Consider the following 45449-nt stretch of genomic DNA (forward strand, 5'->3'; position numbering starts at 1 on the left):
TGAGCTGTTTGCGAACGAATCGCGCAAACAGACCATTTCGAAGACTGGCGACATGACTCAGATCGACTTCGAGTCGCAGCTCGAATGTGCCGACGGCATCGACAAGATTCATCTCGATGGCGACCCCCAGCATGCGGGCGTGCAGTTCCGTGCCTCGCAGAAGGTTGCCGACGAGACGGCCAAGCAGACCTACTATGTCCGCACTGACGGCAAGGGCAAGCCGGGCGAGACACGCAACTGGAACCACACCAAGAAGGACGACCCGGTCAACGGCGAAACCACCAATCGTCCCTGGCTCGCCATGTCGGTGGTCATCGACGGGGCGCGGTACACGGTGCTGTACCTCGACCACCCCGACAATCCCAAGCCGGCCCACTACAGCGAACGCGATTACGGCCGCTTTGGTTCCTACTTTGTGACCGATGTAACGCCCGACAAACCGCTCGACGTCAAGTACCGCTATTTCATCAAGCCGGGCGAAATGACCGTGGACGAATGCCAGAAGTTGCACGACGAATTCGTCGGCCAGCGCTAAAGGCTCGATCCGCGTCTGGTGTATCCGACGGCGCCAAGCAGCAAGGTGCAGGCAACTGCGATGGCGGCCGATGAAGCCTCGGGAACCTGCAAACCACTACTCGTCCCCATGGCAGTGCTGACCGCCTGATGCATCAAGTTCAGGTCCGTTAAATCGGTCAGGCCGCTAAAGTCGAGGTCGCCGTGGTAGTACTTGTCGATGCTCGACATGTTGAGGGTGTCCGTCATCCAGCCGGCCAAGAATAGATCGATGTCGTCCTGATTCACGATGCGGTCCTGGTTCAGGTCGCCAGCCAGTCCATTCAGCGGGCTGATCAGCTCGAACTCGAGGTCGATCCAGCTACCAATCGCATCGACACCATTGGCGATGGCCGTGATGTTCCACCAACTGCCCGCCAGGATAGTTGGGGCCGGCGGGTTGTAGTCGAGGAAGTCGATCGTGGGGGTCGACTGTCCCACGGCGCCGGCGTCGACAATGAACCTCGACATGCCAAATTCGGTGTCCTCGATCGAACTGCCAATCTCCAGCAAGCGTTCGCGGCTGTTGGTTTCCGAATCGATATCCACCAGTGCCCCGGTGAGTCGATTGTCGCCATCGGCCTCGCCGCTGAGGTAGAACTGCACACCGTCGGCACCCGAGCGGTATTCGATATCAATCGTTTGCGTTTCGGCTAAGAATGTTCCGGTGTCGGTGTCGAAGTACTGCCCCAACCGTTGGTACTGCAAGCCATAATTCACCCCAGCGGCGTAGCCTTCCACGACACCGTAGTTGCCCAAGCCATCGGTCATCGACTGCAGTTCGTCGTGGGCGTAGATGCGATGGACGCCCTCGCCCAGGCCATCTTCGCCATCGACACGAGGAAACTGCGACTCGGAAATCCACCCGACGTCGGACACCTTCTCACGAATGCGAAAGTCGCCCGTGCTGATGTTGCCCATCGTGTCGAAGGGATTGCTGTACTCGTACGAGGCCACACCAAACGGCATGGGGTCGTAGGGCGAGACGCCGGGGATGTACTCTTCGTACTGTTGCGACTGTTCGTTCCAGGTATAAGGGTGGAAGTTGCTGTCGTTGCGGGTGACGAACGCCTTGGCATGATCGACACCCACTTGATGGCCAATCTCGTGCTGTGTCACTTGGGTGCGGATCGACTGCAGATAGATGCGGTTGCTGGTCGATAGTCCCGACCAGCCCGTGTCATTGGTGGTGTAGCCGATGTCGTAAGCGAACAGGTAATAGTCCGACAGGTTCTTCCCCAGTCCTTGGGCCACGTTGTTGGCGAGTTGGTAGAAGTTGCTGGGGCGGGTATTGTCGTCGTTCAGTTCGATGGGGGTGTCGATAATGTCATCGAAGTAGAAGTCGAACTGCCCCCCGGAGTTCGTGGCGTAGAAACTCCGCATCTGCTCTTCCCGCTGTCGATGCGTATCGACTCGATTGTCCCACTGTTCGGTGGAGAGCGGACTGTCGACGTCGTGCACGACCATCATCAACACCTTCTTCAAGCCGTTGTAGCGATCGGTGCCCGAGCGACTGTCCTGTGGGATCGAGGGATCGGGAAAGATGTCGGCCCGCGCTGCAGACCACCCTGTGGAGAAAAGCAGCGTCAGAATAGCGACGCAGCATGGCCGCCCTATCGATTGAGTCATTGCGCACCTGTGTTCTCTGTTTCCTGTCCCAGGACCCCCACGGCCGCCGGCGGAAAACCGCCTGGAGGCTACGGTTGGCCTTGTCGACCTCGAGCGTCGTTCGGGTCGCACCGAATATTCCGCAGGATCATGATAGAGGAGCGGACGGTGGACCGAGGCCGGTTTTCTCGCAGTTATCGACCGCTTTTGCGCAACTTTGGCGTTCATCGATGGATCGCGGACGCGCGTCTGGGCAACGCCTGGGCGGTTCCACCCTTCCATCTATTCAGTAACATAGAGTTGTGAGTCCTCAGAATCGTAAGGCGGCGGAAGGTTAAGGGAGTATATGGCAAGCGATCAGTGCATTGGCGTCCTCACCAGCGGTGGCGATTGCCCCGGATTGAATGCTGCGATTCGAGGGCTCGGCAAGGCCGCCCTCGATCGATTCGACATGTCGATGATCGGATTCCGCGACGGTTTTCGTGGTCTGGTGCAGGATCGTACGCTGCGAATCACCGGCGAGAAGCTCTCCGGCATCCTGACCGATGGTGGCACCATTCTGGGCACCAGTCGCGATAAACCCCACAAAATGCCCATCGGCGACCGCACCGAAGACATGACCCCCGCCATTGTCGAGACGTACCATCGACATGGCCTGGAGGCAGTGGTCTGCATCGGCGGCGGCGGCACCCAGAAGAATGCCATGCGGCTCATGGAGGCGGGCCTGAATGTTGTCACCCTGCCAAAGACTATCGACAACGATATCGCCGGCACGGACGTTTCGTTCGGCTTCGACACGGCGCTGCAGATTGCCACCGAAGCCATCGATCGCCTACACAGCACGGCCACCAGTCACCACCGCGTGATCGTCGTTGAACTGATGGGCCACCGGGCCGGGTGGCTGGCACTTGGTGCGGGCATTGCCGGCGGTGCGGACGCCATTCTGATTCCCGAAATCCCCTACAGCCCAGAGGTGGTGGCGGAAGCCATCAAACGACGAGCCAAGCGGGGGCACCGCTTCAGCATCGTGGCTGTGGCCGAAGGCGCCGTGACCATCGAGCAGCAACAGCAGATCGACTCGTTGGTGCAACAGAAGAAAGACGCCCAGGACAAGGATGAGAAGAAAACTGCCTCGGACGCTTTGAAGAAGTTCCACGAAGAGCACGTGGACCACACGCTGCACCTGACAGGTCAACTGGAAAAGTCGACCGGAATGGAGTCGCGTCTGACGATCCTCGGGCACCTGCAGCGGGGCGGAACTCCGTCGGCCGCCGACCGCCTGCTCGCCACACGGTTGGGCTCGGCCTGTGCCGAGGTGCTCTCGAAGCGGCAATACGCCGTGATGGTCGCCGCGCGGGGCGATGCCACCGAGAACATCCCGCTGGTAGAAGTTGCCGGCCAGAAGAAGCTGGTTCCGCCCGACCATCCTTGGGTGCGAGCCGCCCGCTTAGTAGGCACCTGCATGGGCGACGAGTAGCAAGCGCTGCGATGCTCGCCGGAATGGGGTATCCTGGCAGCATGATCTACCGAACCTTTGGCCGCACCGGCCTGCAGATGCCCGTCTTCAGCTGCGGTGGCATGCGCTATCAGCAGTCGTGGTCCGATATGCCCCTTGCGGAGGTCGAGGCGGAGAATCAGCGCAACCTCGAGGCCACGATCCGCCGCTCCGTCGAGCTGGGCATCAACCATATCGAGACGGCTCGCGGATACGGATCCAGCGAGCGCCAGTTGGGCGTCGTGTTGCCAACCTTCGAACGGGATAAGCTGATCGTCCAGACCAAGATCGCGCCCGCTGCCGATCCGGCCGTGTTCGAACAGCAATTTGCCGAATCGCTGGAGCGATTGAACCTGGAGCATGTCGACCTGCTGGCCATCCACGGCATCAACAACCACGAGTTGCTGTGGCAGTCGACGCGGCCCGGTGGCTGTCTGGCCAGTGCTCGACGACTGCAGGCCGAAGGCAAGGCGCGGCACATCGGTTTTTCGACGCATGCCTCGACCGACACCATCCTCGCCGCGCTACAACATGAAGGTGATGGCGGTTTCGATTACGTGAACCTGCACTGGTACTACATCAACCAGAGCAACTGGCCTGCCATTGAACTCGCCCATCAACTCGACATGGGCGTGTTCATCATCTCGCCCAACGACAAGGGTGGTATGCTGTATCGGCCCTCGGACAAACTCGTCGAGCTTTGCCGGCCGCTGCACCCCATTGTGTTCAATAGCCTGTTCTGCTTATCCCATCCCGAGGTGCACACGCTGAGCCTTGGTGCGTCGAAACCCAGTGATTTCGACTTGCAGATGTCGAGCCTGGAACTGTTGGACCACGCCGCCGGCACCATTGCGCCGATCGTCTCGCGACTCGACCAGGCCATGGTCGATGCGGTGGGCGCCGAGGTCGCTACTCGGTTTGTCGAGGGACTGCCCGACTGGGAGGCGTCGCCCGGCTACATGAACATGCAGACCATGCTGTGGTTGCGCAACGTGGCGTTAGCGTACGACCTGACGGAGTATGGCAAAATGCGTTACAACTTGCTGGGCAACGGCGGCCACTGGTTCGAAGGACTGAGCGCTGCGCACCTCGACGCTATCTCCGACGAAAAGTTCAACCAGGCGGTGAAGGATTCTCCCTTTGCCAAGGAGGTTCGTGGCTGGCTGGCCGAGACGCACGCCATGCTCGGCGGGGCGGAGATAAAACGCCTTAGCCAGGGCGAGTAGCAGCTCGCGGTGGCAGTAGAGCCGGCAAGCCGAAGCCCCTGCGGCTTCACGGTTTGACATCCGCGCCGCGGTTCGCGAAACTTTGAGTCTGAAATCCATACTCTTTTCTCAGGCTGGAGATTCCAATATGGCGGATGAACACGGTGGTGAGCTCGATACGGTGATGCAGGAGTCGCGGCTATTTCCGCCGCCAGCCGAATTCTCGGCCGGGGCGCGGATCAAGTCGCTCGAAGAGTATCAACAACTGTGGGACCGTGCGGCCGCTGATCCGCCCAAGTTCTGGGCCGACATCGCCCAAGAGGAACTGCATTGGTTCGAACCGTTCACCGAAGCACTGCGGTGGAACGAACCGGTCGCCGAATGGTTTGTCGGCGGCAAGACGAACGCCTGCTACAACTGCGTCGACAAGCATGTGGCCGAAGGCCGGGGCGATCGCGTGGCGATTGTCTGGGAAGGCGAGCCCGGCGACGAGCGGACGCTCACCTACGCCGAGTTGCAGACCGAAGTTTCGAAGTGCGCCAATGCACTCAAGTCGCTGGGCATCGGCCTGGGCGACGTCGTGAGCATCTACATGCCGATGACGCCTGAACTGGCGATCGCGATGCTGGCCTGCGCACGCATTGGCGCGGTCCACTCCGTGATTTTTGCCGGCTTCTCCGGCGAAGCGATTGCCGACCGAAACAACGATGCCGGCGCCAAACTGGTGATTACGGCCGACGGCGGTTGGCGGCGTGGCAAGGTGTTGCCGCTCAAGGAAACCGTGGACGAAGCCCTGGCCAAAAGCCCCACGGTCGAGCACTGCCTGGTGCTGAAGCGGGCGGGAGACGCCCCCAACATGCAGGAAGGTCGCGACGTCTGGTGGCACGATGTGGTCGACACCGCATCGGACGAATGCCCGGCCGCACCGCTCGATAGCGAGACACCGCTGTTCATCCTCTACACCAGTGGCTCCACCGGCAAACCCAAAGGCATCAAACACACCTCGGCCGGTTACACCCTGTACGCCAAGAAGACCTTTGAGTGGGTGTTCGACCATCGCGACGACGACGTCTTCTGGTGCACGGCCGACTGCGGTTGGATCACTGGCCATAGCTACGTGGTCTATGGACCGCTGGCCGCCGGGGCCAAGGTGCTGATGTACGAGGGCGCGCCGGACCATCCCGCCGGCGATCGATTCTGGGACATCGTTGAACGCCGCAAGGTTACCGTTTTCTACACCGCTCCCACGGCCATCCGCGCATTCATCAAGTGGGGCGACGAGTTGGTCGACAAACACGATCTGTCCAGCCTGCGAATCCTCGGTACCGTGGGCGAGGGCATCAATCCCGAAGCATGGATGTGGTACCACAAGAAGGTTGGCGGCGAGCGGTGCCCGATTGTCGACACCTGGTGGCAAACCGAGACCGGCGGCATCATGATGAGCCCGCTGCCCGGCGCCATTCCCACCAAACCAGGCAGTTGCACCAAGCCGCTGCCCGGCGTGGTTCCCGCTATCGTCGACGACCATGGCCAGCCGGTCCATCCGGGCCATGGGGGCTGGCTGACCATCACTCAGCCATGGCCAGGCATGTTGCGTGGTATCTGGGGCGACATGCAACGGTACCAGGATGTCTACTGGTCGCGTATCCCCGGCAAGTACCTGGCCGGCGACAACGCCCGTTGCGATCAAGACGGCTACTACTGGATCATGGGCCGCATCGACGACGTGTTGAACGTCTCGGGGCACCGGCTCAGCACCATTGAGATCGAGAGCGCATTGGTCTCGCATCCCGCCGTGGCCGAAGCCGCCGCCGTGGGCCGGCCGCACGACCTGAAGGGCGAGGCGGTGGCCGTATTCATCACGCTCAAGGACGTCGACCCCAGTGAGGAACTGCGAGAAGAGCTAAAGCATCACGTCCGCAAGGAAATCGGCGCATTGGCTCAGCCCGAAGACATCCGCTTCACCGGCTCGCTGCCCAAGACGCGGAGCGGAAAGATCATGCGACGCCTGCTGAAGGACATCGCCGCCGGTCGCGAAGCGGTGGGTGATACTACCACGTTGGAAGACTACACCGTGCTGACAAGGTTGCGTTCGGGGAAAGAATAGGGCTAAGCCGGCCTTTTCCCAACGATTTTTCCCGGCGGGAACTCTCGCCGTGTGGGTAGCGTCTATCAAGGTACGAGCCTTTCTTTCTTGTCCTTGTCAGGAGTCGACCCATGCGCGCCCCGATCGCCTGTGCCTTTCTGCTAGCTTCGCTCTTCGTTTCCTCGTCCGGCATCAGCCAAGAGACGGCCGTGCGTCCTGCTACGCACGAGATCGCGGTGCCAGCCAAGACGACCAGCAAGCCTCGCATCGAAGTCGCACTGCTGCTCGACACCAGCAACAGCATGGACGGCCTGATCAATCAAGCCCGTACCAAGCTGTGGAAAATCGTTAACGAGTTCGAATCGGCCCGGCGCGACGGGCAGCGGGCGGATGTGTACGTCGCCCTATACGAGTACGGCAACGATCGCCTGTCGGCCGAAAAAGGTCACATCCGCCAAGTGGTGCCGCTTACGCTCGACCTCGATAAGATCTCCGAAGAGCTGTTTGCCCTCACCACCAATGGCGGCAGCGAGTACTGTGGCCAGGTAATCGAGCAAGCGGTCCGTGAGCTCGAGTGGAGCGACGCCAAAGCCGACTTGCGATGCATCTTCATTGCCGGTAATGAACCCTTCACGCAAGGCTCCGTCGACTACCACGATGCCTGCCGCGCAGCGGCAGACAAGAACATCACCGTCAGCACGATACATTGCGGCAGCTACGACGAGGGCGTCAACACCATGTGGGCCGACGGTGCGAAGCTGGCCGATGGCAGCTATATGCACATCGATGCCAATCGCGTGGAGCCCAACATCGTAGCCCCTCAAGACGAACAACTTGCGGAGCTGAACAAGCAACTCAATAGCACCTACTGTGCCTATGGCGGCGACGAAGAACGCAAAGTCGCCCTGGCACGCCAAGAGGCGCAAGACACGAACGCCGCCGAGTCCGCCCCGGCTGTCGCCAGCTTACGATCCGTGACGAAGGCCAGCCGACTGTATCGCAACGCGAACTGGGACCTGGTAGACGCGGTCAATGAAAAGAAGGTGGAGCTGGCGAAGCTCGATAAGCAGCAACTGCCAGAGGAACTTCGCGATCTGTCAACCGACCAACTTGCAGCACATGTGAAGAAGCTGGCCGACCAGCGATCGGGGATCCAAGAGAAGATCAAGAAGCTGGCCTCCGAACGAGCCAAGTACGTGGCTGCCGAGCGGGCCAAGCTTGCCGAAGGCGATTCCGAGTCACTGGACGACGCCATCGTAGAATCGGTCCGCCAGCAAGCCACCGCCAATTCGTTCGAGTTCGACGAGAGGTAGAAGTCGACTCGGGCCGCACGAAGAGATGGCGGCGGCAGCAGCGAAGAATAGAGAATTCTCCTCAATCGGCAAAGCTGCATTTACCCGCATGCCGTGTCGCCGTTTCGTAGTTCACCGCAGGGAGCGAGCCGCCCAAACCCTCGTGATTTCCAGCGTCATTGACGCCATGGACGCTGGAGGGCGGCCGACTCCCGCTGCTCGTTTGTGAGCTAAGCTTTACTTGGCAGGAACTCTAATGCTTTGACAACGCTCAATGTTTGGGTGCGAGCGAGGCAAGCAATCGTCAACGCGCATGGTCACGGGGTGATACGATGGCGGCAACACGAACGAAATCCTCATCCAAAGTCTGGCAGTGGTTGCAGAAGGTGTGGCACCGCCACCGTCATGAATCGAGCCACTGCAGTGAATGCGATCAGCCCATCCGCTATTTCGATCAGGTTTGTCCCCACTGCGGCCAAGGCAGCCCTGCGCGAATCTCGCCCTGGGTGGCGGTCTACCTGTTCGTCGGCGTCGCGATGATTTGGATCATCTACTCGGCATTTCATATGCTGCTTCACTAGCAGCGTCATGGATTCGCACGCGACCCTCCAGGTTGCCGCGGCATCCACTTCTTCATGACGCCGGAACGCTTGGTGAATAAACATGCTTGACGTGCCCCTCAATGTGCAGTAAAATCTGCACATCAAAGGGAGCACGTCATGCCTAAATTCACTCCTGGCGAATTGGCCGTCATGCAAATCTTGTGGGAGCATGGCGAGCTGAAGCCTGCTGAGATTCAGGAGAGATACCCTGAACCGATAAAGAATCCCGCGCTGCGATCCTATCTGGCCATCTTGCTCGACAAGGGCCACGTTTCGCGTCGCAAGTCGGGAAAGGCCTATTTCTATAAGGCCATCACACGTCGCCGTGCTGCGCTTCGATCAACCGTTCGCGAGATTGCAGATGCTTACTGCGAAGGCTCGGCGAAAAATCTGATCCTTCATCTCATTCGGGCGGAGAAGCTCAGCGAAGAAGAACTGCTTGAGCTCAAGCGTCTGGCCGACAACGGCTAAACCTACGTAGGAGTACAACGTCATGTTGCTTGCAGACGTCTGGCTGGTTGAACCCCATAGCGGCCGGTTCGTTTTTGTCACCGCCCTGCTGCTTCGGATCACGCTTCTGCTGGCGCTGGCCTGGGCAGCACATTGGGCATTGGCTCGCTGGAGCCCCTACCTGCGGGTCTATCTGTGGCGGGCAATCGTAGTGGGGCTCGTCGCCGTGATGGGTGTGGCGTTGTTGCCGTATCGACTCTCGATCCTGCCACCAGCTTCGCCAAACGCGACCGAAACTACCGTCAACGTCACACCGCCACGGGTCATCCCGAACACGGCCTCCTCGAGCACCGCTGCACCGGCCAGGTCAGCTACTGATTCCACGCCCACGGCTAACGCTACGACAACTCCGCTGCAAGACGATACGAACTGGCATTCGGAGCCGTTGGAAGCAACATCTCCCACCACTGCCGAAACTTCCCCCTCCCCTGCACCGCCAGCGCCGGAGTTCCACTTCAGTGTCTGGCTGGCCACAGCGTGGGCCACCGGTGCGCTGATCTCGATTGGCTCCTGGCTGCTCGGCACCTGGCGGCTTCATCGGATCTACAGCAAAAGCACAGCGGTGCCAGCGGAGGTTGAAGAAGAGATTCGCCGTATTGCGAACAGTTACGGCTACCGAGGGAGGATTCCCGTCCGACAGTCCGAGCGCATCTCGACCGCCATCAGTATCGGCGGCCCGCGCCCACGGATTCTGGTGGCCACGGATCAGATAGCGAATGCCGACCCAATGCAACTGCGAGCCACACTGGCACATGAAGTGGGCCATGCCGCGGGCAATGACCTGGTGTGGAACCACCTGCTGGTTCTATTGCGGGCGTTGTTGTGGTTCCATCCGCTGATGTGGCCGGTTCGCTTGGCGCATGCGGATGCTTGCGACGAAGTGTGCGACGCCCGGGCTGCCGCTTACTTGGGCGATAGCAAACTGTATGGCCGTTTGCTCGCGCAACTCGCCTTGAAGCTGGCGGGATTTCGCACGGCGGCAGGATTGGCCTTCGCCCGACGTTCTCAAGTCCGCAGGCGCGTCGAAGTGGTCGCGGAGAATGCACTGCGAATCCGCCCAGCTCGTCCCAAGGCGGCTCTACTGCTGGGCGGTGTGATGCTTGCCTCACTCACGCTGGGTCTACTGACGACGGAGCGAGCTCCCGCCCAGGCACCTGCCACCAAGCAGACGGCCGAGCAAAACTCGTTGACAGGCACCACCGAACCGGGCGCCACGGTCGCGCTTTATCGCTACGCCGATTGGACCGCGGTGCCCACGCTGGAACAGGAAACAGTGGCGGATGCCGATGGCAAGTTTGCCATCGATAGTCTTCCGCTACGGGAGAAAGAGACCCGGCTATGGCTGGTGGTAAAGAAGCCTGGGTTTGCCTCAAAGATCTCTTACCTTCGCAGCGACCACAAAGGTGCGCTGGGGATTACGCTGAAATCTGAGCTCGCCTCGCTAAGTGGCGTGATTACCGATCGCGCCGGCATGCCCGTTGCCGGGGCCGTCGTGACCACTCAAAGTCCGAACCACCCGATGGCCGGAGTCCACACGGCGATGACCGATGAGAAAGGTCGTTTTTCCATCGACGACCTCTCCCCTTGGGACGTGAAGGAAACCGAGTCTTTCGATCCGAAGACGGGTGTGGGCACGGGCATGACGTCCCACAGCCTCTGGGTAAGCCATCCCAACTATCCGCGTACGCGCGGCGAGTACACCAGTGTCCCTCAGCAAGTAGAGTTACAGCTCGATCCGCCTGCGGTCGTCGAGGGAACGGTCTTCGATTTGGTAACTGGCGAGCCGATGCCGGGTGTCGAAGTGCAATCTCAAGGCATCGCTGAAGGTGGTTGGTACACCACCCACACCAACGACGAAGGGAAGTATCAACTGCGGATGATCGCCGACCACTACAACATCTGGGCCGTAGCGCCGGAGCGGATGCCGCTGGCCGTGAAAGCCTTGAAGGTCGCTGCGGGTCAGCGTGTGACGGCCAAGGACATTCGCATGATGCGCGGCGGCTATGTCGAGGGCCGGGTGCTCGACGCCAACAAGCAGCCTATCGACGGTACGCTTGAGGATCTCTACGTCGCCCACTACGGCCCCGCGCGACCGAAGGTTGGCGCTGGTGTCACGGCCACACCAGTCGGAGCCGACGGCACCTTTCGTCTGCACGTGGCCCCGGGCCGCAACTACATCTATCTTATGGGCGCTAGCGATTCGGCCGCCTACGTTCAGGTGGGCGAGGGAAAAACGGTACACCACGACATCATCCAAGGAACTTCTGCTGACGACGCGGTGAGCATGGACGACGATGATCGCCTGGCACAACGAATTCGCGAGCAAGCCCGCCGCGAGAAAATAGCTCGCAGGATGGCCACACCACAGCCCGATGCTGCGACGCTCCGTCCTGATACGCCGGTGAGTCAACTGATTACCGCGTTGGACGACATGAACCGCAGCAACGAGCTGTTCACCGATATTTGGGCGAACCAGCTCCGCACCATCGCGGCGTTTGGCGAAGATGCCGTACCGGATCTCATCGCGGAACTCGATCGCACCGACAACGACATGATGCTTCGCTCCACCGGCTTCCTGCTGCGGGCGATGGACGACAAACGTGCCGTGCCAGCCCTAATTCGAGCGATACCCAAGACACTTCGTCCCTCCGGATCGGACATGGGGCTCAGGGTGAGCGGTACGGACGAATCGCTAATAAACTTCCTGCAGCAGAACGATCTCGACCGCAACAACACTGATTCCGAGTACGCTTTCGGCCGCCCTGTCCGTGAGGTATTTGGGGCACTCAAAGCGCTCACCGGCCAGCAGTTTGGCGAAGAAGAACTGTACCACGTCTTTCTCAACGACGATGACTTACCCAGCCAGAAACGGGCCAAGCGGCTCCTCTTCCACCGCGTGGCAAGACAGTGGGCCGACTGGTGGAACCAGCACGCCATCGAGTACACCGACGACCCCGCTTACCAGTCGGTGGAACTTCCCAGCGTGCCCGAACCGGCCGGCGCCGACTTCAAACTGACGCCCGACACGATGCTCGAGAGTGCCAGTGGGTCGAGCAACTGGATTTTGCAGTCCGTGCGACAAGCGCCCGGCGGAAGGGTGCTGTACGATCTGGACACCGGGCGAGCTGCCTCGCTGCCCGAGCGTTGGCGTAATCAGGAGCTTACCCCGGAGCTGCTGGAACAGATCCTGAAATGGGCGGGTGAAGCGGGTTACGACTTGATGGGCGACGAGATTCCCTCGGCAGACGGTGAACCGGTGTACGCACTCCGCGGCATTGGCCTACAGTGCTGGGAGTTGCCCGAGAATCGCTGGAAAGACGCCCCCAGTCCGACTTCGATGGCGGCCCTCGAACAAGAGGGACGCCCACTCGATGGCGAGCTGCTGCTGCACTACGATGCCGACCAAAAGCAATTGGCCCCCAAAGCCGTGGCCACTTTCTTCTTCCTCACCAGCGAGGGGACGCCCGGCATTCTGTACGTTGGCATTCCGGTTTATAACACCGATATGAAACGAATCGAGAGAATGGATGGCGACAACGAATTGTTCCCGATTGGCTTCCACAAAGGTCGTCGCTTTGGCTTTGGGCGACTCATTGTAGCCGAGGAGCAGTAGCCGGTCGTACACCAATCACGGTTGCGCAGCACTCGTTTCAGCCGTACTGCGCAACCAGTGAACGAAGTCTACGCTCGCTTGGTGTGGCACAGACGCTCAATGCTCGAACTCGGTCATATCGATTGGTTCCGGCTCCGTTTCTTTAGGCTCGAACCATCGATAGATGGTGGGCAGCACCAGCAACGTCAAGGCCGTGGAAGTAATTAGACCACCAATCACCACGGTAGCCAGTGGCTGCTGCACTTCGGCCCCCGAACTGGTGGACATGGCCATCGGCAAGAAACCCAGCGCGCCACACGAAGCGGTCATCAGCACCGGCCGCAACCGGTCCATGGCTCCGTTCACCACGGCCTCGCGCTGGCTGTCTCCCGCATGACGAAGATGCCGTACGTGCTCGATCAGCACAACGCCGTTCATCACCGCAATGCCAAACAGGGCGATGAACCCCACTCCCGCAGAGATGGAGAATGGCATATCGCGAAACCACAGGAATAGCACCCCGCCCGTGGCGGCAATGGGAACGTTCAAGTAAATCAACATCGCCAGGCTGACGGAATTAAATGTCATGTACAACATTGCGAAGATGAGAAACAGCGCTACCGGGACGGCGATGGCCAGTCGACGACTGGCTTCTTGCAGGTTCTCGAACTGACCACCCCACCGCAGCGTGTAGCCGGCGGGTAGCTCGACGTTGCTCTCCACTACCTGCTGAGCCTCGGCGACGAAGCCGGCCAGGTCGCGTCCCCGGACGTTACACTGCACGAGCAGCCGTCGCCGAATGGCATCGCGACTGATCTCCACCGGTCCTTCATCGACGCGAATGTCGGCGAGTTGCGATATGGGGATCTGTCGCCCTTCCGGGTCGTCGATCCGCAGTTCGGCTATTCGGCTGGCGTCGGTCCGCCAGTCGGGCGCCAGGCGAACCTGCAACGGAAAGCGGCGTTGCCCTTCGAACACCTGGCCGATGGGCATTCCGCCCACCGTCGATACGGCGTCCAAAACATCGCGGGCGTTGATGCCATACCGGGCCAGGCTTTCGCGGCGGACGATGATCCTCAGATACGGCAGTCCCGCTACTTGCTGCGCCTGCACGTCGGCTGCGCCAGGCACTTGGTTCAGGGCCATGACGATCTCATCGCCCTTGCGTTTCAGTTCGTCCAGGTCGTCGCCGTAGAGACTCAAACCAATGTCGGAGCGTACACCGGCCACCAGTTCCTGCACCCGCAATTCGATGGGCTGAGTGAAGCTGAAGGCGTTCCCGGGCACCTGTTGCTCCAGCCGCTGCTGCATGGCTTCGACCAGGTCGGCCTTGGTGAGCCCTTCGGTCCACTCGGATTTCGGCCGCAGTCGACAATAAATGTCGGTCTGGTATACACCCATCGGATCGTTGGCGATTTCGGGGCGTCCCGTCTTGGAAACGACCGTCTCGACTTCGGGAAACTCCAGCAGGCACCGCTCGGCATCTTTGCACATTTCGATGGACTGCTCCAACGATACACTCGGCAATCGGGTGGCCTGAATGGCGATGTCGCCTTCGTCCAGTTTGGGAACGAACTCCACGCCAAACCCCGTGGCCAGCAGAACACTTACGGCGAACAGCCCCACCGATCCCGACAACATCGCCTTGGGCCGCGTCATGGCGAATGCGAGCATTGGTTGATAGACGGCCTTGATCCATCGCACCAGAAAGGTCTCGTGCTGCTTGATCTGCCGGGCGAGGAATAGCGATGCCATCACGGGCATTACCGTGACGGCCAGCACCAGCGCGGACGACAGCGCCGTCATGAAGACGAACGCCATGGGGCGGAACATCTTGCCTTCCATGCCCTGCAGACTGAGGATGGGGATAAACACAATCACCACGATCACACCAGCAAACAGAATGGGTTTGCCGACCTCTTTGGCCGACTCGCGAAAGACTCCGAGGGGCACATGATCGCCACCGTGATCCTTCTGATAGTGCGCTGCGCGGCGGACGCAGTTCTCGATCATGACGACCGCACCGTCGACGATCACACCAAAGTCCACGGCGCCCAAACTCATCAGGTTGGCCGATACCCCGGCGAACTTCATGGCAATGAGCGTACACATCGCCGAGAGCGGGATGGCCGCCGCCACGATCAGTCCGGCCCGTACGTCGCCCAACAGCAACATCAGCATCACCACCACCAGCAACACACCGAGGCCGATATTCTCCGCCACGGTATGGATGGTCTTCTCCACCAACTCGGTGCGGTCGTAGAAGGTATCGATTTCGACCCCTTTGGGTAGGGTTTTTCGGATCTCGGTGATCTTATGCTTGACGTCCTCGACCACCTGGCGAGAGTTGCCACCCATGATCATCATCACCATGCCGATTACCGCCTCGCGATCGCCGTCGCGGGTAACTGCCCCCTGACGCAGCATGGGAGCGTAGCGGACCTCGGCCACCTCGCGCACCTGGATGGGCGTACCATCGCGGCTTTCGACCATGATGGTGCGGATGTCGTCGAGCGTGCCGATGAGCCCTTCGCCGCGGATCAATCGCTGCTCGGCACCGTGGGTAATGTAGCCACCCCCCGCGTTGCCATTGTTGTTCTCCAAGGCGGTGAACACCTGGCCCAGCGAGATGCCATAGTTCTTGAGCTTCTCTGGATCGACCTGGACCTCGTAGGTTTTCAGTTCGCCACCGAAGGTGTTAACTTCAATCACTCCAGGCACACTGCGCAGTTGAAATGCAATCTGCCAGTCGAGAATAGTCCGCAGTTCTTTCAGCGAGTGCTGGCCATGTTCGTCGTTGCGGACTTCAAACTGATAGATCTCGCTCATGCCCGTGGCAATAGGACCGAGTTCGGGCGTACCCATGCCTGGCGGAATGTCTTCGCGGGCCTTGAGTAGTCGCTCGTTGATCAAACTGCGGGCCCAGTATATATCGGTGCCGTCCTTGAAAGCGACCGTTACGGCGCTCAAGCCGAACCGGCTAATGGAGCGAATCTCGCTGACCTTCGGCATGCCACTCATCGCGTTCTCGATGGGGAACGTAATGAATTGCTCGACCTCGACCGGCCCTAGCGCGGGAGAGTTCGTCAGGATTTGCACCTGCACGTTGGTCAAATCGGGCACGGCGTCCAGCGGAATCGTGGTGGCGGCAAATACCCCCATCCCCAATACCACGACCGCCAGCAGCATGACGATGAAGCGATTTTCCAGCGACCACTCGATGACGTGGTTGATCATGGCGGCTATTCCTCTCCCATCAAGTCTTCGAGCATCTTCGACTTCAACACAAAGCCGCCACTCACCACCACCTCATCGCCTTCGGTCAGCCCATCCAGCACCTCAACCGCTTGCTTGTTCCGCTTGCCCAGCACGACGTCGCGACGTTCGAACTTGCCTTCGCCCAGGTGCAGATAGACGAACTGCTGGCCAGCGTGCTCCTGCACCGCCGATAACGGCACGGCCAGGCTTTGCTGCTGCGCCTGCTCGTCGAGCTCGATGGTGACGAACATTCCCGGTTTCAGCAGGCGATCTTCGTTGTTGGCCACGGCCCGCATTGAAATGGTGCGGGTCGCCTCGTCCATGATCTCTCCGGTGAAGAACACCTCGGCTTCGAACTCGCGATCGGGCCACGCCTGGTTGCGTACGCGCACAGCCTTGCCTGCCAGTGTTTTCAAGATCGGCACATTTTCTTCGTAGATGTCGGCTGAGATCCATACCGTCGACAAGTCGGCGATGCGGAGGATCTGGGTGTCGGTATGCACTTGCTCCTTGAGCGATACGTCCTTGGAGATGACGGTCCCGTCGAACGGGGCACGAATCCAGTAGTGCGATATTGACTCTCCTTCCGATTTGGGATCGATGGAGGCAATCTCCTCATCTCGGCAACCAAGAATCTGAAGATTTGAAGTGGCCACCGCCACGCGCGTGGCCGCTTCGCGGACCGCCTGCGACGACTGCAACAACGACATCTGTAATTCGTAGTCGACCTGCTCGATCCGCGCCTGAAACGTGGCTTGGTCGGCGTTCATGTTCGAATTGGCTGCCAGAAACTGCTTTCCCGATACAGCCCCTGATTCTGCGAGGCCTTCCAGGCGGGCCACGTCGGCCGCCGACTTCAAGTAGCTGGAGTAGGACAGGAGCAGCCGCTCGCGGTAGTCGCCCATACCCCGATGACGGAACTTCTTCTCGATATCGGTGATGGAGAGCCCTTCCCTTAGCGAGGCAAGCAATTCTCGGGCGTTCTCGGCAGTACCCCGCTGAATCTTGTCTTTGGCCAGTGCCATCTCGTGCTGCAGCCGCGCCTGGTACAGTTCGAGCTTGGCTCGCCCAATCTCGCGACTATGCACAATCACCAGGGGATCGTCCGCATGAACAGCTTGCCCAAGTCCGACCTGCACGCTTTCGACTTCGCCATCGACCATCGGATAGATATGGGCGATGCGATCCTCGTTGAGCGACACCTTGCCCGTCAGCCGAATGGTCTGCACAAAGGGAGCCATGGACACAGGCTCAAAGGCGAGCCCCGAGACCTCCCATTGCGACTTGGGCAGTTCGATGACGGTCGCACTCCCGATCGCCGTGGAAGCCGGAGTTACGGACACCGCTTGTCGAATCGGCGGCGACGTGCTGGCGGTGCTGGGGCGTTCGGGTGAATGGTTGGAAAACTGGTAGGCCAGCCCGCTGATCGCGGCAATCACGAGTAACACAACCGGGACCAAAAACTTGCCGCGGACGCCGAAAGCGGTTTTCCGCGAGCTACCAATGGCATGGTTCATAGCATTATCCACGCTGAAACGGGGGAAGGCCGCAGGCGGCCTGGTAGAAACCTGCAAGAAGTTCTTGGCGGTACGACAATGGTGTCGTTTCGCTAAGCAACTAGCGCACCGGGGCTAACTGCGGGGGTGCTCAACAGGTCCAGATGCAGAAGTGCTGGTGGAAGGCCAGTCCGCTACGGCTAAGAGATGTTCCATCGCAGAGATCGCGATGGTGTTGGCTCCGCGATTTGGAACACGTTGCAGAGCGAAAGCCCACCAGCGAGGTGGCCATGTCGCCGAGAATCAATTGCTGCCGCTGGACGTTCGTTTGCTGCGTGTTATCCATCACGCATGGCGGGTGCTCCGCCAATCTCGCCTCGTCGATGGCCACACAGTACAGCACCCAGTGCAGGTGCGGCTCGTCTGGGTCGTCGGTCCCGTCTTCCTGCACCCCATGGTAAAGGGAGATATGCCGCTCGAACTGCCCGGACTCCCAATCGCTTTGGTTATGCGAATGCATCACCGGCACGGGGCCCGGCCAGGCTAACAACAGCAGCAGCGCGTACCGCAGCGGTACACGAGAAAAGCGCATGTTGGAGAACTTGGGGCCGATGGGAAACCTGCTCGCGAAGGTGGGATGGGTGCGCCAGCAAAAAGACCAGCCTAGTCTAGATTCAATGCCAGGGGGATGTCAATTTATCGGAGCGCCCAAATTTCACCAGCCGCCATTGGTTCGAATTGCCGGTTTTCGGGCGTCCGCATGTAGATGGCGCCTGGGCACCGTTAACGTTTTGGCCGAGTTCTTCAGTTCTCGTCTGGAAAACCTTCTCTCGGAGGAAAGTGGGTAAAGCGTGTCCACGCTAGCGATGCAGCCTCACTGGACCACTGTTAACTCGAGCCCGTTTCACCGCCTTCCGTCGTTGTGGCCTCCGGCGGATTTAACGCGTCAGGCGATTTCTTCCTCCGGTGTGGCCAGCACGCCAGCACCGCTGGCAGGATGACCAGGTCGCCGACAATGGCCCAGAGCAGGCCAATGCAGAAGACCATACCGAAGCTCCGTGTCGTGTACGACTGACCGAGCATCACGACGCCAATTCCGCCAAGTAGAATCACGGTGGTGGAGATCACCGCATCGCCTAAATCCCGATAGGCGTTCACAATGGCGTCGCGAACCGATTCGCCCGACCGATACCTGCGACTGAAGCCGGCGATGGCGTGTATCGTATCGTCGACAGCAATGCCGAAACACATGACGAACACGGCGGCCCCGGTGAGCGTTACCGACTGACCAGTCAGCACCAGCGTCGCCGCCAGGGCTGCCATTGGAAAGACGTTCGGCAAGAAGGCGATGGCGCCTGCCTTGAACGATTGGAGGGCAAGCATGAGTACCCCCAACGTAACGGGCACCGCCATGAACAAGCTCATCGCCAGATCGTCCATGATGAATGTGCTATTGGCAATGCCCTTGACCGCCGAATCGGGCACGCCAAAGTGGAACCCCGGATGGCTCACTTCCAAGTCAGCAAACTGACGCTGCACGTTTTCCAGCATGTCAAAGACCGGTTCTCCCCCAGCATCCTCGCACCTGGCCAGCACGAGTGCGCGGCGGCGATCGCGATCAAAGATATTGTTCAACTGCTCGCGAGGAATCTTTGCCAGGTACTGAAATAGCGATTTGGTGTTCTGGTCTTTTTCGGCCATCGACTGGTACATGTTGACGATCGACAACGGCGGCCCCAGGATCTCCTCGCCTGCCAGCACCTCATGGGCGGCCGCCACGGCGTCGTACACCTGCTCTGCGGTAACGCCGGCATCCGAGTCCCACCGAACGGTGGCCACCACTGGCAAGGCGCCACCAAAGTTTTCGTCGATCAACTGAAACGCGGCCCGCGTCGGGCCCGAGGTCGGCAAGCCATTGCCAACTCGCGGATCGGTTTCCAGCTGACTGGCAAGGTACAATGCCCATGCCGTGACCAGCACACTCGCAATCATTGTGACTACGCAATGGTCGACGCAGAACGTTACCAAATGAGTATGCCACTTGGTCTTGTCCGGCGTCTGCTTTTCTTCCCGCGGAAGCTGAATGAAGTTCCCGAGCACCGAACTGCCCAGCAGTGGAACCACCGTCATCACCGACAGAAAGGCCAAGACCACCGCCAGCGCGGAGCACAAGCCAAACTCTGCCAGTACGTTGAGTTCGGCAATGCCCAGCGAAGCAAAGCCGATGGCCGACGTCAGTGACGTGAGTGCACTGGGAAAACCGACCAATCGAATGGTGGACACGGCGGCGTGCAGCGGCTCGGCGCCTTTGCCGCGTTCGTCGCGTATATGCATCAACATATGCACCGAGTCCGTCAGCCCAATCGCCAGGGCCAGCGGTGCGATGACGGCATTCACCGGATTTATGGAAATGCCCAGCAGCCCGAGAATTCCGATTGTCCACACCACTCCCAGCACGGCTCCCGCCAACACAATCGCAACCGAAGCAACACGGCGGAAAATCACGTAGGAAATAAGGATCGCCAGCAGCGGGCCCACGATGTTAAAGATGATCTCATCGCGGGCGGTCGCCCTGGCCATCTCGATGCGAATGGCCGGGACACCTGTCACCATCGCGGAAACGCTCGTTCCCTTGGACGTACTCGCGATAACCTGCTTGATGTCCTGCACCATGGGAGCAAGCAGCGCCGTGGTCGTCAGCCGCGGGTCGACTTCCAGCGCGATCAGCGTCTCCTTCCCGTCCGCCGAAATCAGCTGCTCGCGGGCCATGGGATGTTCCATCACCAACTGCCGAGCCTTCTCGATCCGCTCGATCTCTGCATCCGGGGGCGGTACCACCCGTGCAAAAGTCCTTCGACGGCCAACTCGCTTGGGGGTACGCAGGTCGTACAGAGAGACCACGCCCACCACGCCGTCGAGTTGCTTGAGCTCCTGACTAGTCTGCTCGATGACCCGTAGTGATTCGGGCGTGAACATATCCTCGGCCGCAAGCATCACCAGAATACCACGGTCGGTGCGGGCGCCAACGTCCTCGCCGGTGGAAGTGTCCCGCTCCTCCCTGGAGACTAGCAATCCAACAATGTCGTCATCGAACTGGAGTTGCGTCACTCCATAGATCGAAGCCAGCGTCAGAATGGCGACCAGAAACAACACGAGCGATCGGTGCCGCTCGAAGAAGTCGGCATGTGCGTCGATAACCGTTTGCGTGATTGACTTCTTCATGTCGCCAATACTGAGAAATTGCAGCAGCCCGCCCTACTGCTTCTTCAGAATGAACCCCTCCAAGTACCAACCGTCGTCCGTCGCCACACCTGCGAGGGCCGCCAACCCAAAGTGCTGTTGAACCTGCTCGAACGGTGGTAGCTTCGAACCGTCAAACTCAGGCTCGTTGATTGCTGGTGGTTCTCCCATGGCGATGTTGTTCAAAAGCCCCTTAAACGATTTACCAGCGAGGGGCTTCCTACCTTGGCGGAACAACTCATAGTCAACGTGCACTGCGGGCCCCAGACGGGCAAAGTACTCGAGGCATCGCTCTTTGCCGAGTGGCTTCCAGTAGGAACCAGCTGCCTGCAGGTCGACGCTGTCAACCATCGATTCGCCCCCAGCAATGGCATCCTCCAATATCTGTGCGTCCGTGGCGAACATCAGGTGACCGTTGGCCACGCACGTGATGAAACTGGGCTCTTCACTTCGTTCGGGCTCCAACAGCGAGTCGCTAAAACCGTCGCCCTCCTCCACCGTGTAGGAGAAGTACGCTTTGTGGCCGGCGATTTCCTGCATTTCAACGTTGGAATCTGCTTCCATGGCTTTGGAGACGGTGGCGGCCAAGGCCGCTTCGTCCGTGGTGGCATAGGCAATCAACCTTTGCGGAGAATTGGGAGTCACCGGCAACACGTCGCGGGACAGCAGCACGGTCTGCGGCGACAACTTGGCATAGACCTCCTGGTCAACGTCGATCTGCGCACCCGCGGGATCCTCCTTGAGGGAGTTCTTCAGGTCCTCGTACAGACCTTCTTCGCCTTCGCCGTACACGTCGTCGAAAAGGGGGCCGAAGTACTTGGAAAATTCTTGGAAATCGACATTCAAGAGCATAAGGCTATCGTTATCACCCCGCACCCAAGCCGGAAGCTTCATCGTTGCGTTTGGCAAGTTGCAGACGCGCATACCGTTCTGCCAGGGCTTGGGGGCGTAGATCGCCAGTCGTAGATGAAAATCAAACTCACCCTGGCCGACGGTCAACAGCCCTCCCACAGCCGAGATCGCGTCAAAATTGTGTTTCCGGGCAATTCGCAGGTTTTCCACTGTCCGCTCGTCGGGCTCCGGCGCTAACTGCTGTAATGCAGCCATCAAGTCCACTGGCACCAGATACAGCGTTGCGTCCGGCGATTGGTCGCCAGCGCTGGCCTGGCACCGTTTGATGACTTGCTGATAGCCGGGCTGTCGACTCAAGACTTCCGAGGAATCGGAATCCAAGTTTTGCAGCAGCACTTTCAGAATCGATTCGGAGTCGGCGCACACCAACTCTCCATCCCGCTGGCAGTAAAACAAACTGCGCCGCGCGTACTGCCCCGCCGGTGGCAAGTCGAAACGGGTGACCGGGGTGCCAGCAATCTCTATTTCATCCTTCCTGGCTTGCTCTTTTGCCATCGCCGCGTCGATCTTCGCCAGCAGTGCTTCGGTTTGCTCCGCCCGCCCGGTGACGTTGGCCAGCAGCACTCGCGCGGGAGTCTCGCCGTCAGCGTGCACCACCGCCCAGGCGACTTCTCCTTCGGTGAGGTCTTCGACGTCGTCGGATTCAATCCCCAGGTCGATCCACAACACACTCAACGGGTGGTTGCTGGCCTCTTCACGCATCTGACGGGGCAGGTCATCGAGAAATGGTTGCACGGCCGGATCCGACAGCAAGCCGCCCAGCTGCGTAGCATGAAAACGCTTGCTGTACTCTTGCTCGTGGGCCACCGACCAACAGAACTTGGTCGCCGCAGGAAGCAGATCAACCGCGGGTTTAGCAGCAATTGCACGTCCGGCCGTGACCTGGAGTACTAAGAAGGCGAGCCAGAGGAGCGGCAACTTGCAGCGATCCGCCAAGCAATCGTCAGCCATGAGTTCCCCTTTCGGAGGGAATGGGAAGACAGGTTGTAGAAAAGAAGACGTGCGCCATCTGGCACAGCGACTCGGTTTTGCAGCAAGGCCGAATCCTACCAAGGTTGTACTCTGACGCCCCACGGCAGTTTCCATTTTCGACTGCCTGGCCCGCCACATCAAGTACTCCAGCCATATTTCAACTGCCGCCGTAGGACCTGGAGGTGTGGCGGGTGACGGCTTGCGAAACGAAACCTGATTCGCTGTGGATGCTACTGCAATCGGCAAGACCAGCTTCTACGGGAATTGTCGATTCGAAGTTGTTTTACCGCGGAGGCCATGTCCTCGGCCGTCGAACCTTGCTCGTCCTTGCCACGTCGGACAGAGGCCCCGCCGCCAACCAGTCTTTTGTCCGGCTTCCGCCCCGCCCGGGTGCGCCCAACCTCTGGCACTCCGCCACACCAGCTTTCGACAAAGTGCACCACGACCGATACGACATATTGAGACCAGCGATTGGGCCGGGTGGAAAACTAATTCAACCAAAACACGCGAAATGTATCCAGTATCTGTTGCGCTTCGTCGAGATAGTGCTGCGCGACTTCCTCATTGTTGACCACCACGAGCAGATCGTGCGACAGGACGGAAGTGTTGTACCAGTTGAAGCTGCCATCAAGAACGATTCGCCGATCAATCACACATTGCTTGGAATGCACTGGCGAATAGGGAACCGGTCGGTCGTACACGCCGTAAACCAGTGCAATCGGAAGGCCGGCGTCTTTCAATCTCTGCACGGCCGGCAGCAGCGGGCGGCTGAACTCCTTCTCCATGGTCCGTGGCTTACGGATATCCCCTTGCCAGGCCAGGTGCCCGTTAAGGATAGTACGCACTTTGACTCCACGCCGATGAGCATTGATCAGCGCATCGACGATGCTGTCGTGATGCTCGCCGCGTAGCTCACCGAGGAGGAACAGGCACAGGTCGATGGACTTCTTCGCACGGTTGACTTCGGAAAAGAGGGCGTGATGCGGGCGATAGTATTTGCCATTGAGCATGGCATTTCGTCCGAAAGTATAGAAGAGATTGAACGGGCTTCGCGGGTCAATTCCGTACCGCTGAATGACTCCGCCGCGGAGGGACTGGAAGATGTTATCCAGCAATCGGCACATCCCCTGAGAATGGAACGTCATGCCCGATTCCCAGTTGGCACCCCACTGCTCGAAAGTGATGTTAAACGAACCAATGATGCTGTCTTCTCCATCGAAGATGATGAATTTATTGTGCATGTCCGTTGCCACTTCCGCCAGCGCATCGCGCGTGGTGCAAATCTCGCCCAGCAGTTCAATGCCAGAGCGCTTCAACTTGAGGTAGTTCTTGCTGTTGGTTAGCGTCATCTTGCGCCAATCAACGATCACTTGCACCAAGACCCCAAGTTCGTGTGCGTATAGCAGATGATTGCAGAAGTCCTTGTCGTCAATGCAATCTACACAGACCTTGATCGCATGAAGGCCCTCTGGGTCTGTTTGCTTTTTCCAGATGACTTTGTCGATATGGTCATGAATAAACCGCTTGGGATGGTACGGGTGCCAGGTCTGACCTTTCGTGAACTTGGGAATGAGATTCAGCGATTGATAATTGTGGTTAATCCAGTCCACATCGCACTGCAAGACCCAGTCGTTCAATTCGACTGTTCGATAGTCGTTGCGTGTCGACCATTGCTCGGAGACCTCGCAGTTCTGTTCTTCCGGCCGCGCGACAAGCGGGCCGTCCATGAATATGTACTCGAACTCGGAAGGTACGGACTTGAAGTGGTGGTGCAGAATGTAGGAGAACTTCACGCACGTGACGCGGCCCTGATGCATCGACTGCATGTGGACAAAGAAATCACGCGTCACCCGCTGGTGCTTGTCCCATTGCACGTTGATGGGGTCGGTGTGAGCAATGTATTGCTCGTGACTGCCATCTTCGAAGTAAACCTTCACGATGACCTTGATGTTGAGGTCGGTGCCCCAGTCGACATCGAAGGTGAGCGTTCCCCGTCGCAGATAAAACAGTTCGCCAAAATCGTTCCGGCGTTCAAACGGAGTTTCCAACCGGGCATGGGTTGGCCTCGCATAACGCTCTGCAAAGTAGGAACTCATATGGTCGGCTACTCTTGAGGACTACAACAGTTCAAATTCTACGTAGTAGCCTGTGTGATCAGAAACACGCCCGTACGACTGCTTGGTGAAAAGTTCGCGAGCATTCAAGGAATGAACGCGGGAGCCTCGCTTGAGAAAGATGTAATCGATGCGGCCATCATGGCCGATCGCCTTGCCAATATCCGCAACGCCGGTGCCGAAAACGCTTTCGAACGCCGGCCGGTTGATGAACTTCAGGTACTGGTCCTCGTATTCGCTCGACCGCACGATGTGACAGTAAGCATCGGAACCAGCCTTGATGTTGAAATCGCCGCACAGCAGCGTGGCGGTCACGTTGTCGCCGTGACGCTCGTCGGCCCAATTCCGCATGCGATCGAACTGGGTGTAAAAGCCATCTTCCGGCCAGCTTAGGTGGGCGCTAAACAGATTCACTGGCCCAAAGTAAGGCACATGGACTTGCGCCATCACGATGCGGCGGGCATGAATGTCGTAGATGTCCTGACTGTCCGACACGTACCCCGAGTCGGTCATAGAGAACTCATGCTTGCTTAGAATGGCCACGCCTTCGCGATAGCGATCAAATCCCAGGTGGGAAAAGTCGGTATGCAGGTGATACTGGAACGGCAGATAGGAGTTGATTACCCGCGCGGCGTTCGAGGCCCAGTCGCCATGGCCGTCGTTCCAGTTCTCTGCAACCTCCTGAAGGCAGACCAGATCGATGTGAAAGTCTTGGATCGCCTGCGCAATCTGGCGGAACTTGTAGTCTTGATTGCTTTCTTGATAGCAATGCAGATTTAGTGTCAGCACCCGCAGGGTGCTGCGTCGAGCCTGGTAATTGGCGCCACCGCAGTTCTCCCAGATAGTTTCCTTGTCGGACTCGCATTCAATCGCGTATTCCACGCGATAGGAGTGCTGTATCGGTACGCGTCCTGTCCAGATTTCCCAACCATGCCGGTTCGGATTCCGCGCCACACTGCCACGAGCCATGTCCCAGTGATTGGTGCGATTGAAACAACGCGTTACGTGACTGGTCTGCCACTTGTCGGTCGACCAGTGAATCCGCACATTCTTCGCGTGCAGCGAAGATCGTACCGCCGCGTCGATCGAAAGGGAGACCTTTCCGCCCTGCAAGACCGGATGATGAAACAGGTTCTGCACAGGCACATCGCGATAGACGATCACTCCCGAGTCGGCGTCAATCCGATAGTCCAGGCCATGGTTGTTGTCCCAATGGGTGTGCCCGGCACAGTGCAGGCACACCGAGAAGCGAATGTCCCCAGGTAGGGAATGTTCGGGCGTCAATGGACGGCGTGTTCTGGCACACCACAATTCGCTGCCATCAGGCAACGTGCAGTGATAACCCGCCTCGAGTTGATGCCACTGGCCATCTTCACCGCGCCAGTGGACCTCTAGGTTTTTTTGGTAGGAAAGATTCTCAACGCGCACCATGTACGACATCTCTTGCCAGATGCCCTGCATGGTGCGCGAGATGATATTCTCGGCGTATTCAATTCTGACATACTTCATCTGCGCACTCGAAGCCCCGAGTTGGAATGCCGTTCCGTACAATCATAGTTTACCTGGACGCCAGGTCCAAATGCGGTGGCCCAGATCCGCCTAACACCTGCCCCCTCCCACACCCCTCGTCGACTAGCGGACCACCGCCTACACGCAGCGGCTACTACAGCGGCTGATGAGGCACCCCACCATCTCGCTAACCATGGATACCTATGGCCATCTGCTACCTGGCCAGGACTTACAGTCCGCCGATCGCCTGGGGGCGATGGTAAGCGGCCGAGACGACCAGCCGGTCACACTACGACTGACAGGCACCGACGATTGTGTAACTCCCGGCGCAACGCGTAAGATGCTTTCTAGTGCATCCACGTGCAATGGCGTGCAGAAGCGTACGCGCGAGCACTTTCTTCCGCGATAAATGGGCGAAAATGATCTTTGGACCTGCATTCCTGGCCTGAGCCCCGAGACGAGGAATGGCCTATCGCTCTTTACCACTAGGCCCACACTCAAAGCATTTCCATGGTTCGCTTCAGGACAATGTAAGAAAGCATTGAGGCTGTCCTGGTGCTTCCATTCCTCAGGTCTATTCCCCTTAGGCAGATACTTGCCAGTCAATTCTCGCAGAGGTCGTCACAACCGCCGCGCCGAATGAGTTTTTGTGCGAGCGGGCGGGCGATACGCATAAAGCCGGTGTAATGGAATGCTATAAGCGAGTTTGAGCGGCAGGGAATTGTAGGCGGTGGAGTCGACCTCCGTCACTTCTGCGTTGGCAGTCGCCACGCTGAAAAGGCTACTTCTGAGGGATCTGCCAAGCGGTTTTCTTGAGCTAGCGCAAGCCGAATATGCCACTTCCCGCACGTCGCAAAGTGTCGCAGGTGAATGACGGACGGTGTATGATGTGCTGTCTTCTCTATTCGACCCTACCGGTGCGAACGAATCGCAACCGGTGGTGGACGGGGGTACTGAAACACACTTTGGCGATCGTGACCCTGTGGTCGATGTCACCCAGATCTTGTCTCGGATTGAAGCGGGCGATTCAAACGCCACAGAGCAGCTATTGCCACCGGTCTACGACGAACTTCGCAAGCTGGCCGCTGCGAAACTGGCGCATGAGAAACGCGGACAGACCTGGCAGCCGACGGTCCTCGTGCACGAAGCCTGCGTCCGCTTGGTCAAGTCGGATAAACCGCAGCAGTGGAATGGGCGTGGGCACTTTTTTGCTGCTGCGGCGGAGGCAATGCGGCGGATACTGATCGAAAATGCCAGGCAGAAGAAGAGTCAGAAGCGAGGCGGCCGCTTGCAGCGGGAGGAACTGGTGGAGGTCGCTATTGATGACGAGCACAGCGACTGCCTCGACCTCCTCGCGTTGGACGAAGCCCTGACAGAGCTGGAAGCAAGATGGCCCGTGAAAGCGGCCGTGGTCAAGCTGCGTTATTTTGCCGGGCTGACGACCCAGCAAACGGCTCAGGCTCTCGGCGTGTCCCGCGCGACGGCGGAGCGACATTGGACGTTTGCCCGGACGTGGTTGTATGCCCAGCTTCAGGGGCGTGGCTAGATTCCCGCAACTCGGATCTTTGTAGATTATTCGGGATTTGAGTGAGGGCGCTTGAACGGCGTTTTCGCACTGTTATTTGGACCCCTGCTGTATTTGACGAAAGTGGAGGACTCAATGGCAGACCTGCACCGCAATCTCGACTCCGTGTTCATGGAGGCGTTAGCCTTCCCTTCCGCTGAGCAGAGAGACGCTTATCTGGAGGAGGCTTGTGTCGGGAATCCAGAGTTGCGGGAAGAAGTTGACCGAATGCTGGCGGCGCACAAAGAGGCCGGCGGCTTCCTGGAACAGCCGCCCGCCCAACTGGCCGACGCGCTGGACGCCGGGTTGGCTCCGGCGTTTGCCGACGGAGAAGTCGTTGTGATTGGCCGCGCCGGTCACAGTGTGTTCAAGAATTTAGGCGCGACAGTCAATCTTTCGCGCGTGGTGCTGCGGGAACCGAAGGCGGAAGGCCCCGAACCGATCCAGCGGCCGACTTCCTCCGAACTGCCAGTCCAGCACGACGACCGCCGGTATCAGTTGCAGGGCGAGATCGCCCGGGGTGGCATGGGAGCGATTCTCAAAGGCCGCGACACCGATTTGGGGCGCGACCTGGCAATCAAGGTCCTGCTGGATGAACACAAAACCAAGCCACAGGTGATCCAGCGTTTTGTCGAAGAAGCCCAGATCGGCGGGCAACTGCAGCATCCGGGCATCGTCCCGGTGTATGAGCTCGGGCAGTTTGCCGACGAGCGGCCCTTCTTCAGCATGAAGCTCGTCAAGGGCGAGACCCTCTCCAAACTGCTGGCTGAACGCGAGCAGCCGACCGACGATCGCGCCAAATTGCTAGGGATCTTCGAGCAAGTCTGTCAGACGATGGCCTATGCGCACTCGCGGGGCGTGATCCATCGCGATCTGAAGCCCGCCAATATCATGGTCGGAGCGTTCGGTGAAGTGCAGGTGATGGACTGGGGCCTGGCCAAGGTGCTCTCGGCCGGCGGCGTGGCGGACGAAAAGAAGGCCCGCGACACGCACATGGGCACCAGCATTATTCAAACGCTACGGAGCATAGGCAGCGATACGCCGGGCACCTTTGGCGCGGTCGGTTCGCACACGCAGATGGGCAGCGTGATGGGCACCCCCGCCTACATGCCACCGGAACAAGCGTTAGGTGAAATCGACCACCTCGACGAGCGAGCCGACGTGTTTGCGCTGGGCGCCATTCTGTGTGAGATTCTCACGGGTAAGCCCGCCTATGTGGCCGACGATGGCACGCAGGTCTATCGGATGGCTTCGCGCGGAAAGCTGAACGAATGTTTCGAGCGGCTTGATGCGTGCGGGGCCGACGAGGATCTGATCGCACTTACCAAGCAATGCCTGGAACTGGAGCCGGCGGACCGACCGCGCAACGCGGGAGTGCTGGCAGGACGCGTCACGCGATACTTGGAGTCGGTCGAATGCAAGCTGCACGAAACGGAGATGCAGCGAGCAGCCGAAGCGGCCCGGGTAGTGGAAGAACGCAAACGGCGTCGCGTCCAACTCGCCCTGGCAGCGACGGTGCTACTGTCCTTGGGAATCGGCGCCGCAGCCTGGAGGAGCATAGAAATCGAGGCCATGGAGCGCCGCGAAGCTGCGACTTCCAAAATCAACAGCGCCCTGAACGCTGCACTCGTGCATCAGAATCAAGCCAATGTGGGCGAGTTGGGCGATCAACTTGCCGCGATCGATAAGGCAGTCCTCAGTGCAAAACAGGCGGCGGAACTGGCTGAGCAGGAGGACATGGACCCAGCCATTCGAACACGTGCGAATCAACTGTTCAGCGAGCTCACGTCCAGCGCCAATAGCCTGCAAAGCCTGGCGGAGCAAACTCGGAAGAACCAGGCGTTGCTCGAAGAACTCGATTTGATCCGCCTCAGTCAGGCCGGCGGTAATGTCAGCGATATCTCCGCGGCTGAGAATCTGAATCCCCGCGCTCGACAGCAACTTGGTACCGACGGCGAGCCTTTAGCACAAGCAGAGCAGTCGGAGCTGGACGAGTCGACGCACCCTGGAAACCCGCTGAAGCAGTATCGCTCCTTCGACATGGGCTCGGCCGCCAAGTTGTACGAGCAAGCGTTTCGCCGATCAGGTTTTGACTTCGCCTCGTTGACCACGACCCACGCTGCGAAGTTAATTCGCGCATCGGCCATTCGCGAGAGCCTTCTGTCCGCCCTCGACAACTGGGCGCGGGTGCTGCCGGAAGCGGTTGCCGAGGGCGCCACACCATCGGCGGACCGTGGCGCCACGGGAATTACCCGCGAAAGACTCTTGGAAATCGCCAGTGCGGCCGACCCTAGTGATTGGAGAAAGCAGTTGCGGACTGCGCTGGCTGCAGGGAAAACCGAGCGTCTCAAAGAGCTGTCGGTCAAAGACGACATCAGCGGGCAGTCTCCCTCACTGATTGCCTGGCTGGGGGCGGCGCTACGCGAAGCGGAGTTGTTGGAAGACTCCGTCCGCGTGCTACTCAAGGCCCAGCAACAGCACCCAGGGGATTTTTGGCTGAACTACGAATTGGGCCGCAGTCTGGTCGAACAGGGCGGCACTGCCGAAGGTCTTGGTTACGCCCGCGCCGCTGTTGCTCTGCGCCCACAGAGTGCCGGCGCCCTGATCGGTTTGTGCGCCAACTTAGCAAGAGTGAGGCGGTACGAGGAAGCGGAGGTTGTCGCCCGCCGCGCCTTGGAACTCGATCCAAGCTCGGCTGTCGCTGTGACTAACATCGGACAGGCCCTGTACGGCCGGGGTAAACATGACCTGGCAGCCTCGGAGTTCCGAAAGGCCATCGACCTCGATCCAACTTACATCCCGCCTCGCCAGGTTATCGCCGATATTCTAAAAAATGACAACAAGTGGGGGGAAGCCGAAGAAGTGTACCGCAAAGCCGTCGAGATCGAGCCGTTAAACGCTGACTTGCATATCGGCTTGAGCTTCAGCCAGTACAAGCAGGGGAAGTACGTGGACGCGGTCTCCGCGGGCCGCAAGGCGGTCGAACTCAAGCCGCGATCTCTCGGTGCGCGGAATGTACTGGCGATCGCACTTGGAGATAATGGGCAATTCGCCGAGGCGGAACTCGAATACCGCCTGGCGATTGAGATAGATCCCGAAAATCCCGTGGTTAGGACCAACTTCGCCATCTACCTGCAGATTAATGGAAGGCAAGACGAAGCCATCGAACAGCTGCAAAAGGCACTGGAGGTTAATCCATCTTATGCACGGACTCGCTCCCTGCTCCGCGATGCCCTACGGGATCGCGGGCTCCAACGCGCCGCGAGTGGAAAACGGTTCACTTCGTTGACCGACTTCAACGAGTGGTTTCGCTTGGCAGAAAATCGCGATCAAAAAACCAGGGTGCTGGCGAGACTTCAATTATTCCCGGATCTACTCAAGAGATTCGCCGAAGCACGCCCCGATAACAGGCAAGTTCAACTGGCCCTGTTGGCGACTCCGGGAGACGAGAGCGATGAGTTCCAATTGTCCAACGCGCGTGCGCAGATGTTGCTGGATTGCGAGCAGGAGCAGCTTGCCCATCCGAAAGACAAAAACGCGGCATTCGACCTCGCTGACATGCTACTGCAGCCAGAGGTGACGCAGTGGCAAATCCTCGACCCCGTTGATATGCAAGGCGCCGGCGGCACCACGCTGACGCGGCTGCCGGACGGCTCGATCATGGCCGGTCGACGTCTTGGCGCTCAACTGGACCCGTATCGTTTCGTGGCAAAGCCGCAACTCGAATCGATCACCGCCATCCGCCTGGAACTCATCCCCGACACCTCTTTGCCCAATTGCGGGCCCGGAAGGGGCGATCATTTCCCCAACTTTGGCAACACTCAAATAAAGGAAATTCGATTGTTCATGCGAGATGTAAATGGTGAAGAGACGCCGATTGATCTCATAGACGCAGTGGCTTCGTACGCGCCGGAGAATCGCAAAGTTGGACGGGCAATCGATAGCGACGAGTGGACCCAGTGGAATGTCTGGGACCGCTGGGGCGAGTGGAACGCGGGGGTCTTCCGTCTGGAGACGCCGCTGTCCATCAAGGAATCGCAAGAACTCGTTGTCACGCTCCAAGACTATATAGGGACTTCTCTGGGGCGGTTCCGGTTGTCTGTAACCAGCGATGTCAATGCGTTCCAGCGCGAGTCGGTTCGCTTCGCTGCGATGCGCGAGACCGATGCATGGAAGCGACTGGCGTCCGCTTACCAACTGCAGGGCAATGACATAGGGTTGAATCGGCTGATCGTCGATCATCCAGAGAAAGCTCTCGAATTAGCCAAGCTGAACGCCGAATATGGACGGTGGAATCAGGCCATTGCCGCCTACAGCAGGCTGATCGAGGATTCTCCAGAGGATGTTACGTTGCTGACCGCCCGCGCCGCCGGGTACTTGGCGACGGGGCAACTCGAGTTGGCCCATGACGACTTAAAACACGTCTTTAACGTCGGCCCGAACGAAGCCGCGGCCAAGCTGTTAGCCGAGGTGTTGTTAGCTCAAAGTAGCGAGAACTGGACTGTGCTGGAGCCAACGGAGATGGAATCTGCAGGCAGGGCGACACTGACGCGCCTGGCCGATGGATCGATCCTGGCGAGTGGCACAAATACAACGGGCGATGCCTACACGATCGTTGCCGAGGCCGACCCAATGCAAGTGACCGCGATTCGACTGGAGGCGCTACCTGATGACTCACTCCCCAATCGCGGTCCTGGACGAGATCCTGAACGGGATCTAGGGAATTTCGACATGGCCAACTGGGAGGTGAGTTTGCAGACGCCGGGCGGCGAAGAAGTGCCTGTGTCCTTGCGGCAAGCTGTGGCCAATCCTCCAACTCGAATTCCCATCACCCCGACAACCTGGAACATCAGTGGCGGCGTATCGCAGCCACTCACGGCGACCTATCTTCTTCAAGAACCGGTCGATTTCCGGCAAGGTGTCCGAACGAAGTTCCGGATGCAGTTCTCGGACAATGAGGACTGGCCGCAACAGAATCTGGGCCGCTTCAGGCTTTCGGTCAGCGCTGACCCCAATGCCTTCCCGTTTGCGAAGGCCCGCATCGCCGCTAAGCAAGAAAGCGATCCGTGGAAGAAACTGGCTTGGGCCTACTATCTCGCGGGCGATACGCCGGCGCTGAACAAACTCTTGCAGGACCATCCGGAAGTGGGAGACGCAATCGGCGAACTGCAGCTTTTGGCCGGACAGTACCAGCAGGCAATTGCTTTCTACGACTCCCGCATCACGCCGGAAACCGAGGACGCAGATCTGCTGGCCAAGCGCGCTGCAGCCCACGCAAGGCTGGGGCAATCGGATCTGGCCAAGGCCGATTGGCTACGGGCCGCCGAACTCCAATCCGATTTGCTGGATACTGAGTTCCAGCGCTTCCAGCAGGCACAAATGTGGCCAATCGCCGCTCAACTGGGACAACTCCTGCTCGACCAGCAGGCGGAGAATTCGAAGCAGATGGAGGGGGGGGATGTCACATGCCTACAAGTTGCCGCCGTACGGGTACTCGCCGGCGATCAAGCAGCTTACTCTGACTTCTGCCACTGGATGACCCAGACGTATGATGGCTCGGAGAGTCCTTTGACCGTGCAACGAGTTTGCCATGCCTGCCTGCTGACGCCTGAAGGGATCGACGCGTTGAAACTTCCTCTCGGCAGTCTTGCTAAATCTGTAGAAAATGACTGGGCTCCGTCTGACTGGTTCCCCCCGTGGATCTGGAGCACCCGTGCCCTGGCGGCTTATCGCACCGGCGACGCCGCACACGCCGTCGAGTATGCGGAACATTCGGATCGATTCGAGACGAAAGTTGAGTTGGGGCATGCGATGAACCTGGCGACGATCGCCATGGCCCAACAGGATCTCGGCAAACACGACGAAGCCGTCCGCGCCTTGGAGGAACTCTCGCAGATTGTCTCACGCCACAGCTGGTACGAAAGTGAGAACAACCAGGACCAACTGATCGCCCGCATCCTGCTCCGCGAGGCCGAGGCGAAGGTCCACGGTGGCGTGAAACCATAGCGATGATCGCCCCGCTTCGGGTTCCGCAGCCCTTCAGTCAATGGTGAATGACCGAACTAACGTCGGTGGAGACGACCTCCAGCACTTAGTGGCTTTGCTTCGTGCTGTCGGCTGGACCAACCGACCGGAGTTGCGCGCGAAGCTAACGCGCAGCGGTCTCCTCCGAGATTTGACACCTCCGCGCCTTGGAAAAGCTCCTTCGAGCTGGCGGACGATGCAACCTCGCTCAGATGGCCAATCGTTGAATTGAGCGAGGTGTGCCTACCGACGGCAATTCATGGGATGACCACAAATTTGCACTTTTGCGGGTTTCTGACTACAATTGCGAACCACTGCATTGCAACACCCATCGCGCTCTTCCGGACGAGGTGGCCTTAGTCGCTGCCGTTCCATGGAAAATCAACTGTTTTAGGTATAGCTTAGAGGAAGCGAAAATACCCGAACCCTACCTTGTAATTGATGTATCGCTAATGCCATCACCACTTCGAGAGAATGCCATGCACCTGAATCACCTTGCCACCTCACTCGCGGTGACCGCCTTCGCCTTCGCGGCCACGACGGCACACGCGTCTATTGTCCTCCAGCCCGTCGGCGCCTCCACTGACATGGGAACGGACAGTAACGGGGCTTTCTCCACGACCAACGTGATCGACCAGTCCGGTTTGAGCACAAGCTATACGTCGTTAGTCACGGATTTCGACGCTTATATCGCCAGCAACCCGACACACGACAGCGCTCCCAGCCGTAATACTTGGGAATCCGTTAACCCAACCGGGAACTTCGACTTCGACTTGGGCGGGACGTACACGATCAGTTCTTTTGCGCTGTGGAACGTCGGCCAGGACGCCGGCTCGAATATCATTGATTTCACGCTCTTTGCAGCCAACAATTCGGCGTTCAATAGTGCGACGAACCTTGGCAGCTTTTCAGCCGACCCGAACACCGGCGACGTTTTTACGGTCTCGCCGGATGTCTTTACGTTCGCCCCGACTTCCGCGTCATTCGTGAGGATGCAAATCACCGCCAACAACGGCATTTCTCTTACCGCCTTCGGCGAAGCGGCCTTTGCTGCCACGGCCGTCCCCGAGCCGGCCTCAGCCACTGTTTTTGCTGTCCTGTTGGGTGCCGTCGCCTTTCTCCGTCGCCGATCCGCCTGAATGACTTCTCAAACCCACGAGCGGCTTCCGGAACGAGAGGCCGCTCGTCTTATTTGAGTGACACCCGGCATCGGCAAGAACCAGAAGGTGCGGTAGTTCGTCGGAGCGTCGAAGAGACGCTTAATGGTCTCTTGGAGGCCGAAGCGGACGAGCTGTGCGGTGCGAAGCGGTACGAGCGAAGCCCGGACCGCTTGGATACGCGAGCCGGAAGCTACGATCGTGGGCTGCAGACGAAGGCGGGCCCGGTGAAGCTCAAGGTCCCTCGTCTACGGAGTCTGCCGTTCGAGACGCAGATCATCGAACGCTACCGACGACGCGAGTCGTCGGTCGAAGAAGCCTTGATGGAGATGTACCTGGCTGGAGTGAGCGTTCGCCGGGTGGAAGACATCACCGAAGCATTATGGGGAACACGAGTTTCACCGAGCACGGTGAGTGAGCTGAATCAGCAGCTTTACGAGCGGATTGAAGCGTGGCGAAACCAGCCGATTGAGGGCCAGTTCGCCTACGTGGCGCTGGATGGGATCTGGCTGAAACGTTCGTGGGGCGGGGAAGTGAAGAACGTGGCGGTGCTGGTTGCCATTGGCGTCGACGAGGACGGCTATCGCCAGGTGCTGGGTGTGTGTGAAGGAGCCAAGGAAGACACCGAGAGCTGGCGGAAGTTCCTCCGGCACCTGAAGGAGCGAGGGCTCAAGGGAGTTCGCTTGGTGACCAGTGATAAATGCTTAGGGCTGGTAGAAGCCTTGGCCGAGTTCTATCCCGAAGCAGACTGGCAACGGTGCGTGGTGCACTGGTACCGCAACGTCGGTTCCGAAGTTCCTCGGCACCGGATGAAAGAAGTGATGGCGATGCTCAAGGCGATCCATGCCCAGGAAGATCGCGAGGCGGCCGAGAAGAAGGCCATCGATGTCGTGGAGAAGTTGCGAGCACTGAAGCTCCAGAAGGCTGCCAAGACCGTTGAAGAAGGCGTCAGCGAGACGCTGCGGTACATGGCCTATCCTCGCGAACACTGGACACGGATTCGCACGAACAACGCGTTGGAGCGACTGATGCGTGAGATCCGTCGGCGGACTCGCGTGGTAGGCGCATTCCCCGACGGGAACAGTGCCTTGATGCTGGTGGCCGCCAGGCTGCGGCACGTTGCCGGCACCAAGTGGGGCACCCGAAAGTACCTCGACATGGAGCGATTGCAGGAGACCAGCGGAGGGGCCTCGTAGGCCGCGCCCGCTGTTAACTTCTCCGCAGCTGCGCCGCTACGAAGTTAACAGCGGACCTACCAGCAGGGCTAAACCTAAAATCAAATGTGCGCAGGTTGACAGACGCTACCCCGAACCCATGGTTTACCGGATCATACTGTTGACGGTTTCCACTTGCCACCGTTGGCCAAATTTTTGCTTCTTGAATTGGGTTCGCATCTGGTTACGCCAACGTCCTTTCAGGCGATTCTTCGTCGGTCGGCCGCGCGTGGCAGGAATGAACTTCCGTGCGCCACACTGCTCGCGAGCGGGAACCTTAGCGTTAATACGTGTCGTTTGAGCCGTTGGCGTTGCCGGTATTCGTCCCCGCTCCGGAGCCGGGCGTCCCGGTGACGGAATAGCCCGACGTCGTGTTGTTCGTTGCACTGTTGGTGGTGAGCGCTGTCGTGCTGCCGGCTGTAAAGTTCAGCTCGTAGCCGATGTCATTGCCGCTGGACGTGTTATTCGAGATCACACCACCCAGACCTTGCAGGAGTTGCATTCCGTTCGTGCCATTCCCGTCGAACACGTTATTGCTGACCGTGCCTGTCCCTGTAGTTGCGCCCAGGAACAATCCGCTCTCAAGATTGTTTCTTGCCACATTACCCCTGAACGATCCTCCGGTGAGCTGGGCAATTTGAAATCCCGAATCCGTATTGCCATCGGCAGTGTTGTCGGCGATCGATCCACCGGCAACCTGGGAAAAACTATACCCTCGACCTCCATTGTCATTGGCTGTGTTGCCCGTTAGTTGTCCGCCATTCATGTTTTGGACGAACATCCCCGCCCCGCTGTTTCCGTTCGCAATGTTATCGGAGATCGTTCCGGCGTTCAGGGTCGCCACGATCAGACCATCAGCATTACGTGAAAAGATGTTGTTACTTATTGTTCCGCCATTGAAAGAGGAGATACGCAGCCCGACGAGCCCGCCGGTTACTGAGTTGTTTACGATATCGCCACTGACGCTAAGCAACTCGATGGCTCGGCTACTAGCCCCATTGACGACGTTGTGGTTGAGATTGATGCCTGTGATGTTTGCGCCAACAATCCCTTCAAACGGATCCGTGATCGTAAATCCAGACACTTCCGTATTGTTTGCCAACGCAATCGCGGCGCCAGGATTAGGAGCATAGAGAATCTCGGTTACGCCTCCCAGCCCCGTCAACGGCATTGCAAGCGTACCGAACTGAGTGCTGAGTGAATGGGACCTGCTTGCCGCCAACAGTCGGGTGCCGGGCGAGAGAATGATGCTGTCGCCCACGTAGAGCCCTGGTTGGACCAGCACGACATCGGTGCCCGCGTTGCTAGCTGCCGCCAACGTTCCGTACGGTGTTTCGGCGGTTCCGTTTCCGCTTGCACCCGTTTGCACGTGCGTGAAAGTCAGTACGTTTCCAGACACCGAATCGCGGGCAAGTTCCGTTGAATTGACGACGTTTGCTTCAAGCGTTGTAACCGGTACGTTGTACTGCCGCCGGACAGGCACTGCCATTCGCTCGCATCGCGATTGGCCCGAAGGCGATGCGCCGCCGAAGTACCAAACCAATCCGGTGGAAGTTGTCGTACCGAACACCCGATCGTTGCGAATCGCCGCGTACGCTTCAAGCTGTGGTGTCAACCAACCTTGAACTCGTCCCATGGGTCCCCAAGCGTGGTTCGCGTCGCCACCCTCCGCCTGAAGATGATAGAATCCGAGGCCGAGTTCGACGGGCAGTGACCTCAACCTTCTGGCGACCTCGAAGTCGCCACCTTGCATTGAATCCAGCAGCAGGTCACCCGTTTGTTGCGTCACCGCCAGATTATTCGCTTGGTAATTCAGGCCGGTCACACGCGAGAACGGCTGGGAAACGGGACTGTTCGAATCCAAGTACACGTTGAAGCGGCTGCTCCACACGGGACCGAGAAGTTCCAGACCGAAGCCGTATTGGTGAACATCGTGATCAATCAAGTCGCTTTGGAAATCGCGACCATCCCAGTAGGCATTGACGCCGGCAATCAGGTCCCGTTGCTCGAAGAAATGCCTTGCACCAAGACCAACGCTGCCAGCATCATCCCCATAATTGTCAAGTGTGTATTGAAGGTCAGCGTACCACAGCCACGTGTGGTTGCCGTCATACAGCAACGGTAGGAACGCTCCGCCGCGCGTGTAGCCTGCTTCATAACCCGGTTCTTCACCGAACTGATGTCCAATCGATCCGCGAGAATCGATCTGGGCTGCCGCAGGATTTGTCGCGAGTGCAGATAGGACGATGAGGCTGATGTGCCAACATTTCATGAGCGCGATCGCCAATTGTCTGAGTTAGTATATATTAAGTAATTATCGGAGGAATGCTGCATATTTCTTTAGTCGGCCGAGCCAAGCAGCCAAGACCCGCGGACCACGAAATCTCGTGTAGTGATTATTTGGCGTACAGTCTTACGACGGGCGGAACTTGAAACGCTGCATAAGCAGGTCAAGCAGAAACGGGGGCAGGACTGCTCTGTCGAAAACCCGCTCTAGCTAGCTAAACCAACCGTTTGTCTGGTCCGTATCTTGGAGCATGGCGAAGACGAGCAAATCTCCGAAACGTATTCTGCGGGTCGCCCACCAGCTTGGCAAACAGAGGCTACGGACCTATTCACACCGCTTTAGTCCGAAGAAGTTTAAGAATCGCCACCCCACCCACGGATCGATCTGCAGTCTACTCGCCAAGCCATAACGGCATCGTGCACGCCATCTGACGGGATCGAACGTCGCCCGGCGCAGCGGTCGCGCTACCGCCTGCAGTTCGAAGAATCTCTACGGCGCAGCGGCTGGACCACCCGAAGCAATTTGAAGCTGACCGAAACTGATGGAGGTGGCAGCGACCGCCGAAGTTGCACGCGTGGTGCTTTTCGCCGGGTCCTCTCCCAATAGCTCCGGCCCACCGTTGAACATAACCTTCGCAGGGGAAATCACTACGCCTGCAGTTCTCTTCCTCACACCCGTGCAATCCGTTCCTTGCGACATGCATGAAACTGACGCAAACTATTGTGCCTAAACGAGTTGCGTCCAGCAGGGCATCTGTGCAACAAGGGTTCGAAGTAGCCAGGATAGAGGCCAACATCTGCAGTCTCAATAAGCGTTTGGTGGCCCAAATCCTAACTCAACCGACCCACTCCCCGCAGAGTACCTCGGCTTGCTCCAGAACGGTTCGCGTTGCACTCTCTTGCAGGTCCGGCGGATAGCCGTACTTCTTTAAGATACGGCGGACCATCACTCGCATTTTGGCTCGTACTGTCTCTTTGAGTTGCCAGTCGATCGACGCGTTGGCCTTCACCTTCTCGACCAGTTCCTGGGCGATGACGGCCAGCTGGGCGTCACCCATCACGTCCACCGCGCTCTCGTTGGCCGCCAGGGCGTCGTAGAAGGCCGACTCGTCGTCATTGAGACCCAACTGCTCTCCGCGGCCCTCTGCGTCTCGCATGTGCTTGGCCAGCCGGATGAGCTCGTCCAGGACCTCCTGAGTGGTGATCGCCCGGTTGTGGTAAGAGTTGATCGCCTTCTTGAGCATCTCGGCGAACGAACGTGATTGCACCACGTTCTTTCGCCTGCGCGTCTTGATCTCCCCTTTCAACAGCTTGCGAAGCAGTTCCACGGCCAGGTTCCGCTGCGGCATGTCACGCACTTCGGCCAGGAATTCGTCGCTGAGGATCGAGATGTCCGGCCGCTCGAGCCCAGCCGCAGAGAACACGTCGATCACTTCGTCGCCGGCAGATACCGCCCGGGAAACTAACTGGCGGATGGCGTGGTCGAGCTCGGCCGGGTCGCGCTCGCCGCTTTCCCGTTTCAAGAAGGCCGACCGCACCGCCTGGAAAAAGGCCACATCCTCGCGGATCCGCTCTGCCTCAGCATGCGTCGGACAGAGGGCGTACGCTCGCGATAGGTCATAGACCGTCCGGCACCATCGCTCCTTGCCATCGGCCGGGTCGGCGGCCAGCAAATACTCCTGCGCCGGCCCAAGTAGTGCCAAACGGTCGGCGACGCTGTCGGTCTTCCAAACGGACCAGTCAAAGCCATGTAGCATGTCGCAGCAGACCTCGTACTTCTCCAGCATCGCGGCGACAGCTTCGGCCGTGTCGATGGCCGTCTCACCGCGCCCACCGCTCTGCGTGTAGGTGTGCATCGCTTTCTTGAGCTGGTCGGCGATGCCCAGGTAGTCGACCACCAATCCGCCGGGCTTGTCGCGAAACACCCGGTTTACCCGAGCAATCGCCTGCATCAGCCCGTGCCCCTGCATCGGCTTGTCGACGTACATGGTCGTCAGGCAGGGGGCGTCGAAGCCGGTGAGCCACATGTCGCGGACGATGACGATCTGAAACTGGTGCTCGGGATTCTTGAAGTCTTTTGCCATTTCCTTCCGCCGCTGCTTGCTGCGGATGTGTGGCTGCCAGTCCAGCGGATCGGACGCCAAACCGGTCATGATGATCTTGAGAGCTCCAGAGTCGTCATCCTCGCTGTGCCATTCAGGCCGCAGAGCAACCAGGGCATTGTAGAGATCGACGCAAATCCGGCGGCTCATACAGACGATCATCGCCTTGCCGGCCATTGCTTCCTGCCGCTTGTCCCAATGGGCCACCAGGTCCTCGGCAATCAGCTTCAGCCGCCGTTCGGTGCCAACCACTGCCTCCAGCGCCGCCCACTTGGTCTTCAGCTGCTCCCGTTTCGACTCCTCCTCGCCTTCGGTGACCTGGCCAAACTCCTCGTCGATCTTTGGTAGCTGTCTCTCTTCGAGTTCCAACTTGACCAGCCGACTCTCGTAGTAGATCGGCACCGTCGCGTTATCTTTGACCGCCTGCTGGATGTCGTAGATGTCGATATAGTTGCCGAAGACCGCCTGCGTGTTCTTGTCGCCCAGTTCGATCGGGGTACCGGTGAAGCCGATGAATGTAGCGTTCGGCAGCGCGTCGCGCATGTGGCGCGCGAATCCGTCGATCATATCGTACTGGCTGCGATGGGCTTCGTCCGCCATCACCACGATGTTTCTGCGGTCCGACAGCTTTGGATAGACCGTCTCGTCTTTGGCCGGGAAGAACTTCTGGATCGTGGTGAACACCACTCCGCCCGAAGCCACGGACAGCAACTTTTGCAGCTGGCCGCGGCTGTCCGACTGCTGGGGTGCTTGCCGCAATAGCTGACTGCAGCGGGCGAATTGACCGAACAGCTGATCGTCCAGGTCGTTGCGGTCGGTCAGCACCACCAGCGTGGGATTCTTCATCTCCGGCTCGCCAATGATACGGCCGGCATAGAACGTCATCGACAGACTCTTGCCCGAGCCCTGGGTGTGCCACACTACGCCTGCTCGCTGGTCGCCGGTGGCCGGTGGCCGAGGATGCCGCTACGGTCTCTCGAGCCGCTTTCTCAACCGCATGGAACTGATGGTACTGGGCGAGAATCTTGTAAGTGCTGTCGCTGTCGGTGTCGTGCTCAAAAGCGATGTAGTGCTTGATGAGCGTCGTCACCCGCGACTTGTCGAACACACCACGGACCAGCAGTTCCAGCTCGATCAGCCCCGCCGGCGGATCGCCCCCGTCGATGGTCCGCCACGGCTTGAACCACTCCTTACCAGCCGTCAGCGAGCCAATCCGGGCGTTGAGTCCATCGGTGACTACCAAGAGCTCGTTGTAGGCGAACAGCGTCGGCAGCTGCAGTTTGTAGGTCTGCAGCTGATTGAAGGCACTCCAGATGGTCGCTCCCTCGTCCAGCGCGGCCTTGAGCTCCAGCACCGCGACCGGCAGGCCATTGATGAACGCCACGATGTCGGGCCGACGGTTGTGCTGGCCTTCCACGACGGTGAACTGATCGACCGCCAGGTAGTCGTTCTCGTCCGCATCGTCGCTCACCAGCCGCACCCGGTCTCCCTTCACGGTGCCATCAGCGCGGCTGTATTCCACCTCAACGCCATCCCGCAGCATCGCGTGGAATTTTTGATTATTCACTACCAGTGAGGGTGACGCCGGACGCAGCACCTGTTTGAGGGCATCCTCGCGAGCCGACTCGGGGATATCGGGATTCAGCCGATAGATCGCCTCCCGTAGCCGATCCACCAGCACGACGTCGCCATACGACTCCCGCTCCGCGCCCGGTTCCCCGGGGGCGATGTCCTGCCCGTGGGTGATCTCGAAGCCGAGGTCGGCGAACCACTGAAGGGTCTGCTGTTCGAGGGCGTGTTCGTTGAGAGGGTCGGGCATGGTTCTTGTCAGCTACGAGTGCTTTGTGACTTCAGCCATTTCTTGGCGACAGGATGCTTACGCCATGCTCCGCCAATAGCATCCATGCAGACGATCGCTTCGCTCTCGTCGCCTGGGCTATAGTATCCGGGGCCCTGCTTGGGCAGCCGCTTGCGACCCACGAGGTAGGCTTCGACGTACTGGTTCGCGTCGCGAGCTTCGGACAGTGCTGCGGTGGCTGCGTCGAGGTCGTCGTCCAAGACTCGTGCGAGCACACGAGCCCAGGCAAACATCGCACTACCCTCCTCAGCATACTCAAGAAGCAGGTGGTCCGCACCTTTCAGGTTGCCAAGCTCCAGATACCACCCCAAGAGCGAATAGCGGAGCCCCTGATTGTCGTTCGGATTCAGCCGCAACATCTCCTCGACGTGCTCGATCGCCTCCTCGGTTTCCCCCACGTCGTACAGCAACGAGGCCAGCTCCGCCCGCACGCGCATGTAAGGCCGAGTCTCCAGCAGGCCCCAGAAAATACCCTCGTTCTCGCGGAAGAACTTCTTGCCGAAATTCTTTTCGGCCCGGTCGACGGTTCGCCGGAGATTCTCGACCAGTTCGGCCTTATTCTCGCTGCCGAGCTGCGAGAGGATGTGCAGCGCGTCGATGCAGTTGGGGTCGATCTCGGCCGCCCGGGTCGCGGCGGCGGCCGCCGCCTCGTAGTCGCCGGAAGCCATAGCCTCCATGGCTTCGAACGCCAGTTCCTGGGCGTCGAATTGTCGGTCGGAACCGCCGCCGAACATGCCCTGCAGTACCGACTCGGACATGTGCGGCATTGGTGGACCGGAGGGTGGCTTGGTTTCCTTGGTCCGTTTGGTGGCCTTTTTGGGCGTGGCCTTCTTTTTGCTTGGTCGTTTGGCGATGGTTCACTCCCTTCGATAGGTAACGATTCACTCCCCCACAATCTCAGCCGCCTCGCCAACTCGAATCTCGCCGCTCAGCAGTTTCGGCAACAGCGTGTCGCGAAGCGCCGAGAGAGTTTGGGATTGCAGCGCATTCTGATAGCAGGATCGATATAGAGGGCCAGCGCATTGATCAAAAGCATGAAGAATGGTAGCAGGTGGCGAGCAGAAATGGAGGCGACGCATATCTGCAACGGTCACATGCCCAAGCCCCGTTGTTTGCTTGTTGCGAGCAATCTCGATTAGCGCGGGGCGCAGATACTTTAACATGTAGTAGACAAAGTGAAGCTGCGCCTCAGAATCAGCGTCTATCTTGAAGATGTGCTGGTTAAGCAGACCAGGACCAAGCGACCAAACAAAAGTATCGAGGGAAGTATCTGGGCTGCCCGACCACGAGTACAAAAGCGTGCCAGAGTCTATGCGGTACTTAGGGTCGAGGTCCTGCCTATTGGAGTACTTCGTCTGCGCAGAGATACCTGACTTTAATTCAGCAATTTTGATGACCGGTAGTCCATCCTCAGGCTCGCAAAAGTGCTCGCCACGAAATGTCGCACCATTTATGAAACGCGCTGTATCGTACACGGGAGATGTCCTCCACCCCCGCGGCACCTTCCCCAGCTCTGTATCCTCAAACCCATCCGGAAACAGGGCGGCCGTGGCGGGGTCCATGCCGGCGGGCTGGCGGCCGTCAAGTTTGGCCCGCACCGGGTCGAAGTCGACGAACCAGCTTTTGAACACGGCCCGGGCGATGCCCTCCAAAGTCTCGTTCATCCGCCGGTTCAGCTCAATCTTCTCATCCAGCGTCCCCAGGATACGGGCGATGGCCTTCTGCTCGGCGAGGGGAGGAAGCTGCATGCGAAGCTTCCGCGCTGCCCCCACATTGAAATGCTGTTGTACAGCACCTACTAGATGTGAATGCACATGGTGCTTCGCTGCGGAATTTAAATAGTAGACTAGGAAGCGTCGGTCGATTTCTGGCCCACAGCGTACGATTACAAGATCAGAGCAGTTTGCCTCAGGAAGAGTGTCGGGCACGAGAGCCGCAGCGCCTGGTTTCCCCGTTCGAACAATTACTACGTCCCCTGGTGACAACGTAGACTTCTTCAGCCTACCGTGGAATTCGCGGCTAATGTATTTCATGTCGTCCCACACAATATTGAATGGGTCGACATTCTTACTGCGTAAAAACGGCACTCCAGTTTCGACATACTCACTCGTCATCGAGCCCACGTGCCCAACGATGAGCTCTTCCGCGACATCTTCCAATAGGGCTTCGCTCCAGGTGCCATTCTCACTCCCCATAACCAAGCCCCTCCAAGTTCGACTTGATCGCCGCTTCCAGCTTCGCACTCTCGGCAAACTGCTCGCTGTCCGTATTAAACACCGTCGTCTTCCTTCTCTTCTGGCGGCTGGAGCTTCTTTGTGTCCTCGACGAACTTGTCGAAGTCGCTCGTGGGCTGGGTTGCTTCAATGCGGCGCTGAGTGGCCTCGTATTGTTCGAACTGTTCGACCGCCAGCCGATCAGCGACTTTCTTCTGAACTTTGCCAGCGTGCTTCAGCACCGCGCGGTCGTTAAACTCCAGAAACCCGTCTAACTTGCCGACCTAGGCGGCCATGGTCATGGTCTGGTGCCGCCGAGCCTGGTCTTCGGCGTAGTCGAGATACATGGTGACAACGCGGTTGAGCTCAGAGAGTTCGTCCTGGCTTAGAACGTGTTTTGAAATTGCCTGAATAGCCAAAAACAGCTACGGCTCCCTCTTTTGGTTAGCAGCCTCAAGGAAGGAGCCGCAGCATGAAAACGGAGTGTCAGTATTCCAGTGATTTGACGAACAAGCAATGGCAATCGGTTCGGCAGTTGTTGCCACCTCCCACCCGACGGGGTCGGCCGCAGATCGATCGTCGGCGGAT

27 protein-coding genes and 1 pseudogene (1 of these 28 only partly in view) are annotated in these 45449 nt (G+C 59.0%); 13 read left to right on the forward strand and 15 right to left on the reverse strand.

Features of this window, described 5'->3' with window-relative positions:
- Nucleotides 1-535: the 3' portion of a DUF6807 family protein gene (locus NG895_RS01205; RefSeq protein WP_252850616.1), read on the forward strand. Its footprint begins 464 nt before the window's first position; 535 of the gene's 999 nt are visible here — the last part of the coding sequence; its start codon lies beyond the left edge, outside the window; its stop codon occupies nt 533-535.
- Here NG895_RS01205 and NG895_RS01210 read toward each other — a convergent pair.
- Entirely contained in the window at nt 532-2181 is a 1650-nt protein-coding gene (locus NG895_RS01210) for a hypothetical protein (RefSeq protein ID WP_252850617.1), read from the reverse strand. The two genes, NG895_RS01205 and NG895_RS01210, sit on opposite strands and share 4 nt — an antisense overlap.
- Nucleotides 2182-2506: 325 nt before the next feature.
- Here NG895_RS01210 and NG895_RS01215 point away from each other — a divergent pair, with 325 nt between their 5' ends.
- From NG895_RS01215 to NG895_RS01245, 7 genes are all read left to right on the forward strand, one after another.
- A complete protein-coding gene (locus NG895_RS01215) occupies nt 2507-3637 on the forward strand; it encodes a 6-phosphofructokinase (protein WP_252850618.1) in 1131 nt (376 codons plus the stop codon).
- Between the two features lie 11 nt (nt 3638-3648).
- The gene (locus tag NG895_RS01220; RefSeq protein WP_252850619.1) at nt 3649-4881 is read left to right on the forward strand and encodes an aldo/keto reductase; all 1233 of its coding nucleotides are present in this window, start codon (nt 3649-3651) and stop codon (nt 4879-4881) included.
- 127 nt (nt 4882-5008) lie between these two features.
- Nucleotides 5009-6967 carry an acetate--CoA ligase gene (acs, locus tag NG895_RS01225; protein ID WP_252850620.1) on the forward strand — a complete coding sequence of 653 codons (1959 nt, stop codon included), beginning with the start codon at nt 5009-5011 and terminating at the stop codon, nt 6965-6967.
- Between the two features lie 110 nt (nt 6968-7077).
- Nucleotides 7078-8259 carry a vWA domain-containing protein gene (locus NG895_RS01230; RefSeq protein WP_252850621.1) on the forward strand — a complete coding sequence of 394 codons (1182 nt, stop codon included), beginning with the start codon at nt 7078-7080 and terminating at the stop codon, nt 8257-8259.
- A gap of 311 nt (nt 8260-8570) precedes the next feature.
- Nucleotides 8571-8819: a zinc ribbon domain-containing protein gene (locus NG895_RS01235; RefSeq protein WP_252850622.1), complete on the forward strand. Its 249-nt coding sequence runs from the start codon at nt 8571-8573 to the stop codon at nt 8817-8819.
- A gap of 138 nt (nt 8820-8957) precedes the next feature.
- The gene (locus NG895_RS01240; protein ID WP_252850623.1) at nt 8958-9311 is read left to right on the forward strand and encodes a BlaI/MecI/CopY family transcriptional regulator; all 354 of its coding nucleotides are present in this window, start codon (nt 8958-8960) and stop codon (nt 9309-9311) included.
- 22 nt (nt 9312-9333) lie between these two features.
- Nucleotides 9334-12963 (forward strand): M56 family metallopeptidase, encoded by a 3630-nt coding sequence (locus tag NG895_RS01245; protein ID WP_252850624.1) that lies wholly within the window; start codon nt 9334-9336, stop codon nt 12961-12963.
- 96 nt (nt 12964-13059) lie between these two features.
- On the opposite strand, the gene NG895_RS01250 is transcribed toward NG895_RS01245, so the two are convergent.
- The 7 genes from NG895_RS01250 to NG895_RS01280 form a co-directional block, all read right to left on the reverse strand.
- The gene (locus NG895_RS01250; protein ID WP_252850625.1) at nt 13060-16179 is read right to left on the reverse strand and encodes an efflux RND transporter permease subunit; all 3120 of its coding nucleotides are present in this window, start codon (nt 16177-16179) and stop codon (nt 13060-13062) included.
- A 5-nt stretch (nt 16180-16184) separates the two neighbouring features.
- Entirely contained in the window at nt 16185-17717 is a 1533-nt protein-coding gene (locus NG895_RS01255; protein WP_252850626.1) for an efflux RND transporter periplasmic adaptor subunit, read from the reverse strand.
- Nucleotides 17718-17847: 130 nt separating this feature from the next.
- A complete protein-coding gene (locus NG895_RS01260) occupies nt 17848-18288 on the reverse strand; it encodes a hypothetical protein (protein ID WP_252850627.1) in 441 nt (146 codons plus the stop codon).
- Nucleotides 18289-18584: 296 nt separating this feature from the next.
- Entirely contained in the window at nt 18585-20918 is a 2334-nt protein-coding gene (locus NG895_RS01265) for an efflux RND transporter permease subunit (RefSeq protein ID WP_252850628.1), read from the reverse strand.
- Between the two features lie 33 nt (nt 20919-20951).
- Entirely contained in the window at nt 20952-22799 is a 1848-nt protein-coding gene (locus NG895_RS01270) for a DUF3352 domain-containing protein (protein WP_252850629.1), read from the reverse strand.
- Between the two features lie 509 nt (nt 22800-23308).
- Nucleotides 23309-24916: a phospholipase D-like domain-containing protein gene (locus NG895_RS01275; RefSeq protein WP_252850630.1), complete on the reverse strand. Its 1608-nt coding sequence runs from the start codon at nt 24914-24916 to the stop codon at nt 23309-23311.
- Between the two features lie 21 nt (nt 24917-24937).
- On the reverse strand, nt 24938-26443 hold the full coding sequence (locus NG895_RS01280; protein ID WP_252850631.1) for an endonuclease/exonuclease/phosphatase family protein: 1506 nt from the start codon (nt 26441-26443) through the stop codon (nt 24938-24940).
- 193 nt (nt 26444-26636) lie between these two features.
- Between NG895_RS01280 and NG895_RS01285 the strand changes: the two genes are divergently transcribed.
- From NG895_RS01285 to NG895_RS01305, 5 genes are all read left to right on the forward strand, one after another.
- The gene (locus tag NG895_RS01285; protein WP_252850632.1) at nt 26637-26852 is read left to right on the forward strand and encodes a hypothetical protein; all 216 of its coding nucleotides are present in this window, start codon (nt 26637-26639) and stop codon (nt 26850-26852) included.
- Nucleotides 26853-27332: 480 nt separating this feature from the next.
- A complete protein-coding gene (locus NG895_RS01290) occupies nt 27333-27989 on the forward strand; it encodes an ECF-type sigma factor (protein ID WP_341871425.1) in 657 nt (218 codons plus the stop codon).
- A gap of 114 nt (nt 27990-28103) precedes the next feature.
- Nucleotides 28104-34013 carry a protein kinase domain-containing protein gene (locus NG895_RS01295; RefSeq protein ID WP_252850633.1) on the forward strand — a complete coding sequence of 1970 codons (5910 nt, stop codon included), beginning with the start codon at nt 28104-28106 and terminating at the stop codon, nt 34011-34013.
- Nucleotides 34014-34510: 497 nt separating this feature from the next.
- The gene (locus tag NG895_RS01300) at nt 34511-35170 is read left to right on the forward strand and encodes a hypothetical protein (RefSeq protein ID WP_252850634.1); all 660 of its coding nucleotides are present in this window, start codon (nt 34511-34513) and stop codon (nt 35168-35170) included.
- Between the two features lie 53 nt (nt 35171-35223).
- Entirely contained in the window at nt 35224-36384 is a 1161-nt protein-coding gene (locus NG895_RS01305) for an IS256 family transposase (protein WP_252850635.1), read from the forward strand.
- Between the two features lie 301 nt (nt 36385-36685).
- On the opposite strand, the gene NG895_RS01310 is transcribed toward NG895_RS01305, so the two are convergent.
- The 7 genes and pseudogenes from NG895_RS01310 to rhuM all read right to left on the reverse strand — a co-directional run bounded on the left by NG895_RS01310 (nt 36686) and on the right by rhuM (nt 45280).
- On the reverse strand, nt 36686-38674 hold the full coding sequence (locus NG895_RS01310) for a right-handed parallel beta-helix repeat-containing protein (RefSeq protein ID WP_252850636.1): 1989 nt from the start codon (nt 38672-38674) through the stop codon (nt 36686-36688).
- An 850-nt stretch (nt 38675-39524) separates the two neighbouring features.
- Complete coding sequence (locus NG895_RS31020) at nt 39525-41711, reverse strand: type I restriction endonuclease subunit R (protein ID WP_252850637.1); 2187 nt, start codon at nt 41709-41711, stop codon at nt 39525-39527.
- Nucleotides 41712-42036: 325 nt separating this feature from the next.
- Nucleotides 42037-42609 (reverse strand): annotated as a pseudogene (locus NG895_RS01320) (type I restriction endonuclease); the annotation flags it as partial.
- A gap of 8 nt (nt 42610-42617) precedes the next feature.
- Nucleotides 42618-43415 carry a tetratricopeptide repeat protein gene (locus NG895_RS01325; RefSeq protein ID WP_252850638.1) on the reverse strand — a complete coding sequence of 266 codons (798 nt, stop codon included), beginning with the start codon at nt 43413-43415 and terminating at the stop codon, nt 42618-42620.
- A gap of 114 nt (nt 43416-43529) precedes the next feature.
- Entirely contained in the window at nt 43530-44807 is a 1278-nt protein-coding gene (locus NG895_RS01330) for a restriction endonuclease subunit S (RefSeq protein ID WP_252850639.1), read from the reverse strand.
- A gap of 110 nt (nt 44808-44917) precedes the next feature.
- Entirely contained in the window at nt 44918-45103 is a 186-nt protein-coding gene (locus tag NG895_RS01335) for a hypothetical protein (RefSeq protein WP_252850640.1), read from the reverse strand.
- Nucleotides 45104-45145: 42 nt separating this feature from the next.
- Nucleotides 45146-45280, reverse strand: coding sequence for a RhuM family protein (gene rhuM / locus NG895_RS01340; RefSeq protein WP_252850641.1), 135 nt, complete (start codon nt 45278-45280; stop codon nt 45146-45148).
- Nucleotides 45281-45449: the final 169 nt, after the last annotated feature.

This window comes from Aeoliella straminimaris (genome assembly GCF_024054565.1).
GTDB classification, from domain to species: Bacteria; Planctomycetota; Planctomycetia; order Pirellulales; family Lacipirellulaceae; genus Aeoliella; species Aeoliella straminimaris.

What these genes read in the sequence shown, in the direction of transcription:
- NG895_RS01285 (WP_252850632.1), top strand. Translation starts at nt 26,637, where the DNA reads ATGGATACCTATGGCCATCTGCTACCTGGCCAGGACTTACAGTCCGCC.
- NG895_RS01255 (WP_252850626.1), bottom strand. Translation starts at nt 17,717, where the DNA reads ATGAACCATGCCATTGGTAGCTCGCGGAAAACCGCTTTCGGCGTCCGC.
- NG895_RS01265 (WP_252850628.1), bottom strand. Translation starts at nt 20,918, where the DNA reads ATGAAGAAGTCAATCACGCAAACGGTTATCGACGCACATGCCGACTTC.
- NG895_RS01210 (WP_252850617.1), bottom strand. Translation starts at nt 2,181, where the DNA reads ATGACTCAATCGATAGGGCGGCCATGCTGCGTCGCTATTCTGACGCTG.
- NG895_RS01240 (WP_252850623.1), top strand. Translation starts at nt 8,958, where the DNA reads ATGCCTAAATTCACTCCTGGCGAATTGGCCGTCATGCAAATCTTGTGG.
- NG895_RS01270 (WP_252850629.1), bottom strand. Translation starts at nt 22,799, where the DNA reads ATGGCTGACGATTGCTTGGCGGATCGCTGCAAGTTGCCGCTCCTCTGG.
- NG895_RS01275 (WP_252850630.1), bottom strand. Translation starts at nt 24,916, where the DNA reads ATGAGTTCCTACTTTGCAGAGCGTTATGCGAGGCCAACCCATGCCCGG.
- NG895_RS01220 (WP_252850619.1), top strand. Translation starts at nt 3,649, where the DNA reads ATGCTCGCCGGAATGGGGTATCCTGGCAGCATGATCTACCGAACCTTT.
- NG895_RS01230 (WP_252850621.1), top strand. Translation starts at nt 7,078, where the DNA reads ATGCGCGCCCCGATCGCCTGTGCCTTTCTGCTAGCTTCGCTCTTCGTT.
- NG895_RS01325 (WP_252850638.1), bottom strand. Translation starts at nt 43,415, where the DNA reads ATGCCGCACATGTCCGAGTCGGTACTGCAGGGCATGTTCGGCGGCGGT.
- NG895_RS01235 (WP_252850622.1), top strand. Translation starts at nt 8,571, where the DNA reads ATGGCGGCAACACGAACGAAATCCTCATCCAAAGTCTGGCAGTGGTTG.
- acs (WP_252850620.1), top strand. Translation starts at nt 5,009, where the DNA reads ATGGCGGATGAACACGGTGGTGAGCTCGATACGGTGATGCAGGAGTCG.
- NG895_RS01215 (WP_252850618.1), top strand. Translation starts at nt 2,507, where the DNA reads ATGGCAAGCGATCAGTGCATTGGCGTCCTCACCAGCGGTGGCGATTGC.
- NG895_RS01280 (WP_252850631.1), bottom strand. Translation starts at nt 26,443, where the DNA reads ATGAAGTATGTCAGAATTGAATACGCCGAGAATATCATCTCGCGCACC.
- NG895_RS01245 (WP_252850624.1), top strand. Translation starts at nt 9,334, where the DNA reads ATGTTGCTTGCAGACGTCTGGCTGGTTGAACCCCATAGCGGCCGGTTC.
- NG895_RS01300 (WP_252850634.1), top strand. Translation starts at nt 34,511, where the DNA reads ATGCACCTGAATCACCTTGCCACCTCACTCGCGGTGACCGCCTTCGCC.
- NG895_RS01295 (WP_252850633.1), top strand. Translation starts at nt 28,104, where the DNA reads ATGGCAGACCTGCACCGCAATCTCGACTCCGTGTTCATGGAGGCGTTA.
- NG895_RS01250 (WP_252850625.1), bottom strand. Translation starts at nt 16,179, where the DNA reads ATGATCAACCACGTCATCGAGTGGTCGCTGGAAAATCGCTTCATCGTC.
- NG895_RS01310 (WP_252850636.1), bottom strand. Translation starts at nt 38,674, where the DNA reads ATGAAATGTTGGCACATCAGCCTCATCGTCCTATCTGCACTCGCGACA.
- NG895_RS01260 (WP_252850627.1), bottom strand. Translation starts at nt 18,288, where the DNA reads ATGCGCTTTTCTCGTGTACCGCTGCGGTACGCGCTGCTGCTGTTGTTA.